This window comes from Pseudomonas sp. P1.31 (assembly GCF_001269815.1).
GTDB lineage: Bacteria > Pseudomonadota > Gammaproteobacteria > Pseudomonadales > Pseudomonadaceae > Aquipseudomonas > Aquipseudomonas rustica.
The window spans coordinates 59,250-104,286 of sequence record NZ_LHVN01000037.1 but is presented as its reverse complement, the minus strand read 5'-3'; the positions used below and the strand labels follow the sequence as shown (position 1 = coordinate 104,286).

Below are 45,037 nucleotides of genomic sequence, written 5' to 3'. Positions count from 1 at the left end.
GTAACGGATCAGGCTAAGGTAAAATTTGTGAGTTCTCTTAAATGAGAAATTCGAATTTTCGGCGAATGTCGTCTTCACAGTATAACCAGATTGCTTGGGGTTATATGGTCAAGTGAAGAAGCGCATACGGTGGATGCCTTGGCAGTCAGAGGCGATGAAAGACGTGGTAGCCTGCGAAAAGCTTCGGGGAGTCGGCAAACAGACTTTGATCCGGAGATGTCTGAATGGGGGAACCCAGCCATCATAAGATGGTTATCTTGTACTGAATACATAGGTGCAAGAGGCGAACCAGGGGAACTGAAACATCTAAGTACCCTGAGGAAAAGAAATCAACCGAGATTCCCTTAGTAGTGGCGAGCGAACGGGGACTAGCCCTTAAGTGGCTTTGAGATTAGCGGAACGCTCTGGAAAGTGCGGCCATAGTGGGTGATAGCCCTGTACGCGAAAATCTCTTAGTCATGAAATCGAGTAGGACGGAGCACGAGAAACTTTGTCTGAATATGGGGGGACCATCCTCCAAGGCTAAATACTACTGACTGACCGATAGTGAACTAGTACCGTGAGGGAAAGGCGAAAAGAACCCCGGAGAGGGGAGTGAAATAGATCCTGAAACCGTATGCGTACAAGCAGTGGGAGCAGACTTTGTTCTGTGACTGCGTACCTTTTGTATAATGGGTCAGCGACTTATTTTCAGTGGCGAGCTTAACCGAATAGGGGAGGCGTAGCGAAAGCGAGTCTTAATAGGGCGTCTAGTCGCTGGGAATAGACCCGAAACCGGGCGATCTATCCATGGGCAGGTTGAAGGTTGGGTAACACTAACTGGAGGACCGAACCGACTACCGTTGAAAAGTTAGCGGATGACCTGTGGATCGGAGTGAAAGGCTAATCAAGCTCGGAGATAGCTGGTTCTCCTCGAAAGCTATTTAGGTAGCGCCTCATGTATCACTGTAGGGGGTAGAGCACTGTTTCGGCTAGGGGGTCATCCCGACTTACCAAACCGATGCAAACTCCGAATACCTACAAGTGCCGAGCATGGGAGACACACGGCGGGTGCTAACGTCCGTCGTGAAAAGGGAAACAACCCAGACCGTCAGCTAAGGTCCCAAAGTTATGGTTAAGTGGGAAACGATGTGGGAAGGCTTAGACAGCTAGGAGGTTGGCTTAGAAGCAGCCACCCTTTAAAGAAAGCGTAATAGCTCACTAGTCGAGTCGGCCTGCGCGGAAGATGTAACGGGGCTCAAACCATACACCGAAGCTACGGGTATCATCTTCGGATGATGCGGTAGAGGAGCGTTCTGTAAGCCTGTGAAGGTGAGTTGAGAAGCTTGCTGGAGGTATCAGAAGTGCGAATGCTGACATGAGTAACGACAATGGGTGTGAAAAACACCCACGCCGAAAGACCAAGGTTTCCTGCGCAACGTTAATCGACGCAGGGTTAGTCGGTCCCTAAGGCGAGGCTGAAAAGCGTAGTCGATGGAAAACAGGTTAATATTCCTGTACTTCTGGTTATTGCGATGGAGGGACGGAGAAGGCTAGGCCAGCTTGGCGTTGGTTGTCCAAGTTTAAGGTGGTAGGCTGAGATCTTAGGTAAATCCGGGATCTTAAGGCCGAGAGCTGATGACGAGTGTTCTTTTAGAACACGAAGTGGTTGATGCCATGCTTCCAAGAAAAGCTTCTAAGCTTCAGGTAACCAGGAACCGTACCCCAAACCGACACAGGTGGTTGGGTAGAGAATACCAAGGCGCTTGAGAGAACTCGGGTGAAGGAACTAGGCAAAATGGCACCGTAACTTCGGGAGAAGGTGCGCCGGTGAGGGTGAAGGACTTGCTCCGTAAGCTCATGCCGGTCGAAGATACCAGGCCGCTGCGACTGTTTATTAAAAACACAGCACTCTGCAAACACGAAAGTGGACGTATAGGGTGTGACGCCTGCCCGGTGCCGGAAGGTTAATTGATGGGGTTAGCTAACGCGAAGCTCTTGATCGAAGCCCCGGTAAACGGCGGCCGTAACTATAACGGTCCTAAGGTAGCGAAATTCCTTGTCGGGTAAGTTCCGACCTGCACGAATGGCGTAACGATGGCGGCGCTGTCTCCACCCGAGACTCAGTGAAATTGAAATCGCTGTGAAGATGCAGTGTATCCGCGGCTAGACGGAAAGACCCCGTGAACCTTTACTATAGCTTTGCACTGGACTTTGAATTTGCTTGTGTAGGATAGGTGGGAGGCTTTGAAGCGTGGACGCCAGTTCGCGTGGAGCCAACCTTGAAATACCACCCTGGCAACTTTGAGGTTCTAACTCAGGTCCGTTATCCGGATCGAGGACAGTGTATGGTGGGTAGTTTGACTGGGGCGGTCTCCTCCTAAAGAGTAACGGAGGAGTACGAAGGTGCGCTCAGACCGGTCGGAAATCGGTCGTAGAGTATAAAGGCAAAAGCGCGCTTGACTGCGAGACAGACACGTCGAGCAGGTACGAAAGTAGGTCTTAGTGATCCGGTGGTTCTGTATGGAAGGGCCATCGCTCAACGGATAAAAGGTACTCCGGGGATAACAGGCTGATACCGCCCAAGAGTTCATATCGACGGCGGTGTTTGGCACCTCGATGTCGGCTCATCACATCCTGGGGCTGAAGCCGGTCCCAAGGGTATGGCTGTTCGCCATTTAAAGTGGTACGCGAGCTGGGTTTAGAACGTCGTGAGACAGTTCGGTCCCTATCTGCCGTGGACGTTTGAGATTTGAGAGGGGCTGCTCCTAGTACGAGAGGACCGGAGTGGACGAACCTCTGGTGTTCCGGTTGTCACGCCAGTGGCATTGCCGGGTAGCTATGTTCGGAATAGATAACCGCTGAAAGCATCTAAGCGGGAAACTAGCCTCAAGATGAGATCTCACTGGAACCTTGAGTTCCCTGAAGGGCCGTCGAAGACTACGACGTTGATAGGTTGGGTGTGTAAGCGCTGTGAGGCGTTGAGCTAACCAATACTAATTGCCCGTGAGGCTTGACCATATAACACCCAAGCAATTTGATGCTCCTAGTTGAAAAGACGAGAGAGACCAGATTGCGGTGTGTGAAGACGAAACGAACCGAAAGTTCGATGTTCACAAACACCGAAAGCTGTCACATACCCGATTTGCTGAAGCGAGGCCATCTGGTCACGACTCAGTACCCGAATTTCTTGACGACCATAGAGCGTTGGAACCACCTGATCCCATCCCGAACTCAGCAGTGAAACGATGCATCGCCGATGGTAGTGTGGGGTTTCCCCATGTGAGAGTAGGTCATCGTCAAGATTAAATTCCGAAACCCCAATTGCGAAAGCAGTTGGGGTTTTGTTTTGCCCGCAGGAAATGCATGTGCTTGATTTCTATGCAACGGCCCGGGGCATAGCTATTATTCGGGCCTCATTGTGAGGCGAGACCTGCATGTTGACGTTGTTGAACCTTCTGAAGGATGGGCGATTCCATTCTGGTCAGGATCTGGGGGCGGCCCTGGGGATTAGTCGAAGTGCAGTATGGAAACAGCTTCAGCATCTTGAGGCTGAACTCGGGCTGTCCATCCATAAAGTTCGCGGGCGCGGGTATCAATTGGCGACGCCTCTGATGTTGCTTGATCCTCTCAAAATAGCGGAAATGGCGCCAGGCTGGCCGGTTGCAGTATTCGACTCCATTGACTCGACAAATGCCGAGGGATTGCGCGCGATCGGTCAGGGCCGATCGGCGCCTTTTCTCGTGCTTGCTGAACGGCAGGTGTCTGGGCGCGGACGGAGAGGGCGCAAGTGGGTGAGTCCATTTGCTGACAACCTTTATTACAGTCTCGTGCTGCGCATCGATGGCGGAATGCGGCAGTTGGAAGGTTTGAGCCTTGTCGTGGGTCTAGCTGTCATGCACACCTTGCGAAAAGTCGGTGTCGCAGGGGCGGGATTGAAGTGGCCGAACGATGTTCTGGTCGGTAATAAGAAAATCGCCGGTATCTTGCTTGAGCTCGTCGGCGATCCCGCGGACGTTTGTCACGTGGTCTTGGGCATAGGCATCAACGTTAATATGCAGGCCGCTGAGGAAGTCGATCAGCAATGGACATCCGTTCGACTCGAGTCTGGTCAGGTCTGCGATCGCAACGCGTTAGCTGTTCAGTTGAGCGAGCAGTTGCAGGCATATATCCAGCGTCACCAGGATAGAGGCTTCTCGGCTCTACAAGCCGAGTGGCAGGAAGGCCATCTGTGGCAGGGGCGGTCTGTTTCATTGATCGCCGGCACTAACCAGATCGATGGTGTTGTGCTCGGAATTGATAATCAAGGTGCGCTGCGATTGCAGGTGGATGGTGTGGAAAAACTTTTTAGTGGTGGTGAGCTCAGCTTGAGGTTGCGTGATGATTCTTGAGCTCGATTGCGGCAACAGCTTCATAAAGTGGCGTGTATTGGACGCCGCGGCTGCGTCTCTGTTTTCTGAGGGGGTGGTCGATTCCGACTCGGCGTTGATCGAAAGTCTGCGCTCACTTGGCAAAATATCTTTGCGTAAATGCCGTTTGGTCAGTGTCAGGACTGCTGAAGAAACCGAAGCGCTCATTAAGCTGCTTGAGCAAGCGTTCGGTGTTTCTGCGGTGTGCGCTCAGCCCGCTCGGGAAATGTCCGGAGTCAAAAACGGCTACGAAGACTATGAGCGGTTGGGGCTTGATCGGTGGCTTGCCATGCTTGGTGGGTATCACCTGGCGTCGGGTGCCTGCCTGGTGCTGGATTTTGGTACGGCAGTTACCGCCGATTTCATCTCGGCAGATGGAGAGCACTTGGGTGGCTTTATCTGTCCGGGCATGCCGTTGATGCGTAATCAATTGCGAACCCATACACGGAAGATTCGTTATGGAGATGTTGCGGCGGAGCGTGCCTTGACGAGCCTGGCTCCTGGGCGAACCACGGTTGAGGCTGTAGAGCGGGGCTGTTCTTTGATGCTTAAAGGATTTGTACTCACTCAGTTAGATATCGCGCGTGAGTATTGGGGGGAGAGTTTTACAGTGTTTGTCACTGGCGGTGATGCTGACTTGGTTGCCAGTGTTGCTCCTGGTGCTCGTCTCGTCCCGGATTTGGTTTTCGTAGGGTTGGCGATGGCCTGTCCTTTGTCCTGAGGTTCGTATGCGTTGGTTGTTCCTGCTGCTCCTTGTTCTCAATGTGTTCTATTACGTCTGGCACCAGCAGGAAGCTCCTTTGCGTGCCAAGGATGTCACGCCTCTCAGTTTATATAAGGGGTCGCAGCAGGATATTCGGTTGCTAAGTGAGAGCGGCGGCGCCTCCCGCGAGAAATCCGAAGCTGCCCAGGGCGAAGAAAAATGCCTTTATGTGGGTGGTTTTGCAGTTCAGGATCCGGCCTTGTCCCTTGAGCGGCGTCTTGAGGAAATGAAGGTTCGCTCGCAACCCTTGCAGAAAAACGTCCCGGAGGGTGGTTATTGGCTCCGGATCGCGCCTGAGGGCGAACGTTTGCTGGGTGATTTGCAGCTGCAGAACCTTTCCAAGGAATTCAATGAGTTAAAACATAAAATAATGCTGTGCGAGGGGGTTGCACCTACTGAATAGTTTGCATAGAATGGCGCCCGCTCCACAGCGAAGACCTGAAAAGGTCGCAGCAGTAGAGTGATGTCAATGCAGCTAACCTCAGGTTTTTAAATGAGAAAATGCTTGACAGGGGTTTGGCATAGTATAGAATGCCGGCCTGATTAGGAGGGGTTCCCGAGCGGCCAAAGGGATCAGACTGTAAATCTGACGTCTACGACTTCGAAGGTTCGAATCCTTCTCCCTCCACCAGATTTAAGCGTGAGCTGCAAGCTCCGCGGGTATAGTTTAGTGGTAGAACCTCAGCCTTCCAAGCTGATGATGCGGGTTCGATTCCCGCTACCCGCTCCAAGTTTGCAGGTTGTGCAAAGTGTTTTGCTCTTGTAGCTCAGTTGGTAGAGCACACCCTTGGTAAGGGTGAGGTCAGCGGTTCAAATCCGCTCAAGAGCTCCATATAACAAGGCAGATATGAAAATATCTGCCTTTGTTTTAATGGCTAATGTGGTTTGCTCAATTCTTCTGTTAAGGGTGATATCGATGGCTAAGGAAAAATTTGATCGTTCCCTGCCGCACGTCAACGTTGGGACCATTGGTCACGTTGACCACGGTAAAACCACGCTGACTGCTGCTCTGACTCGCGTTTGCTCCGAAGTGTTCGGTTCGGCAATCGTTGATTTCGACAAGATCGACAGCGCCCCAGAAGAAAAAGCGCGCGGTATCACCATCAACACTGCGCACGTTGAGTACAACTCGAAGATCCGTCACTACGCTCACGTTGACTGCCCAGGTCACGCTGACTATGTGAAGAACATGATCACCGGTGCTGCTCAGATGGATGGCGCTATTCTGGTTTGCTCGGCCGCTGATGGTCCGATGCCGCAAACCCGTGAGCACATCCTGCTGTCCCGTCAGGTAGGCGTTCCGTACATCGTGGTTTTCCTGAACAAGGCTGACCTGGTAGATGACGCTGAGCTGCTGGAACTGGTTGAGATGGAAGTTCGTGACCTGTTGTCGACTTACGACTTCCCGGGTGATGACACTCCAATCATCATCGGTTCGGCTCGTATGGCGCTGGAAGGCAAAGACGACAACGAGATGGGCACCACTGCCGTCAAGAAGCTGGTTGAAACTCTGGACAGCTACATCCCAGAACCAGTTCGTGTGACTGACAAGCCGTTCCTGATGCCAATCGAAGACGTATTCTCGATCTCCGGTCGCGGTACTGTTGTAACTGGTCGTATCGAGCGCGGTATCGTTCGCGTTCAAGATCCGCTGGAAATCGTTGGTCTGCGTGACACCACCGTGACTACTTGCACCGGTGTTGAAATGTTCCGCAAGCTGCTCGACGAAGGTCGTGCTGGCGAGAACTGCGGCGTTCTGCTGCGTGGCACCAAGCGTGACGACGTTGAACGTGGTCAGGTTCTGGTTAAGCCGGGTTCGGTTAAGCCGCACACCAAGTTCACTGCAGAAGTATACGTTCTGAGCAAGGAAGAAGGCGGCCGTCATACTCCGTTCTTCAAAGGCTACCGTCCACAGTTCTACTTCCGTACGACTGACGTGACTGGTAACTGCGAGCTGCCAGAAGGCGTTGAAATGGTAATGCCAGGTGACAACATTCAGATGACTGTTACCCTGATCAAAACCATCGCGATGGAAGACGGTCTGCGTTTCGCTATCCGTGAAGGCGGTCGTACCGTCGGCGCTGGTGTCGTAGCCAAAATCATCGAGTAAACAGTTGTAATGTCTTTTTCGGGCCGGCATAATGGTCGGCCTGATTTTGTTTTAGGTCAGTAGCTCAATTGGCAGAGCGACGGTCTCCAAAACCGTAGGTTGGGGGTTCGATTCCCTCCTGACCTGCCAGATTCACTCAGTGTGTCTGGCTTTCTTTTCACAGGATCTTCATAGATGACTCCTAAGGCTGAAGCTCAAGGCTCTCGCTTCGATCTGCTCAAGTGGCTTGTAGTAGTTGCTTTGGTGGTTGTTGGCGTTGTTGGCAATCAGTATTACTCTGCTTCGCCGATCCTGTACCGCGTGCTGGCATTGCTTGCTCTCGCTGCTGTAGCTGCCTTTGTAGGCTTGCAGACAGCCAAGGGCAAGTCTTTCTTTGTACTGGTTAAGGAAGCTCGCACCGAGATTCGTAAAGTCGTATGGCCAACTCGCCAAGAAACCACGCAGACCACGTTGATCGTAGTGGCTGTTGTTCTGGTTATGGCGTTGCTGTTGTGGGGGCTTGATTCCCTGCTCGGCTGGCTTGTTTCCTTGATTGTCGGCTAAGGGTGTCCCGTGGCTAAGCGTTGGTACGTTGTGCATGCTTACTCGGGTTACGAGAAGCATGTCATGCGCTCTTTGGTAGAGCGTGTAAAGCTGGCTGGCATGGAAGATGGCTTCGGCGAAATTCTGGTTCCCACTGAAGAAGTGGTTGAAATGCGTAATGGCCAGAAACGCAAAAGCGAGCGCAAGTTCTTCCCAGGTTATGTGCTGGTTCAGATGGACATGAATGAGGGTACTTGGCACTTGGTCAAGGATACTCCTCGGGTGATGGGTTTCATCGGCGGTACCGCTGACAAGCCTGCACCAATCACCGATAAAGAGGCAGAAGCAATTCTGCGTCGTGTTGCTGATGGTAGCGACAAGCCTAAGCCGAAGACTCTCTTCGAGCCGGGCGAAACGGTGCGAGTCAACGACGGTCCATTCGCTGATTTCAATGGCGTTGTTGAAGAAGTTAACTACGAAAAGAGCCGGATCCAAGTGGCAGTGCTCATTTTCGGTCGCTCTACTCCGGTAGAGTTGGAGTTCAGTCAGGTCGAAAAGGTCTAACTGAAAAAGCATCCCAACCCCGCAGCCTTAGGCTGTGGGGTTTTGTCGTCACTGGGATAAACGCGCAAGTAACCGGGGAGCCTTTCGAGGCGTTCGAACCCGTAATTGGAGTGCCTCATGGCCAAGAAGATTACCGCTTACATCAAGCTGCAAGTGAAGGCCGCTCAGGCTAACCCAAGCCCACCTGTTGGTCCAGCTCTGGGTCAGCACGGCGTGAACATCATGGAATTCTGCAAGGCTTTCAACGCCCGTACTCAGGGTCTTGAAGCTGGTCTGCCGACTCCAGTGATCATCACTGTCTACAGCGACCGTAGCTTCACTTTCGAAACCAAGTCCACCCCTGCTTCGGTTCTGCTGAAGAAAGCGGCTGGTCTGACTAGCGGTTCCGCTCGTCCGAACACCGTTAAGGTTGGCACCGTTACCCGTGCTCAGCTGGAAGAAATCGCGAAAACCAAAAACGCGGATCTGACTGCAGCTGATATGGATGCGGCCGTGCGTACCATCGCCGGTTCCGCTCGTAGCATGGGCCTTAACGTGGAGGGTGTGTAATGGCTAAGCTGACCAAGCGCCAAAAGGCTATCGCCGGCAAAATCGAAGCAGGCAAAAGCTACAGCTTTGTAGACGCTGCTGCTCTGCTGGCTGAGCTGTCGACTGTCAAGTTCAGCGAGTCGTTCGACATTGCTGTAAACCTCGGTGTAGACCCGCGTAAATCCGACCAGGTCGTTCGTAGCGCTACTGTGCTGCCGCACGGCACTGGCAAGACCGTTCGCGTTGCTGTGTTCACCCAAGGCCCGGCTGCTGAAGCCGCTCTGGCTGCCGGCGCTGATCGCGTAGGTATGGACGACCTGGCTGCCGAAATGAAAGGCGGCGACCTGAACTATGACGTAGTGATCGCATCCCCGGATGCAATGCGCGTTGTAGGTCAACTGGGTCAGATCCTCGGCCCACGTGGTCTGATGCCTAACCCTAAGGTTGGTACCGTAACTCCAGACGTAGCGACTGCTGTTAAAAACGCTAAAGCTGGTCAGGTTCGTTATCGCACCGACAAAAACGGCATTATCCACACCTCCGTTGGCAAGATGGGCTTCGACGCCGTCAAGCTGAAGGAAAACGTTGAAGCCCTGATCGCTGATCTGAAGCGTATCAAGCCAGCTTCCTCGAAAGGTATTTACGTTAAGCGCGTTACCCTGAGCACCACTATGGGCCCAGGTCTGGTTATCGACCAGAGCTCGCTGGACGCTTAAGACAAAAGTTGGCGTGCTTTGCACGTCAATTGAAAGATTGGGGTCCCTGCCTGGCGGGGGCTATCCAAGACCGTAGGCGACGCAAGTCTTAATACACAAGCCTACGCAGATGGTGCTCCCGGTTCCTTACCGAATCAGACACCAAAACGACATTCGGTTTCGATCGAATGAAACGGTAACAAGCAGGAGTTAACCCGTGGCAATTTATCTCGAAGACAAGAAGGCCATCGTCGCTGAAGTCAACGAGGCTGCCAAAGTCGCTCTGTCCGCTGTCGTGGTTGATGCACGTGGCGTAACAGTAGGCGCAATGACCGGACTCCGTAAAGAGGCTCGTGAAGCTGGCGTTTACGTACGTGTTGTACGTAACACCCTGCTCAAGCGCGCTGTTGCTGACACTGAATACAGTGTTCTCAACGACGTGTTCACCGGCCCGACCTTGATCGCATTCTCCAACGAACACCCGGGCGCTGCTGCTCGTCTGTTCAAAGAGTTCGCTAAAGGTCAGGACAAGTTCGAGATCAAGGCAGCTGCGTTCGAGGGCAAGTTCCTCGCAGCTAATCAGATCGACGTACTGGCAAGCCTGCCGACCCGTGACGAAGCAATTTCCCAGCTGATGAGCGTGATTCAAGGCGCTACCAGCAAATTGGCTCGTACTCTGGCGGCACTTCGCGACCAGAAAGAAGCTGCTGCAGCCTAAGGCTGAGCGTTTCCTTTTATCGCGTATTTTTGTTTATTTCGATGGCCTCCAGGCTATCCCCCAATTCAGGAAATAAGTCATGTCTCTGACTAACGAACAAATCATCGACGCAATCGGCGAAAAATCGGTTCTGGAAATCGTTGAGCTGATCAAGGCAATGGAAGAGAAGTTCGGCGTATCCGCTGCCGCTGCTTCTGCTGGTCCAGCTGCTGCTGCCGCTGTTGTTGAAGAGCAAACCGAGTTCAACGTAATCCTGAAAGGCGCTGGCGAGAAGAAAGTCAACGTGATCAAGGCTGTACGTGAACTGACCGGTCTGGGTCTGAAAGAAGCCAAGGAGAAGGTTGACACCGCTCCTCAGGTTATCGCTGAAGGCGTTTCGAAAGAAGCTGCTGAAGACGCGAAGAAGAAGCTGGAAGAAGCAGGCGCTGAAGTCGAAGTTAAGTAACTTTCGACTTTGCACCTCCAGCCCGAGCGTCAAGCGACAGGCTGATGGCTGGTGGCTCTTGCCACCGGCCTTTTTCCGTTATTGGCAGCCGACTGGGTCGGTGCTGATAAAGGCGCTGTAACCACCCGATGCGGTGGCGCAAACCATGGGGTTTGCACGATTTTCTGGCTGCTCCCGTCGGGAGGGGCCAAACAAGCAGGTGACCAAGCTGGGGAACGCTGATGGCTTACTCATATACTGAGAAAAAACGTATCCGCAAGGACTTTAGCAAGTTGCCGGACGTCATGGATGTGCCTTACCTCCTGGCCATCCAGCTGGATTCGTATCGTGAATTCTTGCAAGCGGGAGCGACTAAAGATCAGTTCCGCGACGTGGGCCTGCATGCGGCCTTCAAATCCGTTTTCCCGATCATCAGCTACTCCGGCAATGCTGCGCTGGAGTACGTCGGTTATCGCTTGGGCGAACCGGCATTTGATGTCAAAGAATGCGTATTGCGCGGTGTAACTTTCGCCGTACCTTTGCGGGTAAAAGTGCGCCTGATCATTTTCGACAAAGAATCGTCGAACAAAGCGATCAAGGACATCAAAGAGCAAGAAGTCTACATGGGTGAAATCCCCCTGATGACTGAGAACGGTACCTTCGTAATCAACGGTACCGAGCGTGTAATCGTTTCCCAGCTGCACCGTTCCCCGGGCGTGTTCTTCGACCACGACCGCGGCAAGACGCATAGCTCAGGCAAACTGCTGTACTCCGCGCGCATCATTCCTTACCGCGGTTCGTGGCTGGACTTCGAGTTCGACCCGAAAGACTGCGTGTTCGTGCGTATCGACCGTCGTCGCAAGCTGCCGGCATCGGTACTGCTGCGCGCGCTCGGCTATACCACTGAAGAAGTGCTGGACGCTTTCTACACCACCAACGTTTTCCACCTGAGCGGCGAAACCCTCAGCCTGGAACTGATTGCTTCGCGTCTGCGTGGTGAAATTGCGGTTCTGGACATTCAGGACGAGAAGGGCAAGGTCATTGTTGAAGCGGGCCGCCGTATTACCGCGCGCCACATCAACCAGATCGAAAAAGCCGGCATCAAGACCCTGGAAGTACCTCTGGACTATGTCCTGGGCCGTACTACCGCCAAGGTCATCGTGCACCCGGCTACCGGCGAAATCCTGGCAGAGTGCAATACCGAGCTGAACACCGAAGTCCTGGCAAAAATTGCCAAGTCCGGCGTTGTTCGCATCGAAACTCTGTACACCAACGACATCGACTGCGGTCCGTTCGTTTCTGACACGCTGAAGATCGACTCCACCAGCAACCAATTGGAAGCGCTGGTCGAGATCTATCGCATGATGCGTCCAGGCGAGCCGCCAACCAAAGACGCTGCCGAAACCCTGTTCAACAACCTGTTCTTCAGCCCTGAGCGCTATGACCTGTCTGCGGTCGGCCGGATGAAGTTCAACCGTCGTATCGGTCGTACCGAGATCGAAGGTTCGGGCGTGCTGTGCAAGGAAGACATCGTCGCGGTACTGAAGACTCTGGTCGACATCCGTAACGGTAAGGGCATCGTCGATGACATCGACCACCTGGGTAACCGTCGTGTTCGCTGCGTAGGCGAAATGGCCGAGAACCAGTTCCGCGTTGGCTTGGTACGTGTAGAGCGTGCGGTCAAAGAGCGTCTGTCGATGGCTGAAAGCGAAGGCCTGATGCCGCAAGATCTGATCAACGCCAAGCCAGTGGCTGCGGCGGTGAAAGAGTTCTTCGGTTCCAGCCAGCTCTCGCAGTTCATGGACCAGAACAACCCGCTGTCCGAGATCACCCACAAGCGTCGTGTCTCTGCACTCGGCCCTGGCGGTCTGACTCGTGAACGCGCAGGCTTTGAAGTCCGTGACGTACACCCGACTCACTACGGTCGTGTATGCCCGATTGAAACGCCGGAAGGTCCGAACATCGGTCTGATCAACTCCCTGGCTGCGTACGCTCGCACCAACCAGTACGGCTTCCTGGAAAGCCCGTACCGTGTGGTGAAAGAGGGTGTCGTCACCGACGAGATCGTGTTCCTGTCCGCTATTGAAGAAGCCGATCACGTGATCGCGCAGGCTTCGGCGACTATGAACGATCAGAAAGTCCTGATCGACGAACTGGTAGCCGTACGTCACCTGAACGAATTCACCGTTAAGGCGCCTGAAGAAGTCACCTTGATGGACGTTTCGCCGAAGCAGGTAGTTTCGGTTGCAGCGTCGCTGATTCCGTTCCTCGAGCACGACGACGCCAACCGTGCGTTGATGGGTTCGAACATGCAGCGTCAAGCTGTACCAACCCTGCGCGCTGACAAGCCGCTGGTAGGTACTGGCATGGAGCGTAACGTAGCCCGTGACTCCGGCGTTTGCGTCGTGGCTCGTCGTGGCGGCGTGATCGATTCCGTCGACGCCAGCCGTATCGTGGTTCGTGTTGCTGATGACGAAGTTGAAACCGGCGAAGCTGGTGTCGACATCTACAACCTGACCAAATACACCCGCTCGAACCAGAACACCTGCATCAACCAGCGTCCGCTGGTGCGTAAGGGTGATCGCGTTCAGCGTAGCGACATCATGGCCGACGGCCCGTCCACCGACATGGGTGAACTGGCACTGGGTCAGAACATGCGCATCGCGTTCATGGCATGGAACGGCTTCAACTTCGAAGACTCCATCTGCCTGTCCGAGCGTGTTGTTCAAGAAGACCGTTTCACCACGATCCACATTCAGGAACTGACCTGTGTGGCCCGTGACACCAAGCTTGGGCCTGAAGAGATCACTGCGGACATCCCTAACGTGGGTGAAGCTGCACTGAACAAACTGGACGAAGCCGGTATCGTTTATGTTGGTGCTGAAGTTGGCGCAGGCGACATCCTGGTCGGTAAGGTCACTCCGAAAGGCGAGACCCAACTGACTCCGGAAGAAAAACTGCTGCGTGCAATCTTCGGTGAAAAAGCCAGCGACGTTAAAGACACTTCCCTGCGTGTACCTACCGGTACCAAAGGTACTGTCATCGACGTACAGGTCTTCACCCGCGACGGCGTTGAGCGTGATGCTCGTGCACTGTCGATCGAGAAGACTCAGCTCGACGAGATCCGCAAGGATCTGAACGAAGAGTTCCGTATCGTTGAAGGCGCGACCTTCGAACGTCTGCGTTCCGCTCTGGTAGGCCACAAGGCTGAAGGCGGCGCAGGTCTGAAGAAAGGTCAGGACATCACCGACGAAGTACTCGACGGTCTTGAGCATGGTCAGTGGTTCAAACTGCGCATGGCTGAAGATGCTCTGAACGAGCAGCTCGAGAAGGCTCAGGCCTATATCGTTGATCGCCGCCGTCTGCTGGACGACAAGTTCGAAGACAAGAAGCGCAAACTGCAGCAGGGCGATGACCTGGCTCCAGGCGTGCTGAAAATCGTCAAGGTTTACCTGGCAATCCGTCGTCGCATCCAACCGGGCGACAAGATGGCCGGTCGTCACGGTAACAAAGGTGTGGTCTCCGTGATCATGCCGGTTGAAGACATGCCGCACGATGCCAATGGCACCCCGGTCGACGTCGTCCTCAACCCGCTGGGCGTACCTTCGCGTATGAACGTTGGTCAGATCCTTGAAACCCACCTGGGCCTCGCGGCCAAAGGTCTGGGCGAGAAGATCAACCGGATGATCGAAGAGCAGCGTAAAGTCGCTGAACTGCGTACCTTCCTCGACGAGATCTACAACCAGATCGGCGGTCGTAACGAAGATCTGGACAGCTTCTCCGATCAGGAAATCCTGGATCTGGCGAAGAACCTGCGTGGCGGCGTTCCAATGGCCACTCCAGTGTTCGACGGCGCCAAGGAAAGCGAAATCAAGGCCATGCTGAAACTGGCAGACCTGCCGGAAAGCGGCCAGATGCAGCTGACTGACGGCCGTACCGGCAACAAGTTCGAGCGTCCAGTTACCGTTGGCTACATGTACATGCTGAAGCTGAACCACTTGGTAGACGACAAGATGCACGCTCGTTCTACCGGTTCGTACAGCCTGGTTACCCAGCAGCCGCTGGGTGGTAAGGCGCAGTTCGGTGGTCAGCGTTTCGGGGAGATGGAGGTCTGGGCACTGGAAGCATACGGTGCTGCTTACACTCTGCAAGAAATGCTCACAGTGAAGTCGGACGATGTGAACGGCCGTACCAAGATGTACAAAAACATCGTGGATGGCGATCACCGTATGGAGCCGGGCATGCCCGAGTCCTTCAACGTGTTGATCAAGGAAATTCGTTCCCTCGGCATCGATATCGATCTGGAAACCGAATAACACGTGACGCGAATCGAGAGCGGGGCAGGATTGCCCGCTCTCTGCTCCGCCAGGAGGAAAGGCCTTGAAAGACCTACTGAATTTGCTGAAAAACCAGGGTCAAGTCGAAGAGTTCGACGCCATCCGTATCGGATTGGCCTCGCCTGAGATGATCCGCTCATGGTCGTTCGGTGAAGTTAAAAAGCCGGAAACCATCAACTACCGTACGTTCAAACCTGAGCGTGACGGCCTGTTCTGCGCCAAGATCTTTGGCCCGGTAAAGGATTACGAGTGCCTGTGCGGTAAGTACAAGCGCTTGAAGCACCGTGGTGTGATCTGCGAGAAGTGCGGCGTTGAAGTTGCACTGGCCAAGGTTCGCCGTGAGCGCATGGCGCACATCGAACTGGCTTCGCCGGTTGCCCACATCTGGTTCCTGAAATCGCTGCCGTCGCGTATCGGCTTGCTGATGGACATGACCCTGCGTGATATCGAACGCGTTCTCTACTTCGAGAGCTATGTCGTTATCGATCCAGGCATGACCACCCTTGAAAAAGGTCAGCTGCTGAACGACGAACAGTATTTCGAAGCGCTGGAAGAGTTCGGTGACGACTTCGACGCCCGCATGGGTGCAGAAGCTGTCCGTGAACTGCTGCACGCTATCGACCTGGAACACGAGATTGGCCGTCTGCGTGAAGAAATTCCGCAAACCAACTCCGAAACCAAGATCAAGAAGCTGTCCAAGCGTCTGAAGTTGATGGAAGCCTTCCAGGGTTCCGGCAACCTGCCAGAGTGGATGGTGCTGACCGTTCTGCCGGTTCTGCCGCCAGATCTGCGTCCACTGGTACCACTGGATGGCGGTCGTTTCGCGACTTCCGACCTCAACGATCTGTATCGTCGAGTGATCAACCGTAACAACCGTTTGAAGCGCCTGCTGGATCTGTCCGCTCCGGACATCATCGTGCGCAACGAAAAGCGTATGTTGCAGGAAGCTGTCGATGCTCTGCTCGACAACGGTCGTCGTGGCCGCGCTATCACCGGTTCGAACAAGCGTCCTCTGAAATCCCTGGCTGACATGATCAAGGGTAAGCAAGGTCGTTTCCGTCAGAACTTGCTCGGTAAGCGTGTTGACTACTCCGGTCGTTCGGTAATTACCGTAGGCCCGACCCTGCGTCTGCACCAGTGCGGTCTGCCGAAGAAGATGGCTCTCGAGCTGTTCAAACCGTTCATTTTCGGCAAGCTGGAAATGCGTGGTCTCGCGACCACCATCAAAGCGGCCAAGAAAATGGTCGAGCGCGAACTGCCAGAGGTTTGGGACGTTCTCGCTGAAGTGATTCGCGAACACCCGGTTCTTCTCAACCGTGCACCGACCCTTCACCGTCTGGGTATCCAGGCGTTTGAACCGGTACTGATCGAAGGTAAGGCTATCCAGCTGCACCCTCTGGTCTGCGCCGCGTACAACGCCGACTTCGACGGCGACCAAATGGCCGTGCACGTACCGCTGACACTGGAAGCCCAGTTGGAAGCGCGTGCGTTGATGATGTCGACCAACAACATTCTGTCGCCAGCCAACGGTGAGCCAATCATCGTTCCGTCGCAGGACGTTGTATTGGGTCTGTACTACATGACTCGTGAAGCGATCAACGCCAAGGGCGAAGGTCGTGTATTCGCGGATCTGCAGGAAGTTGACCGTGTGTTCCGTGCCGGCGAAGCCGCACTGCACGCCAAAGTTAAAGTACGTATTAACGAAACCGTTAATGATCGTGACGGTGGCAGCGTCAAGAACACCCGTATCGTCGACACTACCGTTGGCCGTGCGCTGTTGTTCCAGGTTGTTCCGCCAGGTCTGTCGTACGACGTCGTCAACCTGCCAATGAAGAAAAAGGCGATCTCCAAGCTGATCAACCAGTGCTACCGCGTGGTTGGTTTGAAAGAGACCGTGATCTTCGCTGACCAGTTGATGTACACCGGTTTCGCTTACTCGACCATCTCCGGCGTTTCCATCGGTGTTAACGACTTCGTTATCCCGGACGAGAAAGCCCGCATCATCGGTGCAGCTACCGACGAAGTGAAAGAGATCGAGAGCCAGTACGCCTCCGGCCTGGTAACCCAGGGCGAGAAGTACAACAAAGTGATCGACCTTTGGTCGAAAGCGAACGACGAAGTTTCCAAGGCAATGATGGCCAACCTCTCGAAAGAGAAGGTTATCGACCGTCACGGCGTTGAAGTCGATCAAGAGTCTTTCAACTCGATGTACATGATGGCCGACTCGGGTGCGCGGGGTTCCGCAGCACAGATTCGTCAGCTGGCCGGTATGCGTGGTCTGATGGCCAAGCCGGACGGTTCCATCATTGAAACGCCGATTACTGCGAACTTCCGTGAAGGTTTGAGCGTACTTCAGTACTTCATCTCCACTCACGGTGCTCGTAAAGGTCTGGCGGATACCGCGTTGAAAACTGCGAACTCCGGTTACCTGACTCGTCGTCTGGTGGACGTGGCGCAGGATCTGGTTGTAACCGAGATCGATTGCGGCACCGAACACGGTCTGCTGATGACTCCGCACATTGAAGGCGGTGACGTTGTAGAGCCGTTGGGTGAGCGCGTATTGGGTCGTGTTATTGCCCGTGACGTATTCAAGCCTGGTACCGAAGAAGTCATCGTTCCTGCTGGCACGCTGGTAGACGAGAAGTGGGTCGAGTTCATCGAACTCAACAGCATCGACGAAGTGATCGTTCGCTCGCCGATCAGCTGCGAAACCCGCTACGGCATCTGCGCCAAGTGCTACGGCCGCGATCTGGCTCGTGGTCACCAGGTGAACATCGGTGAAGCGGTCGGCGTTATCGCTGCCCAGTCCATCGGTGAGCCGGGTACCCAGCTGACCATGCGTACGTTCCACATCGGTGGTGCGGCAAGCCGGACCTCTGCAGCTGACAGCGTTCAGGTGAAGAATGGCGGTACCGTCCGTCTGCACAACCTGAAACACGTTGAGCGAGTAGATGGTTGCCTGGTAGCTGTGTCCCGTTCCGGTGAGTTGGCAATCGCTGACGAATTCGGTCGTGAACGCGAGCGTTACAAGCTGCCGTACGGTGCTGTGATTTCGGTTAAAGAAGGTGACAAGGTCGACGCTGGCGCAATCGTGGCCAAGTGGGATCCGCACACTCACCCGATCGTTACCGAAATGAAAGGTACCGTGACCTACGTGGGCATGGAAGAAGGCATCACGATCAAGCGTCAGACTGACGAATTGACCGGTATGACCAACATTGAAGTACTCGACGCGAAAGATCGTCCAGCTGCCGGTAAAGACATCCGTCCTGCCGTTAAGATGGTCGATGACAACGGCAAGGATCTGTTGCTGCCAGGCACTGACGTTATCGCTCAGTACTTCCTGCCAGCCAACGCCCTGGTCGGTGTAGCGGATGGTGCGAAGATCGCGATCGGTGATGTTATCGCGCGTATCCCGCAAGAAACTTCGAAGACCCGTGACATCACCGGTGGTCTGCCGCGTGTTGCCGACTTGTTCGAAGCTCGTCGTCCGAAAGAAGCGTCGATTCTGGCTGAAGTCAGCGGCACCATCGCGTTCGGTAAAGAGACCAAAGGCAAGCGCCGTCTGGTCATTACCCCGAACGACGGTAGTGATCCGTATGAAGAGCTGATTCCGAAGTGGCGTCACCTGAACGTCTTCGAAGGCGAACAGGTAAACCGCGGCGAAGTTATCTCCGACGGTCCAAGCGATCCGCACGACATCCTGCGTCTGCTGGGTGTGAGCGCGCTGGCCAAGTACATCGTTAACGAGATCCAGGACGTTTACCGTCTGCAAGGCGTGAAGATCAACGATAAGCACATCGAGACCATCTTGCGTCAGATGCTGCGTAAAGTTGAGATCGCTGAATCCGGCGATTCGAGTTTCATCAAGGGCGACCAGATGGAACTGACTCACGTACTGGTAGAGAACGAGCGTCTGGGCGCGGAAGACAAGTTTGTCTCCAAGTTCACTCGCGTTCTGCTGGGTATCACCAAGGCGTCGTTGTCCACCGAATCGTTCATCTCGGCGGCTTCCTTCCAGGAAACCACCCGCGTACTGACCGAAGCGGCAGTCACCGGCAAGCGCGATTACCTGCGCGGCCTGAAAGAAAACGTAGTCGTGGGTCGTCTGATCCCGGCCGGTACTGGCCTGGCATATCACAGCGAGCGCAAGCGTCGTCGTGAAGCAGACAAGCCGTTGCGCGTAAGCGCCAGTGAAGTGGAAGCTGCACTGACCGAAGCGTTGAACTCGAGCGGTAACTGAGTTCTGCGATAAATGAGAGTAGGGCCCTGATCGCCCCGTTCGTCGAATCGAGACATTTTGTCGAGGTTCGAGGGGCGGGGAGGTCGGGGCCTTGCCTTGACTGGGGACAAGATCCTCTTTAGACTCTTGATCCCCTAAATTTGGCGGGAATTCGTTCCTGCCATTTTGCTTTTCTTGCAAGACAATAGCGTCGCAAGACAACAGTGGAGCTAGTAGATGGCAACTATCAACCAGCTGGTACGTCAGCCGCGTAAGCGTATCGTCGAGAAATCCGACGTACCTGCGCTGCAGAACTGCCCGCAACGTCGTGGCGTGTGCACCCGTGTGTACACCACCACGCCGAAAAAACCTAACTCGGCACTGCGTAAAGTATGCCGTGTGCGCCTGACCAACGGTTTCGAAGTTTCTTCGTACATCGGTGGTGAAGGTCACAACCTGCAAGAGCACAGCGTGGTACTGATCCGCGGCGGTCGTGTAAAAGACTTGCCAGGTGTTCGTTACCACACCGTTCGCGGTTCTTTGGATACTTCCGGCGTTAAAGGTCGTAACCAGGGTCGTTCGAAGTACGGTACCAAGCGTCCGAAGTAATCGGCCGTTTTGCAGATTTTCATTTTATTGAGTCGATAAGAGTAAGGTCGGGCACGCATCCATTGGATCTGTCCCGAGCTAACCTGAAGACCGCTTGAGGGCTTATCATGCCAAGACGTCGCGTAGCAGCAAAGCGTGAGATTCTGGACGATCCGAAATACGGAAGCCAGATCCTCGCCAAATTCATGAACCACGTTATGGAAAGCGGCAAGAAAGCCGTTGCCGAGCGTATCGTTTATGGTGCCCTGGAAACCGTTGCGACCCGTAAGGCTGGCACCGATCCCCTGGAACTCTTCGAAAAAGCACTCGACGCCATCGCTCCGCTGGTCGAAGTGAAGTCGCGCCGCGTTGGTGGTGCTACTTACCAGGTTCCGGTCGAGGTTCGTCCTTCCCGTCGTAACGCTCTGGCAATGCGCTGGTTGGTAGACTTCGCCCGTAAGCGTGGCGAGAAGTCTATGGCTCTGCGTTTGGCTGGCGAACTGCTGGATGCTGCTGAAGGTAAAGGTGCTGCTGTTAAGAAGCGTGAAGACGTGCACCGTATGGCTGAAGCCAACAAAGCTTTCTCGCACTACCGCTTCTAATTTTAGCTTCACTAATTTTGCGAGGGCTTTATGGCTCGTACTACTCCGATTAGTCGCTACCGTAACATCGGTATCGTCGCTCACGTGGATGCTGGTAAAACCACCACCACCGAGCGCGTCCTTTTTTACACCGGCAAAAGTCACAAAATGGGCGAGGTGCATGATGGCGCCGCGACCACAGACTGGATGGTGCAGGAGCAGGAGCGTGGTATTACCATTACTTCTGCTGCCATCACCGCCTTCTGGAAAGGTTCCGAGAAGCAGTACAAAGACGAGCACCGCTTCAACGTAATCGATACCCCGGGCCACGTAGACTTCACCATTGAAGTTGAACGTTCCCTGCGCGTACTCGACGGCGCTGTCGTTGTGTTCTGCGGTACTTCGGGTGTTGAGCCTCAGTCGGAAACCGTATGGCGTCAGGCCAACAAATACGGCGTTCCACGTCTTGTTTACGTAAACAAGATGGACCGTGCTGGTGCCAACTTCCTGCGCGTGATCGGTCAGATCAAGCAGCGTCTGGGTCACACTCCGGTGCCGATCCAGTTGGCTATCGGTTCCGAAGACAACTTCCAGGGTCAGATCGATCTGTTGACCATGGAAGCTGTTTACTGGAACGACGCTGACAAGGGTATGGTTCCTGTTCGCAAGCCTATTCCTGCAGAGCTGCAAGAGTTGGCTGACGAGTGGCGCAACAACATGGTTGAGGCTGCTGCCGAAGCCAGCGAAGAGCTGATGAACAAGTACCTCGAAGGTGAAGAGCTCACCAACGTGGAAATCAAGGCCGCTCTGCGTCAGCGTACTATCGCTGGTGAGATCGTCTTGGCTGTTTGCGGTTCCTCGTTCAAGAACAAGGGCGTTCCCCTGGTTCTCGATGCTGTGATCGACTACCTGCCGGCACCAGTGGATATTCCTGCCATCAAGGGTACTGACCCTGATGACGAGACTATCGAGCTGGAGCGTCATGCAGACGACGCAGAACCGTTCTCCGCTCTGGCATTTAAAATTGCCACTGACCCATTCGTGGGTACCTTGACCTTCGTCCGCGTTTACTCGGGCGTGTTGAACTCCGGCGACGGCGTGATCAACTCGGTTAAAGGCAAGAAAGAGCGCGTGGGTCGTATGGTGCAAATGCACGCAAACGCCCGTGAAGAGATCAAGGAAGTGCGCGCTGGTGACATCGCGGCCCTGATCGGCATGAAGGACGTCACCACTGGTGAGACCCTCTGCAACGCTGACAAGCCAATCATCCTGGTTCGCATGGACTTCCCGGAGCCGGTTATTTCGGTTGCTGTAGAGCCTAAGACCAAGGATGACCAGGAAAAAATGGGTATCGCTCTGGGCAAACTTGCTCAGGAAGACCCGTCTTTCCGCGTTAAAACTGATGAAGAGACTGGTCAAACGATCATCTCCGGCATGGGCGAGCTGCACCTGGACATCCTGGTTGACCGGATGCGCCGTGAGTTCAACGTCGAAGCCAACATCGGCAAGCCTCAGGTTTCGTATCGTGAGCGCATCACGAAGAACTGTGAAATCGAAGGCAAGTTCGTTCGTCAATCCGGCGGTCGTGGTCAGTTCGGCCACTGCTGGATCCGTTTTGCTCCTGCTGACGAAGGTCAGGAAGGTCTGCAATTCGTGAACGAAGTTGTAGGTGGTGTGGTTCCTAAGGAATACATCCCGGCTATCCAGAAGGGTATCGAAGAGCAGATGAAGAACGGCGTTGTTGCCGGCTATCCGCTGATCGGCCTGAAGGCTACCGTGTTCGATGGTTCTTACCACGACGTCGACTCCAACGAGATGGCGTTTAAAGTGGCTGCCTCCATGGCGACCAAGCAGCTGGCCCAGAAGGGCGGTGGTGAGTTGCTTGAGCCGATCATGGCTGTAGAGGTTGTTACGCCTGAAGACTATATGGGTGATGTGATGGGCGACCTTAACCGTCGTCGCGGCATGATCCAGGGTATGGAAGACACAGTGTCCGGCAAGGTTATCCGTGCCGAGGTTCCACTGGGTGAGATGTTCGGTTATGCGACCGACGTTCGTTCCATGTCCCAGGGTCGCGCAAGCTACTCTATGGAATTCAAAAAATACGATACGGCTCCGTCGCACATCGTCGAATCCGTAACCAAAAAACAAGGCTGATTCAGCCCCTTTAGGCTAGGAGTTAATTGTCGTGGCTAAAGAAAAATTTGATCGTTCCCTACCGCACGTCAACGTTGGCACCATCGGTCACGTTGACCACGGTAAAACCACTCTGACTGCTGCTCTGACTCGCGTTTGCTCCGAAGTTTTCGGTTCCGCAATCGTTGACTTCGACAAGATCGACAGCGCACCAGAAGAGAAAGCTCGCGGTATCACCATCAACACCGCACACGTTGAGTACAACTCGAAGATCCGTCACTACGCTCACGTTGACTGCCCAGGTCACGCTGACTATGTGAAGAACATGATCACCGGTGCTGCTCAAATGGACGGCGCTATTCTGGTTTGCTCGGCCGCTGATGGTCCGATGCCACAAACCCGTGAGCACATCCTGCTGTCCCGTCAGGTAGGCGTTCCGTACATCGTGGTTTTCCTGAACAAGGCTGACCTGGTAGACGACGCTGAGCTGCTGGAACTGGTTGAGATGGAAGTTCGCGACCTGCTGTCCACCTACGACTTCCCGGGCGATGACACTCCAATCATCATCGGTTCGGCTCGTATGGCTCTGGAAGGCAAAGACGACAACGAGATGGGTACCACTGCCGTCAAGAAACTGGTTGAGACTCTGGACAGCTACATCCCAGAACCAGTTCGTGTGACTGACAAGCCGTTCCTGATGCCAATCGAAGACGTATTCTCGATCTCCGGTCGCGGTACTGTTGTGACTGGTCGTATCGAGCGCGGTATCGTTCGCGTTCAAGATCCGCTGGAAATCGTTGGTCTGCGTGACACCACCGTGACTACTTGCACCGGTGTTGAAATGTTCCGCAAGCTGCTCGACGAAGGTCGTGCTGGTGAGAACTGCGGCGTTCTGCTGCGTGGCACCAAGCGTGACGACGTTGAACGTGGTCAGGTTCTGGTTAAGCCGGGTTCGGTTAAGCCGCACACCACTTTCACCGCAGAAGTTTACGTTCTGAGCAAAGAAGAAGGCGGTCGTCACACTCCGTTCTTCAAAGGCTACCGTCCACAGTTCTACTTCCGTACTACTGACGTGACTGGTAACTGCGAGCTGCCAGAAGGCGTTGAAATGGTAATGCCAGGTGACAACATTCAGATGACTGTTACCCTGATCAAAACCATCGCAATGGAAGACGGTCTGCGTTTCGCTATCCGTGAAGGCGGTCGTACCGTCGGCGCTGGCGTCGTAGCCAAAATCATCGCGTAATTCTCTTTTATAGAGATTGCTTGATGCTTTGAAAAAGCCCCCGCTCAGCGGGGGCTTTTTTTATTGGGTTGACACCTATATGGGGCGTCTATAGAATTGCGCCTCCTTTTAACGGGCGTATTGCGCTCGGTGGGAATAGCAGCCGGAGTCTGAAATCCAATGCAAAATCAGCAAATCCGTATCAGGTTGAAGGCTTTCGACCATCGCCTGATCGACCAATCAACCCAGGAAATCGTGGAAACCGCGAAACGTACTGGTGCTCAAGTGCGTGGTCCAATTCCACTGCCTACCCGTAAAGAGCGGTTCACCGTTCTGGTTTCTCCGCACGTCAACAAAGACGCGCGCGACCAGTACGAAATCCGCACTCATAAGCGCGTTCTGGACATCGTCCAGCCAACGGATAAAACCGTTGATGCTCTTATGAAGCTTGATCTTGCGGCCGGTGTGGAAGTGCAGATCAGCCTCGGCTAAGACTCGGTCTTAGTCGTGTAACGCTCTGAAATGGGCGGCCATAGCGGGTGAAAGCCCCGTACACTCATGAGGTTTACAACATGACTATTGGTGTAGTCGGTCGTAAATGCGGTATGACCCGTATTTTCACCGAAGAAGGTGTCTCCATTCCGGTCACGGTCATTGAGATCGAACCGAATCGCGTCACCCAGTTCAAAACTGAAGAGACCGATGGCTATCGTGCAGTGCAAGTCACTGTCGGCGAGCGTCGTGCTTCGCGTGTAACAGCAGCTCAGGCTGGCCACTTCGCTAAGGCGAACGTTGCCGCTGGTCGCACCACCATGGAATTCCGTCTTGAAGAAGGCGAGTACCAGGCTGGCGATCTGATCAACGCTGAAATCTTCGCCGCTGGTCAACTGGTTGATGTAACCGGTCAGTCCAAGGGTAAAGGCTTCCAGGGTACGATCAAGCGTTGGAATTTCCGCGGGCAAGATAACACCCACGGTAACTCCGTATCCCACCGCGTCCCAGGCTCTATCGGCCAGTGCCAGACTCCTGGTCGTGTATTCAAGGGCAAAAAAATGTCCGGTCATATGGGCGCTGAGCGCGTGACCGTGCAGTCCCTGGAAGTAGTGCGCGTGGACGCTGAACGCAATCTGTTGTTGGTCAAGGGTGCTGTTCCTGGCGCTACTGGCGGCAACCTGGTTGTACGTCCAGCAGCCAAGGCTCGCGGTTAAGGGGAAGCTGACATGCAATTAAATGTAAATGACGCTCAAGCGATCGAAGTTTCCGAACTGACATTTGGCGGCGAATTCAACGAGACGCTGGTTCACCAAGCAGTCGTGGCCTACATGGCCGGCGGCCGTCAAGGTACCAAGCAGCAAAAGACCCGTTCCGACGTTCGTGGTGGCGGTAAGCGCCCATGGCGTCAGAAAGGTACTGGCCGTGCTCGTGCCGGTACTATCCGTAGCCCAATCTGGCGTGGCGGCGGTACCACTTTTGCAGCACGTCCACAGGATCACTCCCAGAAGCTGAACAAGAAGATGTATCGCGCAGCAATGCGTTCCATCCTTGCTGAGCTGGTGCGTACTGATCGTCTGGTCGTGGTTCAGGATTTCGCTGTTGAAACTCCGAAAACCAAAGATCTGCTGGGCAAGCTGAACAACATGAGCCTGACCGACGTTTTGATCGTGTCGGACGCTGTTGATCAGAACCTGTACCTGGCTGCTCGTAACCTGCCGCACGTAGATGTACGTGACGTTCAAGGTTCCGATCCAGTTAGTCTGATCGCATACGACAAGGTGTTGATCACCGTGTCGGCCGTGAAGAAATTCGAGGAGCTGCTGGGATGAACCAGGAACGCGTATTTAAAGTTCTGCTTGGCCCGCACGTTTCCGAGAAGGCTACGGTTCTGGCAGACAAGAAAGGCCAGTTCGTTTTCAAGGTTGCTACTGACGCAACCAAGCTGGAAATCAAGAAGGCCGTCGAAAGCCTGTTCAGCGTGAAAGTTGAGCGTGTTACTACCCTGAACGTTCTGGGTAAGAGCAAGCGCACAGCTCGCGGTCTGGGCAAGCGTAATGACTGGAAGAAGGCAGTTATCTCCCTTCAGCCAGGCCAAGATCTCGATTTCAGCAGCAGTGCTGAGTAAGGAAGGGGTGCATCATGGCAATCGTTAAATGCAAACCGACTTCCCCTGGCCGCCGTTTTGTGGTCAAGGTGGTCAACCAGGAGCTGCATAAAGGCGCTCCTCACGCACCGCTGCTCGAGAAAAAATCGAAGACTGGTGGTCGTAACAACAATGGCCGTATTACCACGCGTCACATCGGTGGTGGTCATAAGCAGCATTATCGTATGGTCGATTTCCGTCGCAACGACAAAGATGGCATCGTCGCCACTGTCGAGCGTATCGAATACGATCCAAACCGTACTGCTCACATCGCACTGCTCTGCTACGCAGACGGCGAGCGTCGCTACATCATCGCCCCTAAAGGCGTGAGTGCTGGCGACCAGCTGATCGCAGGCGCTCTGGCTCCAATCAAGCCAGGTAACGCTCTGCAACTGCGCAACATTCCAGTGGGTTCTACTGTACACGGCATCGAACTGAAGCCAGGTAAAGGCGCACAGATCGCTCGTTCCGCTGGTGCTTCGGCTCAGCTGATCGCTCGTGAAGGTGTGTACGTGACCCTGCGTCTGCGTTCCGGTGAAATGCGTAAAGTCCTGGCTGAATGCCGTGCGACCCTGGGCGAAGTCTCGAACTCCGAGCACAGCCTGCGTTCGCTGGGTAAAGCTGGTGCCAAACGCTGGCGTGGCGTTCGCCCAACCGTTCGTGGTGTTGCCATGAACCCGGTTGACCACCCACATGGTGGTGGTGAAGGTCGTACCTCTGGTGGTCGTCATCCGGTATCGCCATGGGGCTTCCCGACTAAGGGCGCGAAGACTCGTGGTAATAAGCGTACCGACAAAATGATCGTCCGTCGTCGCAAGTAAATAGAGGGATACGACAGTGCCACGTTCTCTGAAAAAAGGTCCTTTTATTGATCTTCACCTACTGAAGAAGATCGAAGTGGCGGCGGAAAAGAACGATCGCAAACCAATTAAGACTTGGTCGCGTCGTTCGATGATCCTGCCACAGATGGTCGGTTTGACCATCGCCGTACATAACGGTCGTCAGCACGTCCCAGTTCTCGTGAACGAAGACATGGTCGGCCATAAACTGGGCGAGTTCGCCGGTACCCGCACTTATCGTGGGCACGTGGCTGACAAGAAAGCCAAGCGTTAAGGGGTTAGGAAATGGAAGTAGCCGCTAAGTTGTCGGGCGCTCGAATCTCCGCCCAGAAAGCCCGCTTGGTCGCCGACCAGATCCGCGGGAAGAAGGTGGGCGAAGCGCTCAACTTGTTGGCTTTCAGCAGTAAGAAAGCCGCCGAGATCATGAAGAAAGTGCTGGAGTCGGCCGTAGCCAACGCCGAGCATAACGAAGGCGCAGACGTTGATGACCTGAAGGTCAGCACCGTTTTCGTCAACGAAGGGCGTTCGCTGAAGCGCATCATGCCACGTGCCAAAGGCCGTGCTGATCGCATCGTCAAGCGGTCTTGCCATATCACTGTCAAGGTTGCTGACAAGTAACGGAGTCGAAGAGATGGGTCAGAAAGTACATCCCATTGGCATTCGCCTGGGAATCGTCAAGGAGCACACCTCCGTCTGGTACGCAGACGGTCGGACTTATGCGGACTACTTGTTCGCAGATCTGAAAGTGCGTGAGTATCTCCAAGACAAACTAAAAAGCGCGTCCGTAAGCCGTATCGATATCCATCGTCCGGCCCAAACTGCACGTATCACCATCCACACCGCTCGTCCAGGTATCGTTATCGGGAAGAAAGGTGAAGATGTTGAGAAACTGCGTCAGGACCTGACCAAGCAAATGGGTGTGCCTGTGCACATCAATATCGAAGAGATCCGCAAGCCGGAACTCGACGGTATGCTGGTTGCGCAGAGCGTAGCTCAGCAGCTGGAGCGTCGTGTAATGTTCCGTCGCGCTATGAAGCGCGCAGTACAGAACGCCATGCGCATTGGTGCCAAAGGCATCAAAATCCAAGTGAGCGGTCGTCTCGGCGGTGCTGAAATCGCACGTACTGAATGGTATCGCGAAGGTCGTGTGCCATTGCACACCCTGCGTGCCGACATCGACTATGCCAACTACGAAGCTCACACCACTTATGGTGTGATCGGTGTAAAGGTTTGGATCTTCAAAGGCGAAGTAATTGGTGGTCGCCAAGAAGAGCTGAAACCACAAGCACCAGCGCCTCGTAAAAAAGCTGCTAAGTAAGGGGTACGCCAAATGTTGCAACCTAAGCGTACGAAGTTCCGCAAGCAGATGACAGGCCACAACCGTGGTCTGGCTCAGCGCGGTAGCAAAGTCAGCTTCGGCGAGTTCGCGCTGAAGTCTGTAGCTCGTGGTCGTCTCACCGCTCGTCAGATCGAGTCAGCGCGTCGTGCACTGACCCGTCACGTTAAACGTGGCGGCAAGATCTGGATCCGTGTATTCCCGGACAAGCCTATTTCCAAAAAGCCCCTTGAAGTTCGTATGGGTAAAGGTAAGGGTAGTGTGGAGTACTGGGTTGCCCAGATTCAGCCAGGCAAAGTCCTGTATGAAATCGAGGGTGTTTCTGAAGAGCTGGCGCGTGAGGCTTTTGCCCTGGCTGCTGCAAAGCTGCCGCTCGCCACCGCCTTTGTTAAACGGACGGTGATGTGATGAAAGCGAATGAACTTCGTGAAAAATCCGCACAGCAGCTGAATGAGCAACTGCTCGGCTTGCTGCGCGACCAGTTCAATCTGCGTATGCAGAAAGCAACTGGCCAGTTGGGGCAGTCGCATCTGCTCTCGCAAGTTAAGCGTGACATCGCTCGCGTGAAGACTGTGCTCAACCAGCAGGCAGGTAAGTAATCATGGCTGAAGCCGAAAAAACTGTCCGTACGCTGACTGGCCGTGTTGTCAGCGACAAGATGGACAAAACCATCACCGTACTGATCGAGCGTCGCGTTAAGCACCCGATCTACGGTAAATACGTTAAGCGTTCGACTAAGCTGCACGCGCACGACGAAACCAATCAGTGCCACATCGGCGACAAAGTCACTATTCGTGAAACTCGTCCTTTGGCCAAGACCAAGTCTTGGGCGCTGGTTGATGTTCTCGAACGCGCTGTGGAAGTCTAAGGACTAGGGGTCGGAGAAATTATATGATTCAGACTCAATCCATGCTCGATGTGGCCGATAACAGCGGCGCTCGCCGTGTTATGTGCATCAAGGTGCTGGGTGGCTCCCATCGTCGTTACGCTGGTATCGGTGACATCATCAAAGTTACCGTGAAGGAAGCAATTCCTCGCGGTAAAGTGAAAAAAGGCCAAGTGATGACTGCTGTTGTAGTCCGCACTCGTCACGGCGTACGTCGTGCTGATGGCTCCATTATCCGCTTTGATGGCAACGCTGCTGTTCTTCTGAACAACAAGCAAGAGCCGATCGGCACCCGTATCTTTGGGCCAGTGACCCGTGAACTTCGTACTGAGAAGTTCATGAAGATCGTCTCGCTCGCCCCAGAAGTGCTGTAAGGAGATCCGACATGCAAAAGATTCGTCGTGACGACGAGATCATCGTGATCGCCGGCAAAGACAAAGGTAAGCGCGGTAAGGTGCTTAAGGTTCTCGCTAATAACCGTCTGGTTATCAGCGGTTTGAACCTGGTTAAGCGTCATACCAAGCCTAACCCGATGTCGGGCGTGCAAGGCGGTATCGTCGAAAAAGAAGCTCCACTGGATGCTTCTAACGTCGCCATTTTCAACGGCGAAACCAACAAGGCTGACCGCGTTGGTTTCAAAGTAGAAGACGGCAAGAAAATTCGTGTCTTCAAGTCGACCCAAAAAGCGGTTGATGCTTGAACACTGCTAGGTAGAAGACCATGGCACGACTAAAAGAGATTTACTGGAAGGAAATCGCACCGAAGCTTAAGGAAGAACTTAAGCTTTCGAACGTGATGGAAGTTCCACGCGTTACAAAGATCACCCTGAACATGGGTCTGGGCGAAGCTGTTGGTGACAAGAAAGTCATCGAGCATGCTGTTGCTGACCTGGAAAAGATCACCGGCCAAAAAGTCGTTGTGACCTACGCTCGTAAATCCATCGCTGGCTTTAAAGTCCGTGAAGGATGGCCGATCGGCGTCAAAGTGACTCTGCGCCGTGAGCGTATGTACGAGTTCCTGGATCGTCTGCTGTCGATCTCCCTGCCTCGGGTTCGCGACTTCCGCGGCCTGAATGCCAAGTCCTTCGATGGTCGTGGTAACTACAGCATGGGCGTGAAAGAGCAGATCATTTTCCCGGAAATCGACTACGACAAGATCGATGCTCTCCGCGGTCTGGACATTACCCTGACCACCACTGCCAAGAACGATGATGAAGGCCGCGCTCTGCTGCGTGCTTTCAAATTCCCGTTCCGCAACTGATTGGAGTAGGAAAATGGCCAAGAAGAGCATGAAAAACCGTGAGCTGAAGCGTCAGCTCACTGTTGCCAAGTACGCCACCAAGCGTGCAGCGCTGAAAGCTATCATCGTTGATCTGAACGCAAGTCCAGAAGCACGTTGGGAAGCTACCGTAGCTCTGCAGAAGCAACCACGTGACGCAAGCGCTTCGCGCATGCGTAACCGTTGCCGCCTGACTGGTCGTCCGCACGGCGTTTACCGCAAGTTCGGCCTTGGCCGTAACAAGCTGCGTGAAGCTGCAATGCGTGGTGACGTACCAGGTCTGGTTAAAGCCAGCTGGTAATTGCTGTCAAAGTCTCGATGTTCAGGTTCGCAAGAACCTGACCATCGGTGGCCTTGAATCTGAATCAAGCCCCTCTTGGGGCTTGATTCATTTCTGGGGTGTGTCTAGAATGACCGGCTCGCCTGAGCCCGTGTTTTTCATGCCCGGAAGTTCTCGGCGACAAGTAGTAGCCGCAAGGCTAATTTTTCTGTATTAGGAGCGTCTAGCCCATGAGTATGCAGGACCCGTTAGCGGACATGCTAACTCGAATCCGTAATGCCCAGATGGCTGAAAAGTCTGTCGTAAGCATGCCGTCTTCCACGTTGAAGGTGGCTGTAGCAAAAGTCCTGAAGGACGAAGGTTACATCGCGGATTTTCAGATCACCACCGACGCTAAGCCGTCGTTGTCCATCGAGCTGAAGTACTTCGAAGGCCGTCCGGTTATCGAAGAAGTGAAGCGCGTTAGTCGTCCAGGCCTGCGTCAGTACAAGTCCGTTGAAGATCTGCCGAAAGTTCGTGGCGGTCTTGGCGTGTCTATCGTCTCCACCAACAAAGGTGTGATGACGGATCGTGCTGCGCGCGCTGCCGGTGTCGGCGGCGAAGTTCTTTGCACTGTGTTCTAAGGGGGGATAAGCATGTCTCGCGTCGCTAAGAACCCCGTTAAGCTGCCAGCCGGTGTCGAAGTAAAATTCGCAGGCCAACAGCTTTCGGTGAAGGGTGCCAAGGGCACTCTCGAACTGAACATCCATTCGTCCGTTGAGATTGTTGAAGAAGCTGGTGAGCTGCGTTTTGCTGCTCGCAATGGCGATCAACAAACTCGCGCAATGGCCGGTACCACGCGTGCGTTGGTAAACAACATGGTCCAAGGCGTAAGCCAAGGCTTCGAGCGTAAGCTCCAGCTGGTCGGTGTTGGTTACAAAGCGCAAGCAAAAGGCACGGTTCTGAACCTTGCCCTTGGCTTCTCGCACCCAGTGGATTACGAACTGCCGGAAGGCATCACCGCTGAGACTCCTAGCCAGACCGATATCCTGATCAAGGGCATCGATAAGCAGCTGGTAGGTCAAGTGGCCGCTGAGATCCGCGACTTCCGTCCACCAGAGCCGTACAAAGGCAAAGGTGTGCGCTACGCGGACGAAGTCGTCCGTCGTAAAGAAGCCAAGAAGAAGTAGGGCATAGCAAATGACCGACAAAAAAGTTACTCGACTGCGTCGCGCTCGCAAAGCACGCCTGAAAATGCACGAACTAGAAGTCGTGCGTCTCTGCGTGTTCCGCTCGTCGCAGCACATCTACGCCCAGGTCATCTCGGCCGACGGCAACAAAGTCCTGGCATCTGCCTCGACTTTGGATAAAGAACTGCGTGATGGCGCCACTGGCAACATCGACGCGGCCACAAAGGTTGGCCAGCTGGTCGCTACGCGTGCTAAGGCCGCTGGCGTCTCGCAAGTGGCTTTCGACCGCTCTGGCTTCAAGTACCACGGCCGCGTTAAAGCGCTGGCTGATGCTGCTCGTGAAGCTGGGCTGGAGTTCTAAGTTATGTCAAATAACGACCAAAAGCGCGACGAAGGCTACATTGAGAAGCTGGTTCAAGTTAACCGCGTAGCCAAAACCGTTAAAGGCGGCCGTATCTTCACTTTCACCGCGTTGACCGTGGTTGGTGATGGTAAAGGGCGTGTTGGCTTCGGCCGTGGCAAGTCACGTGAAGTGCCTGCTGCGATCCAGAAGGCAATGGAAGCTGCTCGCCGCAACATGATCCAAGTTGACCTGAACGGCACCACTCTGCAGTACGCAATGAAGTCCGGTCACGGCGCTTCGAAGGTGTACATGCAGCCTGCTTCTGAAGGTACCGGTATCATCGCTGGCGGCGCTATGCGTGCTGTCCTCGAAGTTGCTGGCGTTCAGAACGTTCTGGCCAAGTGCTACGGCTCGACTAACCCGGTAAACGTGGTTCACGCCACTTTCAAAGGTTTGAAAGCTATGCAATCTCCTGAATCCATTGCCGCCAAGCGTGGCAAAAGCGTCAAGGAGATCTTCTGATCATGGCTACCGTTAAAGTAACGCTGATCAAAAGCATGACCGGCCGCATCCCTAACCACAAACTGTGCGTTAAGGGTCTGGGTCTGCGTCGCATCGGTCACACTGTAGAAGTCCAGGATACTCCCGAGAATCGCGGGATGATCAACAAGGCTTACTACATGCTGCGTGTCGAGGGTTAATCGATGAAACTCAATGATCTGAGTCCAGCGCCGGGTTCCCGTCGCGAAAAGCATCGTCCGGGCCGTGGTATCGGTAGCGGTTTGGGTAAGACTGGTGGCCGTGGCCACAAAGGTCAAACCTCCCGCTCCGGTGGCACTATTGCTCCAGGCTTTGAAGGCGGTCAACAGCCGCTGCATCGTCGTCTGCCGAAGTTCGGTTTCGTTTCCCTGAAGGCCATGGATCGCGCAGAAGTGCGTTTGTCCGAGCTGGCTAAAGTGGAAGGCGACATCGTTACCGTGCAGTCCCTGAAAGATGCCAACGTGATCAACGTCAACGTACAGCGTGTGAAAATCATGCTGTCCGGTGAAGTGACTCGCGCTGTCACTATCGGCAAGGGAATCGGCGCCACCAAAGGTGCGCGTTCGGCTATCGAAGCAGCTGGCGGCAAGTTCGAGGAATAAATGGCTAAGCAAGGTGCTCTCTCTGCGCTCGGCAAAGGCGGTATGTCTGAACTCTGGGCTCGTCTGCGTTTTCTGTTCCTGGCGATTATCGTCTACCGAATAGGCGCACACATCCCGGTTCCAGGTATTAACCCGGACCGACTCGCAGACCTGTTTCGACAGAATGAGGGGACCATTCTTAGCTTGTTCAACATGTTCTCCGGCGGCGCGCTGGAACGGATGAGCATCTTTGCACTGGGGATCATGCCGTACATTTCGGCATCGATCATCATGCAACTGATGACCGCCGTCAGCCCGCAGCTGGAGCAGTTGAAGAAGGAAGGTGAAGCTGGCCGTCGCAAGATCAGCCAGTACACCCGCTACGGCACCGTCGTCCTCGCTCTTGTTCAGGCTATTGGCATGTCCATAGGTCTGGCGGGGCAGGGCGTTGCGTTCACTGGTGACTTTGGCTTCCATTTCGTCGCGGTATCCACGTTTGTGGCTGGTGCGATGTTCATGATGTGGCTGGGTGAGCAGATTACTGAGCGCGGTGTAGGTAACGGTATCTCGATGTTGATTTTTTCGGGTATCGTCGCCGGTCTTCCGAGAGCAATCGGGCAGTCTTTCGAGTCTGCACGTCAGGGTGATATCAACATCTTCGCCCTGGTTGCCATCGGTTTGCTGGCAGTAGCGATTATCGGTTTCGTGGTGTTCATTGAGCGTGGTCAGCGTCGTATTGCTGTTCACTACGCCAAGCGTCAGCAGGGCCGCAAGGTTTTTGCTGCGCAGACAAGCCACTTGCCGCTGAAAGTGAACATGGCTGGTGTTATTCCAGCTATTTTCGCGAGCAGCATTTTGCTGTTCCCGGCTTCGTTGGGTGCCTGGTTTGGTCAGTCTGAAGGTATGGGCTGGTTGCAGGACATCTCGCAGTCGATCGCTCCTGGTCAGCCGTTGAATATTCTGCTGTTTAGTGCAGGGATTATTTTCTTCTGCTTCTTCTATACGGCGTTGATGTTCAATCCGAAAGACGTAGCGGAAAACCTGAAGAAGTCCGGTGCCTTTATTCCGGGCATCCGTCCAGGTGAGCAGTCTGCGCGCTACATTGATGGCGTTCTGACTCGCTTGACCATGTTCGGTGCTCTTTACATGACGGCCGTGTGCCTGCTTCCCCAGTTCCTGGTGGTCGCAGCAAACGTACCGTTCTACCTTGGCGGGACCTCGTTGCTGATCGTGGTCGTGGTTGTGATGGACTTCATGTCCCAAGTACAATCGCACCTCGTTTCGCACCAGTACGAATCCCTGATGAAGAAAGCCAACCTGAAGGGCTACGGCAGCGGCATGTTGCGCTGAGTACCCCATAAGGTTCGAGGAGTTGGTGATGAAAGTTCGTGCATCGGTGAAAAAGCTGTGCCGTAACTGCAAGATTATTCGCCGCGAAGGTGTTGTTCGAGTAATTTGCAGCGCGGAACCGCGTCACAAACAGCGCCAAGGCTGAGTGTGATCCGCTTGAAGCCCGGCAGCTAGTGCGCTGCCGGGTTGATTATTTGTTATTACAGCGATATTATCTCGCGCCCTATTTCTTGGCTTCCGGGGCGTAGGTAGCTGTCAATTGGAGTCCCACTGAATGGCCCGTATTGCAGGCGTTAACATTCCAGATAACAAGCACACTGTTATCTCGCTGACCTACATCTATGGTGTTGGTCGCACTACTGCGCAGAAAATTTGCGCAGTGACTGGGGTAAACCCAGCCGCAAAGATCAAAGATCTGAGCGATGAGCAGATTGAGCAATTGCGTGGCGAAGTGGCGAAGTTCACCACTGAAGGTGACCTGCGTCGCGAAATCAACATGAAAATCAAGCGTTTGATGGACCTCGGTTGCTACCGTGGTCTGCGTCATCGTCGTGGTCTTCCAGTACGCGGTCAGCGTACCAAGACTAACGCGCGTACCCGTAAAGGTCCGCGTAAGCCGATCCGCAAGTAATCGCCCACGCGAATCGACAGGAAATTAATCATGGCAAAACCTGCTGCTCGTCCTCGTAAAAAAGTTAAAAAGACAGTGGTTGATGGCATCGCCCACATCCATGCTTCTTTTAACAACACAATCGTGACCATCACCGACCGTCAAGGTAACGCGCTTTCTTGGGCTACCTCCGGTGGTTCGGGTTTCCGCGGTTCCCGCAAGTCCACCCCGTTTGCTGCTCAAGTAGCTGCTGAACGTGCTGGTCAAGCTGCGCTGGAATATGGCCTGAAAAACCTCGACGTTAACGTCAAAGGTCCAGGTCCAGGTCGTGAGTCTGCTGTCCGTGCATTGAACGGCTGTGGCTATAAGATCGCCAGCATCACCGACGTGACGCCAATCCCGCACAACGGGTGCCGTCCGCCGAAGAAGCGCCGCGTGTAATCCAGGAGATTGTAAAGAATGGCTCGTTACATTGGTCCAAAATGCAAACTCGCTCGTCGCGAAGGCACCGATCTCTTCCTGAAGAGCGGCGTGCGCGCGATCGAATCGAAGTGCAACATTGAAGCAGCACCTGGTATCCACGGCCAACGCCGCGGTCGCCAGTCCGATTACGGCACCCAACTGCGTGAAAAGCAGAAGGTCCGTCGTATCTACGGCGTTCTCGAGCGTCAATTCAGCGGCTACTACAAAGAAGCTGCTGGCAAGAAAGGTGCAACCGGTGAAAACCTGCTGCAACTGCTCGAATGCCGTCTGGACAACGTTGTATACCGTATGGGCTTTGGTTCGACTCGTGCCGAATCCCGTCAGCTGGTATCGCACAAGTCGATCAGCGTTAACGGTCAGACCGTAAACGTTCCGTCGTATCAGGTTCGTGCTGGTGACGTGGTTGCAGTTCGCGAAAAAGCAAAAAACCAACTTCGCATTGTCCAAGCTCTCGATCTGTGTGCCCAACGTGGCCGCGTAGAATGGGTAGAAGTAGACACTGAGAAGAAGTCGGGCGTTTTCAAGAACGTTCCTGCTCGCAGTGATCTGTCCGCCGACATCAACGAAAGCCTGATTGTCGAGCTCTACTCCAAGTAAGGGCTAGAAAATAGGTGCATCCATGCAGATTTCGGTAAATGAGTTCCTGACACCCCGCCATATTGATGTGCAGGTTGTCAGTCCAACCCGCGCCAAGATCACTCTCGAGCCTCTCGAGCGTGGTTTTGGCCACACCCTGGGCAACGCGCTGCGACGCATCCTGTTGTCCTCAATGCCCGGCTGCGCAGTAGTCGAGGCCGAGATTGACGGTGTACTCCACGAGTACAGCGCCATCGAAGGTGTACAGGAAGACGTAATTGAAATCCTGTTGAACCTTAAAGGTCTGGCTATCAAGCTGCACGGTCGTGACGAAGTTACGCTGACCTTGTCGAAGAAGGGTTCGGGGGTGGTTACCGCTGCCGATATTCAGCTGGATCATGATGTCGAGATCGTTAATCCCGATCACGTAATCGCTAACCTGGCGTCTAACGGCGCCCTGAACATGAAGCTCACCGTAGCTCGTGGTCGTGGTTATGAACCAGCAGACTCGCGTCAGAGCGATGAAGACGAAAGCCGCAGCATCGGTCGCTTGCAGCTTGACTCTTCGTTCAGCCCGGTTCGCCGTATCGCATACGTGGTGGAAAACGCCCGTGTCGAGCAGCGTACTAACCTGGACAAGCTGGTTATTGATCTGGAAACCAACGGTACTCTGGATCCTGAAGAGGCTATTCGCCGCGCTGCAACCATCCTGCAACAGCAGTTGGCTGCGTTCGTCGACCTCAAAGGTGACAGTGAGCCAGTGGTTGTCGAGCAGGAAGACGAGATCGATCCGATCCTGCTTCGCCCGGTTGACGATCTGGAACTGACTGTACGTTCGGCTAACTGCCTTAAGGCGGAAAACATCTACTACATCGGCGACCTGATTCAGCGTACCGAAGTAGAGCTGTTGAAGACTCCGAACCTGGGCAAGAAATCCTTGACTGAAATCAAGGACGTTCTGGCCTCCCGCGGTCTGTCCCTCGGCATGCGCCTCGACAACTGGCCGCCTGCAAGTCTTAAGAAGGACGACAAGGCGACTGCCTGATCGTCGTAATCACCGAACGTAGTGTTTGGTAAGGAATGAACCATGCGTCATCGTAAAAGTGGTCGTCACCTGAGCCGCACCAGCTCGCACCGCAAGGCCATGTTCCAAAACATGGCGGTGTCGCTGTTCGAGCACGAGCTGATCAAAACTACACTGCCGAAAGCCAAAGAACTGCGTCGCGTTGCTGAGCCGCTGATCACTCTGGCCAAGACAGACAGCCTGGCTAACCGCCGTCTGGCATTCGACCGTACTCGTTCGAAAGCCATCGTTGGTAAGCTCTTCAACGACCTGGGCAAGCGTTACGCTACCCGTGAGGGTGGCTACCTGCGCATCCTCAAGTGCGGTTTCCGCACTGGCGACAACGCGCCTATGGCGTACGTCGAGTTGGTTGATCGTGCTACTGCTGGCGAAGCTGTATCCGCCGAGTAAGGCGTCAGTCTGAAACAAAGAACCGGGCCTAGTGCCCGGTTTTTTGTGTCTGCAAGAAAAATGCGCTGTTCGTACAAGCTTCTGACATAGGTCAGCTGTCACCATGGGGCGGGAATCATAATTAGTAATTATCTATCGATGTGCACGAGTTAATGAATTTGTGGCTCTCACGTCGATGATCAATACTTCCCGCCAAGCCGATTAGCCGGCAGTTCCAGGACTGACATAGGAAGAAGACCGTATGAGCCAGATCAAAACGCTTACGACCGCCAGTGGCGCACCTGTCGCTGACAACCAGAATTCTCGCTCCGCCGGCCCACGTGGCCCGCTGCTTCTCGACGATTTCCACCTGCTCGAGAAACTTGCTCACTTCAATCGTGAAAACATTCCTGAACGTCGTGTCCACGCTAAAGGCTCGGGCGCTTACGGCACGTTCACTGTCACTCGTGATATCACCGAGTACACCAGCGCCAAACTGTTTGAATCTGTAGGCAAACAAACCCCGACGTTCCTGCGTTTCTCTACCGTGGGTGGCGAACGCGGTTCTGCCGACACCGAGCGAGATCCACGTGGCTTCGCGCTGAAGTTCTATACCGAGGAAGGCAACTGGGACATTGTTGGCAACAACACCCCGGTGTTCTTCATCCGTGATCCTCTGAAATTCCCGGACTTCATTCACACGCAAAAGCGTCTGCCACAAAGCAATCTGAAAAGCGCGCAGATGATGTGGGACTTCTGGTCGCATTCGCCTGAGGCGCTGCACCAGGTGACCATTCTGTTCTCCGATCGCGGCATTCCTGACGGCTACCGTCACATGCACGGCTTTGGCAGTCACACGTACAGCCTCATCAGCGCGCAAGGCGAGCGTCACTGGGTGAAGTGGCACTACAAGACAAAACAAGGCATCAAGAATCTGGCACCTGCGGATGCTGCCCGTATTGCCGGCACCGACCCGGATTACGCCCAGCGCGATCTGTTCGAAGCGATCGAGCGTGGTGATTTCCCGAAATGGCGCGTGTGCATTCAGATCATGACCGAGGCGCAAGCGGCGGCGCATTACGAGAACCCGTTCGACGTGACCAAAACCTGGTCGCAGAAAGAATTCCCGCTGATCGAAGTGGGCGAGCTGGAACTGAATCGCAACCCGCAGAACTACTTCGCTGAAGTTGAACAAGCCGCGTTCGGCCCAAGCAATATGGTGCCAGGCGTCGGTCTGTCGCCGGATCGTATGCTGCAAGGTCGCGTCTTCGCTTACGCCGATGCGCATCGCTACCGCGTAGGCACCAATCACCAGCAACTGCCGGTGAACGCGCCACGCAGCCCGGTGAATACTTACCAGCGCGACGGTTCGATGGCGTTCGGCAGCAATGGCGGCGCAGCACCGAATTACGAGCCGAACAGCTACATCGAATCGCCAAAACAAGCTCCGCATTACGCTGAGCCTGCGCTGGCCCTGAGCGGCTCGGCTGATCGTTACGATCACCGCGAAGACACCGATTACTACAGCCACGCCGGTGCGCTGTTCCGGTTGATGAGCGACGATCAAAGAGCACTGCTGGTCAGCAACATCGCCGGTGCACTGAGTGGTGTTTCTAGTGATGTCGTTGATCGCCAGTTGCAGCATTTCTACAAAGCCGATCCGGCGTATGGAGAAGCAATCGCAAAGCTGCTCAACGTACAGCGTAACGAAGTCTAAACGAGAAGCAGAACCGCCCTCATTTGGGCGGTTTTTGCGTTATTTAGGCTGCTTTTCTCAGAATATCTTCGCTTTTATTGCGCTAAGCGGGTGACCTTCCGGTCATGTTGGTTCAAACTACAGCCTTTCAAGTAGGGAGATGTAGGGCGATGCAAGGCCACCCAGACGTAATCGATTACCTCAACACGTTGCTGACCGGCGAACTGGCCGCGCGTGATCAATATTTCGTTCATTCGCGGATGTATGAGGACTGGGGGTTCACCAAGCTCTACGAGCGAATCAACCACGAAATGGAAGAAGAAGCGGGTCACGCTGATGCGTTGATGCGCCGAATTCTGATGCTCGAAGGCACACCGCGCATGCGTCCGGATGATCTGGATGTCGGCAGTACTGTGCCGGAGATGCTCGAAGCGGATCTGCGCCTTGAGTACAAAGTTCGTGCAGCGCTGTGCAAAGGCATCGAGCTGTGCGAGCAGCACAAAGACTACGTCAGCCGCGAGATCCTGCGTGTGCAGTTGAACGACACCGAAGAAGATCACACCTACTGGCTGGAAAAGCAGTTGGGCCTGATCAAACTGATCGGTCTCGAGAACTACCTGCAATCGCACACCTCCTGATCGCAGTAGGTACAAAAAAGCCCTTGTCACTGTTGAAGTGACAGGGGCTTTTTCATGCCCGGCGTTTAAGCCCGATCGCGGATCAGCAACGGTTTGAGGTAATGGCCAGTGTGAGACTGTTTCATCTCGGCCACTTGCTCCGGCGTACCCACGGCGATGATCTGCCCACCCTTGGAACCACCCTCCGGCCCGAGATCGACCAGCCAGTCGGCCGTCTTGATCACGTCGAGGTTGTGTTCGATCACCACCACGGTGTTGCCGTGATCGCGCAGGCGATGCAGCACGTCGAGCAATTGCTGGATATCCGCGAAGTGCAGGCCTGTGGTCGGCTCGTCGAGGATGTACAGAGTTTTGCCGGTGTCACGCTTCGACAGCTCGCGGGACAGCTTGACGCGCTGCGCTTCACCGCCAGACAACGTGGTCGCCGACTGCCCGAGCTTGATGTACGACAGGCCGACATCCATTAACGTTTGCAGCTTGCGTGCCAGCGCTGGCACCGCATCGAAGAACACCCGCGCTTCCTCGATGGTCATTTCGAGGGTTTCGTGGATACTCTTGCCCTTGTATTTGATCTCAAGGGTTTCGCGGTTGTAGCGCTTGCTCTTGCACACGTCGCACGGCACATAGATGTCCGGCAAGAAGTGCATTTCGACCTTGATCAGACCGTCGCCCTGGCAGGCCTCGCAGCGACCGCCCTTGACGTTGAACGAGAAACGCCCCGGGCCATAACCACGGGAGCGCGACTCGGGCACGCCGGCAAACAGTTCGCGGATAGGCGTGAACAGCCCGGTGTACGTCGCCGGGTTGGAGCGCGGCGTACGACCGATCGGGCTTTGGTCGATGTCGACAACTTTATCGAGATGTTCCAGGCCTTTGATGCTGTCGTGCGCTGCAGCTTCCAGCGTCGTCGCGCCGTTCAGTGCTGTAGCGCTCAGCGGAAACAAGGTGTTGTTGATCAGCGTCGATTTACCGGAGCCGGACACGCCAGTCACGCAGGTCAGCAGGCCGATCGGGATTTCCAGATCGACATTGCGCAGGTTGTTACCGCGCGCGCCCTTGAGCGACAGAGTCAGCTTCTTGTTGCGTGGCGTACGTTTGGCCGGCACTTCAATCTTCACCCGGCCCGACAGGTATTTACCGGTCAGGGAATCCGGGTGCGCCATGACTTCGGCCGGCGTACCTTCGGCAACAATCTGCCCGCCGTGCACACCGGCGCCCGGGCCAATATCCACGACATAGTCGGCCAGACGAATCGCATCTTCGTCGTGCTCAACCACGATCACCGTGTTGCCGATGTCCCGCAGATGTTTGAGCGTGCCGAGCAGGCGGTCGTTGTCGCGTTGGTGCAAACCAATCGACGGTTCATCGAGGATGTACAAAACACCGACGAGGCCGGCACCGATCTGGCTGGCCAGACGGATACGCTGTGCTTCGCCGCCGGACAGGGTGTCCGCGCTGCGATCCAGCGACAGATAGTCCAGACCGACGTTAACGAGGAACTGCAGACGCTCGCGGATTTCCTTGAGAATCTTGTCAGCGATCTCGCCGCGACGCCCGGTCATCTTCAGTTCGCCGAAGTACACGCAGGCATCGCCGATCGGCAGATTGGTCACCGCTGGCAGTGTCTTCTCGCCGACCCACACATGGCGTGCTTCACGCCGTAGACGCGTGCCACGGCAATCCGGGCAGGACTGGGTGCTGAGGAACTTGGCCAGCTCTTCGCGCACGCTCGCCGATTCGGTTTCGCGGTAGCGACGCTCCAGATTCGGCACGATGCCTTCAAATGGATGCGAACGTTTGACGATGTCGCCACGGTCGTTCAGATACTTGAAATCGACGTTCTGCGAGCCGCTGCCGTGGAGGATTTGTTTCTGCTGCTCGGCGGTCAGTTCGTTGAACGGTTTTTCCAGGCTGAACTTATAGTGCGAAGCCAGTGAGCCGAGCATCTGGAAGTAATAGACGTTACGCCTGTCCCAGCCGCGTATCGCGCCTTCGGCCAGGGTCAGCTCGCCGTTGACCAGTCGCTTGATGTCGAAGAACTGCTTCACCCCCAGACCATCGCACGTCGGGCAGGCGCCGGCCGGGTTGTTGAAGGAGAACAGCTTCGGTTCCAGCTCGCTGATCGCGTGTCCGCAGATCGGGCAGGCGAAGCGCGCGGAGAAGATCATCTCTTCGCCTGGCTCGTCGTCCATCGGCGCTACGAGTGCGATGCCGTCGGCCAGTTTCAGCGCGGTTTCGAAGGACTCGGCCAGACGCTGTTGCAGATCGGCGCGCACTTTGAAGCGGTCGACGATCACATCAATCGAATGCTTCTTCTGTTTATCCAGTTTCGGCAGCTCGTCGAGCTCGCAAATGCGCCCGTTGACGCGCGCGCGGACGAAACCTTGCGCACGCAGCTCTTCGAAAACTGAAAGGTGTTCGCCTTTGCGCTCGCGGATCACCGGCGCCAGCAGCATCAGTTTGCTGCCTTCGGGCTGCGCCAGCACCAGGTCGACCATCTGGCTGACGGTCTGCGCTTCCAGCGGAATATCGTGATCCGGGCAGCGCGGCGTACCCACGCGTGCATAGAGCAGACGCAGGTAGTCGTAGATTTCGGTGATGGTGCCGACCGTGGATCGCGGGTTATGCGAGGTCGATTTCTGTTCGATGGAAATCGCCGGCGACAGGCCTTCAATGGTGTCGACGTCGGGTTTTTCCATCATCGACAGGAACTGGCGGGCATAGGCCGACAGCGATTCGACATAGCGGCGCTGACCTTCGGCGTACAGTGTGTCGAAAGCCAGGGACGACTTGCCGGATCCGGACAGGCCGGTGATGACGATCAGTTTGTCCCGTGGCAGGGTCAGGTCGATGTTCTTCAGGTTGTGGGTACGGGCCCCACGTATCAGGATCTTGTCCAAAGTGGCCTCGCTCGGCGGGCGTCGAAAGCGTAAGAGTATACGGGCAAATACTGGATGGATGCACACTATCAAGCGTAGCGTTGTTTGCCCTGAATGAAGAGTGTTTCATCTGTACGCGTCAAAGCGTCGCGATCTACCCCGTCTTTCGATGGGACTGGTAGAATCGCCGCCGGTTCACACGAGGTTTATCCATGCACGATCCCCACAGCGAACGCATGAGTGGCAGCGAGACCCGCGCAGCGAGCGGTCTGGCCCTGGTGTTCGCCTTCCGTATGCTTGGCATGTTCATGGTGTTGCCGGTACTGGCAACCTACGGCATGGATTTGGCGGGAGCGACCCCGGCCCTGATCGGGTTGGCCATCGGCGCTTACGGCCTGACCCAGGCGATTTTTCAGATCCCGTTCGGGGTCATTTCCGACCGCATTGGCCGCCGCCCGGTTATTTACCTCGGGCTGATCGTCTTCGCCCTCGGCAGCGTGCTCGCCTCTCAAGCCGATTCGATCTGGGGCGTGATCGCCGGGCGAATCCTGCAAGGCGCCGGGGCGATTTCCGCAGCGGTCATGGCGTTGCTTTCCGACCTGACTCGCGAGCAGCACCGTACCAAAGCGATGGCCATGATCGGCATGACGATTGGTCTGTCGTTCGCCGTGGCCATGGTCGTCGGGCCATTGCTGACCCGTGCGTTTGGCTTGTCCGGACTGTTTCTCGCCACCGGTGGCATGGCGCTGGTGGGCATCGTCATCGTCATGTTCATGGTGCCGAAATCGACCGGGCCGCTGACTCACCGCGAATCCGGTGTGGCGCGTCAGGCGTTGATGCCGACGCTCAAACATCCTGATCTGCTGCGCCTCGATCTGGGCATCTTTGTGTTACATGCCATGTTGATGTCGAGCTTCGTCGCGCTGCCTCTGGCACTGGTTGAAAAAGCCGGTTTGCCCAAGGAACAGCACTGGTGGGTCTACCTCACCGCGTTGCTGGTTTCGTTCTTCGCCATGATCCCGTTCATCATCTATGGCGAGAAGAAACGCAAAATGAAACGAGTTTTGCTCGGCGCCGTGACGACGCTGATGCTGACTGAGCTATTCTTCTGGCAGTTCGGTGACAGCTTGCGGGCTCTGGTGATCGGCACGGTGGTGTTTTTCACCGCGTTCAATCTGCTGGAGGCTTCATTGCCGTCGCTGATCAGCAAGGTTTCACCGGCGGGCGGGAAGGGCACGGCCATGGGCGTGTATTCCACCAGCCAGTTCCTTGGTTCGGCACTTGGCGGGATACTCGGCGGCTGGTTGTTTCAGCATGGCGGTCTGTCGGTTGTGTTCCTTGGATGTGCCGGGCTGGCTGCACTTTGGCTGGCCTTTGCTGTTACCATGCGCGAACCTCCCTACGTGACGAGCCTGCGCTTGCCGTTGTCGCCCGAGGCGATCCGCGAAGCGGGTCTGGTCGAGCGCCTCAAGGCCCTCGTAGGGGTAACCGATGCAGTGATAGTTGCTGATGAAGCGGCTGTTTACATCAAACTGGACAAAGAATTAGTGGATCGCGACACCCTCGAACGCCTGGTGAACAACCCGGCCGGGGCTGCTTGCGACGCCTAGGAGAACGTTATGGCCCGTGGGGTTAACAAAGTCATATTGGTCGGCACTTGCGGCCAGGATCCCGAAGTTCGCTACCTGCCTAACGGTAACGCCGTGACCAACTTGAGTCTGGCAACCAGCGAACAGTGGACCGACAAGCAAACCGGTCAGAAGGTCGAGAAGACCGAGTGGCACCGTGTTTCGATGTTCGGCAAAGTCGCCGAAATCGCCGGCGAATACCTGCGCAAGGGTTCGCAGGTTTACATCGAAGGCAAGCTGCAGACCCGTGAGTGGGAAAAAGACGGTATCAAGCGTTACACCACCGAAATCGTGGTCGACATGCAAGGCACCATGCAACTGCTCGGCGGCCGTCCACAACAGGGCGACCAACAAGGCGGTGGCAACAACTATCAGCAGTCCGCTCCGGCTCCACGCCAACAGGCGCCGCGTCCGCAGCAGTCGGCTCCGCAACAGCGTTCGGCCCCGGCTCCTCAGCAGGCCGCACCGCAACCGGCTCCGGATTTCGACAGCTTTGATGACGATATCCCGTTCTGATTTGCCCGCTGAATCACC

At 55.0% G+C, this 45,037-nt stretch carries 49 protein-coding genes, 4 tRNA genes and 2 rRNA genes; 54 read left to right on the top strand and 1 reads right to left on the bottom strand.

All coding sequences use genetic code 11. The features are described from left to right. Positions 1–106: 106 nt before the first annotated feature. The 52 genes from AD669_RS24355 (at position 107) to bfr (ending at position 39,996) form a co-directional block, all read left to right on the top strand. Positions 107–3,000 (top strand): 23S ribosomal RNA (locus tag AD669_RS24355). A 168-nt stretch (positions 3,001–3,168) separates the two neighbouring features. After that, positions 3,169–3,284: ribosomal RNA gene (gene rrf, locus AD669_RS24350) — 5S ribosomal RNA — on the top strand. A 132-nt stretch (positions 3,285–3,416) separates the two neighbouring features. Next, a complete protein-coding gene (gene birA, locus AD669_RS24345; protein WP_053124330.1) occupies positions 3,417–4,370 on the top strand; it encodes a bifunctional biotin--[acetyl-CoA-carboxylase] ligase/biotin operon repressor BirA in 954 nt (317 codons plus the stop codon). After that, positions 4,360–5,109, top strand: a complete 750-nt coding sequence (locus AD669_RS24340; RefSeq protein ID WP_053124327.1) for a pantothenate kinase — start codon at positions 4,360–4,362, stop codon at positions 5,107–5,109. The genes birA and AD669_RS24340 overlap by 11 nt, the downstream gene beginning before the upstream one ends. Positions 5,110–5,116: 7 nt before the next feature. Further along, the gene (locus tag AD669_RS24335; RefSeq protein ID WP_053124326.1) at positions 5,117–5,554 is read left to right on the top strand and encodes a hypothetical protein; all 438 of its coding nucleotides are present in this window, start codon (positions 5,117–5,119) and stop codon (positions 5,552–5,554) included. 143 nt (positions 5,555–5,697) lie between these two features. Beyond that, positions 5,698–5,782, top strand: a tRNA-Tyr gene (locus AD669_RS24330). A 25-nt stretch (positions 5,783–5,807) separates the two neighbouring features. Continuing rightward, positions 5,808–5,881 (top strand) — tRNA-Gly (locus tag AD669_RS24325). A 26-nt stretch (positions 5,882–5,907) separates the two neighbouring features. Further along, positions 5,908–5,983 (top strand) — tRNA-Thr (locus AD669_RS24320). Positions 5,984–6,067: 84 nt separating this feature from the next. Then, complete coding sequence (gene tuf, locus AD669_RS24315) at positions 6,068–7,261, top strand: elongation factor Tu (RefSeq protein ID WP_053124324.1); 1,194 nt, start codon at positions 6,068–6,070, stop codon at positions 7,259–7,261. A 53-nt stretch (positions 7,262–7,314) separates the two neighbouring features. Beyond that, positions 7,315–7,390: transfer RNA gene (locus AD669_RS24310), tRNA-Trp, on the top strand. Positions 7,391–7,435: 45 nt separating this feature from the next. Next, positions 7,436–7,804, top strand: a complete 369-nt coding sequence (gene secE, locus AD669_RS24305) for a preprotein translocase subunit SecE (RefSeq protein WP_008081915.1) — start codon at positions 7,436–7,438, stop codon at positions 7,802–7,804. A gap of 9 nt (positions 7,805–7,813) precedes the next feature. Further along, positions 7,814–8,347, top strand: a complete 534-nt coding sequence (gene nusG, locus AD669_RS24300) for a transcription termination/antitermination protein NusG (RefSeq protein WP_007916492.1) — start codon at positions 7,814–7,816, stop codon at positions 8,345–8,347. A gap of 117 nt (positions 8,348–8,464) precedes the next feature. Beyond that, entirely contained in the window at positions 8,465–8,896 is a 432-nt protein-coding gene (rplK, locus tag AD669_RS24295; RefSeq protein ID WP_003228756.1) for a 50S ribosomal protein L11, read from the top strand. Further along, positions 8,896–9,591: a 50S ribosomal protein L1 gene (gene rplA, locus AD669_RS24290; RefSeq protein ID WP_053124322.1), complete on the top strand. Its 696-nt coding sequence runs from the start codon at positions 8,896–8,898 to the stop codon at positions 9,589–9,591. The genes rplK and rplA overlap by 1 nt, the downstream gene beginning before the upstream one ends. A gap of 196 nt (positions 9,592–9,787) precedes the next feature. Beyond that, on the top strand, positions 9,788–10,288 hold the full coding sequence (gene rplJ, locus AD669_RS24285) for a 50S ribosomal protein L10 (protein WP_053124320.1): 501 nt from the start codon (positions 9,788–9,790) through the stop codon (positions 10,286–10,288). A gap of 79 nt (positions 10,289–10,367) precedes the next feature. Further along, positions 10,368–10,733 carry a 50S ribosomal protein L7/L12 gene (gene rplL, locus AD669_RS24280; RefSeq protein ID WP_053124318.1) on the top strand — a complete coding sequence of 122 codons (366 nt, stop codon included), beginning with the start codon at positions 10,368–10,370 and terminating at the stop codon, positions 10,731–10,733. 221 nt (positions 10,734–10,954) lie between these two features. Beyond that, entirely contained in the window at positions 10,955–15,028 is a 4,074-nt protein-coding gene (gene rpoB / locus AD669_RS24275) for a DNA-directed RNA polymerase subunit beta (protein WP_008081909.1), read from the top strand. Between the two features lie 64 nt (positions 15,029–15,092). Continuing rightward, a complete protein-coding gene (gene rpoC / locus AD669_RS24270; protein ID WP_053124316.1) occupies positions 15,093–19,292 on the top strand; it encodes a DNA-directed RNA polymerase subunit beta' in 4,200 nt (1,399 codons plus the stop codon). A gap of 216 nt (positions 19,293–19,508) precedes the next feature. Then, entirely contained in the window at positions 19,509–19,880 is a 372-nt protein-coding gene (rpsL, locus tag AD669_RS24265) for a 30S ribosomal protein S12 (RefSeq protein WP_003186084.1), read from the top strand. 107 nt (positions 19,881–19,987) lie between these two features. After that, complete coding sequence (gene rpsG, locus AD669_RS24260) at positions 19,988–20,461, top strand: 30S ribosomal protein S7 (protein ID WP_007916467.1); 474 nt, start codon at positions 19,988–19,990, stop codon at positions 20,459–20,461. A gap of 30 nt (positions 20,462–20,491) precedes the next feature. Then, on the top strand, positions 20,492–22,597 hold the full coding sequence (gene fusA / locus AD669_RS24255) for an elongation factor G (RefSeq protein ID WP_053124314.1): 2,106 nt from the start codon (positions 20,492–20,494) through the stop codon (positions 22,595–22,597). A 31-nt stretch (positions 22,598–22,628) separates the two neighbouring features. Further along, a complete protein-coding gene (gene tuf, locus AD669_RS24250; RefSeq protein ID WP_007918472.1) occupies positions 22,629–23,822 on the top strand; it encodes an elongation factor Tu in 1,194 nt (397 codons plus the stop codon). 159 nt (positions 23,823–23,981) lie between these two features. After that, the gene (rpsJ, locus tag AD669_RS24245) at positions 23,982–24,293 is read left to right on the top strand and encodes a 30S ribosomal protein S10 (RefSeq protein ID WP_003186070.1); all 312 of its coding nucleotides are present in this window, start codon (positions 23,982–23,984) and stop codon (positions 24,291–24,293) included. Between the two features lie 80 nt (positions 24,294–24,373). After that, on the top strand, positions 24,374–25,009 hold the full coding sequence (rplC, locus tag AD669_RS24240) for a 50S ribosomal protein L3 (protein WP_003228738.1): 636 nt from the start codon (positions 24,374–24,376) through the stop codon (positions 25,007–25,009). Between the two features lie 12 nt (positions 25,010–25,021). Continuing rightward, on the top strand, positions 25,022–25,624 hold the full coding sequence (rplD, locus tag AD669_RS24235) for a 50S ribosomal protein L4 (protein WP_007918468.1): 603 nt from the start codon (positions 25,022–25,024) through the stop codon (positions 25,622–25,624). Further along, the gene (gene rplW / locus AD669_RS24230) at positions 25,621–25,920 is read left to right on the top strand and encodes a 50S ribosomal protein L23 (RefSeq protein WP_002555488.1); all 300 of its coding nucleotides are present in this window, start codon (positions 25,621–25,623) and stop codon (positions 25,918–25,920) included. The genes rplD and rplW overlap by 4 nt, the downstream gene beginning before the upstream one ends. 14 nt (positions 25,921–25,934) lie before the next feature. Beyond that, a complete protein-coding gene (rplB, locus tag AD669_RS24225; protein ID WP_003228734.1) occupies positions 25,935–26,759 on the top strand; it encodes a 50S ribosomal protein L2 in 825 nt (274 codons plus the stop codon). 16 nt (positions 26,760–26,775) lie between these two features. After that, on the top strand, positions 26,776–27,051 hold the full coding sequence (gene rpsS, locus AD669_RS24220; protein ID WP_003228731.1) for a 30S ribosomal protein S19: 276 nt from the start codon (positions 26,776–26,778) through the stop codon (positions 27,049–27,051). Positions 27,052–27,062: 11 nt separating this feature from the next. Beyond that, on the top strand, positions 27,063–27,395 hold the full coding sequence (rplV, locus tag AD669_RS24215; protein ID WP_003103908.1) for a 50S ribosomal protein L22: 333 nt from the start codon (positions 27,063–27,065) through the stop codon (positions 27,393–27,395). A gap of 13 nt (positions 27,396–27,408) precedes the next feature. Continuing rightward, positions 27,409–28,095, top strand: a complete 687-nt coding sequence (rpsC, locus tag AD669_RS24210) for a 30S ribosomal protein S3 (protein WP_003176422.1) — start codon at positions 27,409–27,411, stop codon at positions 28,093–28,095. A 12-nt stretch (positions 28,096–28,107) separates the two neighbouring features. Then, positions 28,108–28,521: a 50S ribosomal protein L16 gene (rplP, locus tag AD669_RS24205; protein WP_007896757.1), complete on the top strand. Its 414-nt coding sequence runs from the start codon at positions 28,108–28,110 to the stop codon at positions 28,519–28,521. Then, entirely contained in the window at positions 28,521–28,712 is a 192-nt protein-coding gene (rpmC, locus tag AD669_RS24200; protein ID WP_002555481.1) for a 50S ribosomal protein L29, read from the top strand. The genes rplP and rpmC overlap by 1 nt, the downstream gene beginning before the upstream one ends. Before the next feature lie 2 nt (positions 28,713–28,714). Continuing rightward, positions 28,715–28,981, top strand: a complete 267-nt coding sequence (gene rpsQ / locus AD669_RS24195) for a 30S ribosomal protein S17 (RefSeq protein WP_003176419.1) — start codon at positions 28,715–28,717, stop codon at positions 28,979–28,981. Between the two features lie 23 nt (positions 28,982–29,004). Then, entirely contained in the window at positions 29,005–29,373 is a 369-nt protein-coding gene (gene rplN / locus AD669_RS24190; protein WP_002555479.1) for a 50S ribosomal protein L14, read from the top strand. Positions 29,374–29,384: 11 nt separating this feature from the next. Continuing rightward, the gene (gene rplX / locus AD669_RS24185) at positions 29,385–29,699 is read left to right on the top strand and encodes a 50S ribosomal protein L24 (protein WP_008081905.1); all 315 of its coding nucleotides are present in this window, start codon (positions 29,385–29,387) and stop codon (positions 29,697–29,699) included. A 20-nt stretch (positions 29,700–29,719) separates the two neighbouring features. Next, the gene (gene rplE, locus AD669_RS24180) at positions 29,720–30,259 is read left to right on the top strand and encodes a 50S ribosomal protein L5 (RefSeq protein ID WP_003176415.1); all 540 of its coding nucleotides are present in this window, start codon (positions 29,720–29,722) and stop codon (positions 30,257–30,259) included. 13 nt (positions 30,260–30,272) lie between these two features. Further along, complete coding sequence (gene rpsN / locus AD669_RS24175) at positions 30,273–30,578, top strand: 30S ribosomal protein S14 (RefSeq protein WP_003228726.1); 306 nt, start codon at positions 30,273–30,275, stop codon at positions 30,576–30,578. A gap of 209 nt (positions 30,579–30,787) precedes the next feature. Next, complete coding sequence (gene rpsH, locus AD669_RS24170; protein WP_007918458.1) at positions 30,788–31,180, top strand: 30S ribosomal protein S8; 393 nt, start codon at positions 30,788–30,790, stop codon at positions 31,178–31,180. A 12-nt stretch (positions 31,181–31,192) separates the two neighbouring features. Beyond that, positions 31,193–31,726, top strand: coding sequence for a 50S ribosomal protein L6 (gene rplF / locus AD669_RS24165; RefSeq protein WP_003176412.1), 534 nt, complete (start codon positions 31,193–31,195; stop codon positions 31,724–31,726). Between the two features lie 10 nt (positions 31,727–31,736). After that, complete coding sequence (gene rplR / locus AD669_RS24160; RefSeq protein WP_003186037.1) at positions 31,737–32,087, top strand: 50S ribosomal protein L18; 351 nt, start codon at positions 31,737–31,739, stop codon at positions 32,085–32,087. Between the two features lie 3 nt (positions 32,088–32,090). Further along, complete coding sequence (gene rpsE / locus AD669_RS24155) at positions 32,091–32,591, top strand: 30S ribosomal protein S5 (RefSeq protein WP_007943782.1); 501 nt, start codon at positions 32,091–32,093, stop codon at positions 32,589–32,591. A 2-nt stretch (positions 32,592–32,593) separates the two neighbouring features. Further along, the gene (rpmD, locus tag AD669_RS24150; RefSeq protein WP_003176408.1) at positions 32,594–32,770 is read left to right on the top strand and encodes a 50S ribosomal protein L30; all 177 of its coding nucleotides are present in this window, start codon (positions 32,594–32,596) and stop codon (positions 32,768–32,770) included. 3 nt (positions 32,771–32,773) lie between these two features. Then, positions 32,774–33,211, top strand: a complete 438-nt coding sequence (gene rplO / locus AD669_RS24145) for a 50S ribosomal protein L15 (protein ID WP_042561340.1) — start codon at positions 32,774–32,776, stop codon at positions 33,209–33,211. Then, on the top strand, positions 33,212–34,540 hold the full coding sequence (gene secY, locus AD669_RS24140; RefSeq protein ID WP_003228718.1) for a preprotein translocase subunit SecY: 1,329 nt from the start codon (positions 33,212–33,214) through the stop codon (positions 34,538–34,540). Positions 34,541–34,568: 28 nt separating this feature from the next. Continuing rightward, positions 34,569–34,685 carry a 50S ribosomal protein L36 gene (rpmJ, locus tag AD669_RS24135; protein WP_002555468.1) on the top strand — a complete coding sequence of 39 codons (117 nt, stop codon included), beginning with the start codon at positions 34,569–34,571 and terminating at the stop codon, positions 34,683–34,685. A 129-nt stretch (positions 34,686–34,814) separates the two neighbouring features. Continuing rightward, the gene (gene rpsM, locus AD669_RS24130) at positions 34,815–35,171 is read left to right on the top strand and encodes a 30S ribosomal protein S13 (RefSeq protein WP_003186020.1); all 357 of its coding nucleotides are present in this window, start codon (positions 34,815–34,817) and stop codon (positions 35,169–35,171) included. Between the two features lie 30 nt (positions 35,172–35,201). Then, entirely contained in the window at positions 35,202–35,591 is a 390-nt protein-coding gene (gene rpsK / locus AD669_RS24125; protein ID WP_002555466.1) for a 30S ribosomal protein S11, read from the top strand. A gap of 18 nt (positions 35,592–35,609) precedes the next feature. Continuing rightward, positions 35,610–36,230 carry a 30S ribosomal protein S4 gene (gene rpsD / locus AD669_RS24120; protein ID WP_003176404.1) on the top strand — a complete coding sequence of 207 codons (621 nt, stop codon included), beginning with the start codon at positions 35,610–35,612 and terminating at the stop codon, positions 36,228–36,230. A 22-nt stretch (positions 36,231–36,252) separates the two neighbouring features. Continuing rightward, complete coding sequence (rpoA, locus tag AD669_RS24115) at positions 36,253–37,254, top strand: DNA-directed RNA polymerase subunit alpha (protein WP_003186012.1); 1,002 nt, start codon at positions 36,253–36,255, stop codon at positions 37,252–37,254. A gap of 42 nt (positions 37,255–37,296) precedes the next feature. After that, positions 37,297–37,683: a 50S ribosomal protein L17 gene (rplQ, locus tag AD669_RS24110; protein ID WP_007918448.1), complete on the top strand. Its 387-nt coding sequence runs from the start codon at positions 37,297–37,299 to the stop codon at positions 37,681–37,683. Positions 37,684–37,924: 241 nt separating this feature from the next. After that, positions 37,925–39,379 (top strand): catalase, encoded by a 1,455-nt coding sequence (locus tag AD669_RS24105; RefSeq protein ID WP_053124311.1) that lies wholly within the window; start codon positions 37,925–37,927, stop codon positions 39,377–39,379. 149 nt (positions 39,380–39,528) lie between these two features. Continuing rightward, a complete protein-coding gene (gene bfr, locus AD669_RS24100) occupies positions 39,529–39,996 on the top strand; it encodes a bacterioferritin (protein ID WP_053124309.1) in 468 nt (155 codons plus the stop codon). A gap of 65 nt (positions 39,997–40,061) precedes the next feature. Here the strand turns inward: bfr and uvrA are convergent, their stop codons facing one another. Continuing rightward, complete coding sequence (gene uvrA, locus AD669_RS24095; RefSeq protein ID WP_053124306.1) at positions 40,062–42,896, bottom strand: excinuclease ABC subunit UvrA; 2,835 nt, start codon at positions 42,894–42,896, stop codon at positions 40,062–40,064. 191 nt (positions 42,897–43,087) lie between these two features. Between uvrA and AD669_RS24090 the strand changes: the two genes are divergently transcribed. Both AD669_RS24090 and AD669_RS24085 read left to right on the top strand, forming a co-directional pair. Beyond that, positions 43,088–44,485: an MFS transporter gene (locus AD669_RS24090; protein WP_053124304.1), complete on the top strand. Its 1,398-nt coding sequence runs from the start codon at positions 43,088–43,090 to the stop codon at positions 44,483–44,485. A gap of 9 nt (positions 44,486–44,494) precedes the next feature. Continuing rightward, the gene (locus tag AD669_RS24085; protein WP_008081898.1) at positions 44,495–45,019 is read left to right on the top strand and encodes a single-stranded DNA-binding protein; all 525 of its coding nucleotides are present in this window, start codon (positions 44,495–44,497) and stop codon (positions 45,017–45,019) included. The last annotated feature ends 18 nt before the right edge of the window (positions 45,020–45,037 follow it).

What these genes read in the sequence shown, in the direction of transcription:
- fusA (WP_053124314.1), top strand. Translation starts at nt 20,492, where the DNA reads ATGGCTCGTACTACTCCGATTAGTCGCTACCGTAACATCGGTATCGTC.
- AD669_RS24340 (WP_053124327.1), top strand. Translation starts at nt 4,360, where the DNA reads ATGATTCTTGAGCTCGATTGCGGCAACAGCTTCATAAAGTGGCGTGTA.
- AD669_RS24090 (WP_053124304.1), top strand. Translation starts at nt 43,088, where the DNA reads ATGCACGATCCCCACAGCGAACGCATGAGTGGCAGCGAGACCCGCGCA.
- rplR (WP_003186037.1), top strand. Translation starts at nt 31,737, where the DNA reads ATGACCGACAAAAAAGTTACTCGACTGCGTCGCGCTCGCAAAGCACGC.
- rpmC (WP_002555481.1), top strand. Translation starts at nt 28,521, where the DNA reads ATGAAAGCGAATGAACTTCGTGAAAAATCCGCACAGCAGCTGAATGAG.
- secY (WP_003228718.1), top strand. Translation starts at nt 33,212, where the DNA reads ATGGCTAAGCAAGGTGCTCTCTCTGCGCTCGGCAAAGGCGGTATGTCT.
- rpsN (WP_003228726.1), top strand. Translation starts at nt 30,273, where the DNA reads ATGGCCAAGAAGAGCATGAAAAACCGTGAGCTGAAGCGTCAGCTCACT.
- rplD (WP_007918468.1), top strand. Translation starts at nt 25,022, where the DNA reads ATGCAATTAAATGTAAATGACGCTCAAGCGATCGAAGTTTCCGAACTG.
- rpsC (WP_003176422.1), top strand. Translation starts at nt 27,409, where the DNA reads ATGGGTCAGAAAGTACATCCCATTGGCATTCGCCTGGGAATCGTCAAG.
- rpmD (WP_003176408.1), top strand. Translation starts at nt 32,594, where the DNA reads ATGGCTACCGTTAAAGTAACGCTGATCAAAAGCATGACCGGCCGCATC.
- rpoA (WP_003186012.1), top strand. Translation starts at nt 36,253, where the DNA reads ATGCAGATTTCGGTAAATGAGTTCCTGACACCCCGCCATATTGATGTG.
- rpsG (WP_007916467.1), top strand. Translation starts at nt 19,988, where the DNA reads ATGCCAAGACGTCGCGTAGCAGCAAAGCGTGAGATTCTGGACGATCCG.
- rpmJ (WP_002555468.1), top strand. Translation starts at nt 34,569, where the DNA reads ATGAAAGTTCGTGCATCGGTGAAAAAGCTGTGCCGTAACTGCAAGATT.
- rplO (WP_042561340.1), top strand. Translation starts at nt 32,774, where the DNA reads ATGAAACTCAATGATCTGAGTCCAGCGCCGGGTTCCCGTCGCGAAAAG.
- rplA (WP_053124322.1), top strand. Translation starts at nt 8,896, where the DNA reads ATGGCTAAGCTGACCAAGCGCCAAAAGGCTATCGCCGGCAAAATCGAA.
- rplX (WP_008081905.1), top strand. Translation starts at nt 29,385, where the DNA reads ATGCAAAAGATTCGTCGTGACGACGAGATCATCGTGATCGCCGGCAAA.
- AD669_RS24085 (WP_008081898.1), top strand. Translation starts at nt 44,495, where the DNA reads ATGGCCCGTGGGGTTAACAAAGTCATATTGGTCGGCACTTGCGGCCAG.
- AD669_RS24105 (WP_053124311.1), top strand. Translation starts at nt 37,925, where the DNA reads ATGAGCCAGATCAAAACGCTTACGACCGCCAGTGGCGCACCTGTCGCT.
- rpsD (WP_003176404.1), top strand. Translation starts at nt 35,610, where the DNA reads ATGGCTCGTTACATTGGTCCAAAATGCAAACTCGCTCGTCGCGAAGGC.
- rpsJ (WP_003186070.1), top strand. Translation starts at nt 23,982, where the DNA reads ATGCAAAATCAGCAAATCCGTATCAGGTTGAAGGCTTTCGACCATCGC.
- rplE (WP_003176415.1), top strand. Translation starts at nt 29,720, where the DNA reads ATGGCACGACTAAAAGAGATTTACTGGAAGGAAATCGCACCGAAGCTT.
- tuf (WP_053124324.1), top strand. Translation starts at nt 6,068, where the DNA reads ATGGCTAAGGAAAAATTTGATCGTTCCCTGCCGCACGTCAACGTTGGG.
- rplV (WP_003103908.1), top strand. Translation starts at nt 27,063, where the DNA reads ATGGAAGTAGCCGCTAAGTTGTCGGGCGCTCGAATCTCCGCCCAGAAA.
- birA (WP_053124330.1), top strand. Translation starts at nt 3,417, where the DNA reads ATGTTGACGTTGTTGAACCTTCTGAAGGATGGGCGATTCCATTCTGGT.
- rplP (WP_007896757.1), top strand. Translation starts at nt 28,108, where the DNA reads ATGTTGCAACCTAAGCGTACGAAGTTCCGCAAGCAGATGACAGGCCAC.
- rpsM (WP_003186020.1), top strand. Translation starts at nt 34,815, where the DNA reads ATGGCCCGTATTGCAGGCGTTAACATTCCAGATAACAAGCACACTGTT.
- bfr (WP_053124309.1), top strand. Translation starts at nt 39,529, where the DNA reads ATGCAAGGCCACCCAGACGTAATCGATTACCTCAACACGTTGCTGACC.
- rplW (WP_002555488.1), top strand. Translation starts at nt 25,621, where the DNA reads ATGAACCAGGAACGCGTATTTAAAGTTCTGCTTGGCCCGCACGTTTCC.
- AD669_RS24335 (WP_053124326.1), top strand. Translation starts at nt 5,117, where the DNA reads ATGCGTTGGTTGTTCCTGCTGCTCCTTGTTCTCAATGTGTTCTATTAC.
- rpsK (WP_002555466.1), top strand. Translation starts at nt 35,202, where the DNA reads ATGGCAAAACCTGCTGCTCGTCCTCGTAAAAAAGTTAAAAAGACAGTG.
- rpsE (WP_007943782.1), top strand. Translation starts at nt 32,091, where the DNA reads ATGTCAAATAACGACCAAAAGCGCGACGAAGGCTACATTGAGAAGCTG.
- rpsL (WP_003186084.1), top strand. Translation starts at nt 19,509, where the DNA reads ATGGCAACTATCAACCAGCTGGTACGTCAGCCGCGTAAGCGTATCGTC.
- secE (WP_008081915.1), top strand. Translation starts at nt 7,436, where the DNA reads ATGACTCCTAAGGCTGAAGCTCAAGGCTCTCGCTTCGATCTGCTCAAG.
- rplF (WP_003176412.1), top strand. Translation starts at nt 31,193, where the DNA reads ATGTCTCGCGTCGCTAAGAACCCCGTTAAGCTGCCAGCCGGTGTCGAA.
- rpoB (WP_008081909.1), top strand. Translation starts at nt 10,955, where the DNA reads ATGGCTTACTCATATACTGAGAAAAAACGTATCCGCAAGGACTTTAGC.
- rplC (WP_003228738.1), top strand. Translation starts at nt 24,374, where the DNA reads ATGACTATTGGTGTAGTCGGTCGTAAATGCGGTATGACCCGTATTTTC.
- rplB (WP_003228734.1), top strand. Translation starts at nt 25,935, where the DNA reads ATGGCAATCGTTAAATGCAAACCGACTTCCCCTGGCCGCCGTTTTGTG.
- rplN (WP_002555479.1), top strand. Translation starts at nt 29,005, where the DNA reads ATGATTCAGACTCAATCCATGCTCGATGTGGCCGATAACAGCGGCGCT.
- rpsH (WP_007918458.1), top strand. Translation starts at nt 30,788, where the DNA reads ATGAGTATGCAGGACCCGTTAGCGGACATGCTAACTCGAATCCGTAAT.
- rplL (WP_053124318.1), top strand. Translation starts at nt 10,368, where the DNA reads ATGTCTCTGACTAACGAACAAATCATCGACGCAATCGGCGAAAAATCG.
- rplK (WP_003228756.1), top strand. Translation starts at nt 8,465, where the DNA reads ATGGCCAAGAAGATTACCGCTTACATCAAGCTGCAAGTGAAGGCCGCT.
- rplQ (WP_007918448.1), top strand. Translation starts at nt 37,297, where the DNA reads ATGCGTCATCGTAAAAGTGGTCGTCACCTGAGCCGCACCAGCTCGCAC.
- rpsQ (WP_003176419.1), top strand. Translation starts at nt 28,715, where the DNA reads ATGGCTGAAGCCGAAAAAACTGTCCGTACGCTGACTGGCCGTGTTGTC.